The sequence below is a fragment of the Enterobacter cloacae complex sp. 2024EL-00227 genome (assembly GCF_043945315.1).
Taxonomy (GTDB): domain Bacteria; phylum Pseudomonadota; class Gammaproteobacteria; order Enterobacterales; family Enterobacteriaceae; genus Enterobacter; species Enterobacter roggenkampii.
Genome location: NZ_JBIMQP010000003.1, coordinates 1 through 57671 on the forward strand (window position 1 = coordinate 1; position 57671 = coordinate 57671).

General features: G+C 58.0%; 50 protein-coding genes (1 of these 50 running past the window's edge). 19 read left to right on the forward strand and 31 right to left on the reverse strand.

Going from position 1 to position 57671, the window contains the following annotated elements:
- Positions 1-141: 141 nt before the first annotated feature.
- The 5 genes from ACHH0Z_RS05750 to ACHH0Z_RS05770 form a co-directional block, all read right to left on the reverse strand.
- The gene (locus ACHH0Z_RS05750) at positions 142-576 is read right to left on the reverse strand and encodes a hypothetical protein (protein WP_032623151.1); all 435 of its coding nucleotides are present in this window, start codon (positions 574-576) and stop codon (positions 142-144) included.
- Entirely contained in the window at positions 554-1099 is a 546-nt protein-coding gene (locus tag ACHH0Z_RS05755) for a polymorphic toxin type 44 domain-containing protein (protein WP_239519686.1), read from the reverse strand. Before ACHH0Z_RS05755 ends, ACHH0Z_RS05750 begins: the two co-directional genes overlap by 23 nt.
- 75 nt (positions 1100-1174) lie before the next feature.
- Positions 1175-2170 carry a DUF2891 domain-containing protein gene (locus ACHH0Z_RS05760; protein WP_045410213.1) on the reverse strand — a complete coding sequence of 332 codons (996 nt, stop codon included), beginning with the start codon at positions 2168-2170 and terminating at the stop codon, positions 1175-1177.
- Between the two features lie 9 nt (positions 2171-2179).
- Positions 2180-3166 carry a DUF979 domain-containing protein gene (locus ACHH0Z_RS05765; RefSeq protein WP_021240144.1) on the reverse strand — a complete coding sequence of 329 codons (987 nt, stop codon included), beginning with the start codon at positions 3164-3166 and terminating at the stop codon, positions 2180-2182.
- Positions 3163-3885, reverse strand: a complete 723-nt coding sequence (locus tag ACHH0Z_RS05770; protein ID WP_023327494.1) for a DUF969 domain-containing protein — start codon at positions 3883-3885, stop codon at positions 3163-3165. The genes ACHH0Z_RS05765 and ACHH0Z_RS05770 overlap by 4 nt, the downstream gene beginning before the upstream one ends.
- A 200-nt stretch (positions 3886-4085) precedes the next feature.
- On the opposite strand from ACHH0Z_RS05770, the gene ACHH0Z_RS05775 reads away from it, so the two are divergent.
- The gene (locus tag ACHH0Z_RS05775; RefSeq protein ID WP_008501656.1) at positions 4086-4631 is read left to right on the forward strand and encodes a winged helix DNA-binding protein; all 546 of its coding nucleotides are present in this window, start codon (positions 4086-4088) and stop codon (positions 4629-4631) included.
- Here the strand turns inward: ACHH0Z_RS05775 and glgX are convergent, their stop codons facing one another.
- Genes glgX through treZ form a run of 3 tightly spaced genes read right to left on the reverse strand, consistent with a single transcriptional unit; the run spans position 4632 to position 10975 of the window.
- Complete coding sequence (gene glgX / locus ACHH0Z_RS05780; protein WP_395149503.1) at positions 4632-6707, reverse strand: glycogen debranching protein GlgX; 2076 nt, start codon at positions 6705-6707, stop codon at positions 4632-4634.
- Positions 6708-6722: 15 nt separating this feature from the next.
- Entirely contained in the window at positions 6723-9191 is a 2469-nt protein-coding gene (treY, locus tag ACHH0Z_RS05785; protein WP_045410218.1) for a malto-oligosyltrehalose synthase, read from the reverse strand.
- Positions 9188-10975, reverse strand: a complete 1788-nt coding sequence (gene treZ, locus ACHH0Z_RS05790) for a malto-oligosyltrehalose trehalohydrolase (protein WP_045410221.1) — start codon at positions 10973-10975, stop codon at positions 9188-9190. The genes treY and treZ overlap by 4 nt, the downstream gene beginning before the upstream one ends.
- A gap of 132 nt (positions 10976-11107) precedes the next feature.
- Between treZ and ACHH0Z_RS05795 the strand changes: the two genes are divergently transcribed.
- The 4 genes from ACHH0Z_RS05795 (at position 11108) to ACHH0Z_RS05810 (ending at position 14526) form a co-directional block, all read left to right on the forward strand.
- Positions 11108-11635, forward strand: a complete 528-nt coding sequence (locus ACHH0Z_RS05795) for a GNAT family N-acetyltransferase (RefSeq protein WP_021240150.1) — start codon at positions 11108-11110, stop codon at positions 11633-11635.
- Positions 11636-11734: 99 nt separating this feature from the next.
- Positions 11735-12484: a 5'-nucleotidase, lipoprotein e(P4) family gene (locus tag ACHH0Z_RS05800; RefSeq protein WP_198921528.1), complete on the forward strand. Its 750-nt coding sequence runs from the start codon at positions 11735-11737 to the stop codon at positions 12482-12484.
- 142 nt (positions 12485-12626) lie between these two features.
- Positions 12627-13613: an MBL fold metallo-hydrolase gene (locus ACHH0Z_RS05805; protein ID WP_045410223.1), complete on the forward strand. Its 987-nt coding sequence runs from the start codon at positions 12627-12629 to the stop codon at positions 13611-13613.
- Position 13614: 1 nt separating this feature from the next.
- Positions 13615-14526 carry a LysR family transcriptional regulator gene (locus ACHH0Z_RS05810; RefSeq protein WP_045410226.1) on the forward strand — a complete coding sequence of 304 codons (912 nt, stop codon included), beginning with the start codon at positions 13615-13617 and terminating at the stop codon, positions 14524-14526.
- Here ACHH0Z_RS05810 and ACHH0Z_RS05815 read toward each other — a convergent pair.
- Positions 14517-15401: a LysR substrate-binding domain-containing protein gene (locus ACHH0Z_RS05815; RefSeq protein WP_045410227.1), complete on the reverse strand. Its 885-nt coding sequence runs from the start codon at positions 15399-15401 to the stop codon at positions 14517-14519. The genes ACHH0Z_RS05810 and ACHH0Z_RS05815 overlap by 10 nt on opposite strands.
- Positions 15402-15514: 113 nt before the next feature.
- Between ACHH0Z_RS05815 and ACHH0Z_RS05820 the strand changes: the two genes are divergently transcribed.
- Complete coding sequence (locus ACHH0Z_RS05820; RefSeq protein WP_045410228.1) at positions 15515-17002, forward strand: UbiD family decarboxylase; 1488 nt, start codon at positions 15515-15517, stop codon at positions 17000-17002.
- Between the two features lie 24 nt (positions 17003-17026).
- Here ACHH0Z_RS05820 and ACHH0Z_RS05825 read toward each other — a convergent pair whose 3' ends face one another.
- The 5 genes from ACHH0Z_RS05825 to opgC are packed head-to-tail and all read right to left on the reverse strand — an operon-like array spanning position 17027 to position 21133.
- Complete coding sequence (locus ACHH0Z_RS05825) at positions 17027-17452, reverse strand: ATP-binding protein (protein WP_045410229.1); 426 nt, start codon at positions 17450-17452, stop codon at positions 17027-17029.
- Positions 17453-17791 carry an STAS domain-containing protein gene (locus tag ACHH0Z_RS05830; protein ID WP_023292380.1) on the reverse strand — a complete coding sequence of 113 codons (339 nt, stop codon included), beginning with the start codon at positions 17789-17791 and terminating at the stop codon, positions 17453-17455.
- Positions 17781-18995, reverse strand: coding sequence for a PP2C family protein-serine/threonine phosphatase (locus ACHH0Z_RS05835; protein WP_045410231.1), 1215 nt, complete (start codon positions 18993-18995; stop codon positions 17781-17783). The genes ACHH0Z_RS05830 and ACHH0Z_RS05835 overlap by 11 nt, the downstream gene beginning before the upstream one ends.
- Positions 18996-19004: 9 nt before the next feature.
- Entirely contained in the window at positions 19005-19904 is a 900-nt protein-coding gene (locus ACHH0Z_RS05840; protein WP_084832267.1) for a hypothetical protein, read from the reverse strand.
- Positions 19905-19915: 11 nt separating this feature from the next.
- Positions 19916-21133 carry an OpgC domain-containing protein gene (opgC, locus tag ACHH0Z_RS05845; protein ID WP_023327506.1) on the reverse strand — a complete coding sequence of 406 codons (1218 nt, stop codon included), beginning with the start codon at positions 21131-21133 and terminating at the stop codon, positions 19916-19918.
- A gap of 281 nt (positions 21134-21414) precedes the next feature.
- On the opposite strand from opgC, the gene ACHH0Z_RS05850 reads away from it, so the two are divergent.
- The 9 genes from ACHH0Z_RS05850 to ACHH0Z_RS05890 all read left to right on the forward strand — a co-directional run bounded on the left by ACHH0Z_RS05850 (position 21415) and on the right by ACHH0Z_RS05890 (position 34423).
- Complete coding sequence (locus ACHH0Z_RS05850; protein ID WP_045410235.1) at positions 21415-23232, forward strand: glycosyltransferase; 1818 nt, start codon at positions 21415-21417, stop codon at positions 23230-23232.
- Positions 23229-24548, forward strand: coding sequence for a DUF3131 domain-containing protein (locus ACHH0Z_RS05855; protein ID WP_045410236.1), 1320 nt, complete (start codon positions 23229-23231; stop codon positions 24546-24548). The genes ACHH0Z_RS05850 and ACHH0Z_RS05855 overlap by 4 nt, the downstream gene beginning before the upstream one ends.
- Entirely contained in the window at positions 24545-26092 is a 1548-nt protein-coding gene (locus ACHH0Z_RS05860) for a DUF3131 domain-containing protein (protein ID WP_008501674.1), read from the forward strand. The genes ACHH0Z_RS05855 and ACHH0Z_RS05860 overlap by 4 nt, the downstream gene beginning before the upstream one ends.
- Entirely contained in the window at positions 26077-27471 is a 1395-nt protein-coding gene (locus ACHH0Z_RS05865) for a DUF3131 domain-containing protein (protein ID WP_039025523.1), read from the forward strand. The genes ACHH0Z_RS05860 and ACHH0Z_RS05865 overlap by 16 nt, the downstream gene beginning before the upstream one ends.
- Positions 27468-27893 (forward strand): globin, encoded by a 426-nt coding sequence (locus tag ACHH0Z_RS05870; protein ID WP_008501676.1) that lies wholly within the window; start codon positions 27468-27470, stop codon positions 27891-27893. Before ACHH0Z_RS05865 ends, ACHH0Z_RS05870 begins: the two co-directional genes overlap by 4 nt.
- 10 nt (positions 27894-27903) lie before the next feature.
- Positions 27904-30570, forward strand: a complete 2667-nt coding sequence (locus ACHH0Z_RS05875; RefSeq protein WP_045410238.1) for a PAS domain-containing hybrid sensor histidine kinase/response regulator — start codon at positions 27904-27906, stop codon at positions 30568-30570.
- On the forward strand, positions 30567-32741 hold the full coding sequence (locus ACHH0Z_RS05880; protein ID WP_045410240.1) for a glycoside hydrolase family 2 TIM barrel-domain containing protein: 2175 nt from the start codon (positions 30567-30569) through the stop codon (positions 32739-32741). The genes ACHH0Z_RS05875 and ACHH0Z_RS05880 overlap by 4 nt, the downstream gene beginning before the upstream one ends.
- A 94-nt stretch (positions 32742-32835) precedes the next feature.
- A complete protein-coding gene (locus ACHH0Z_RS05885) occupies positions 32836-33123 on the forward strand; it encodes a VF530 family DNA-binding protein (protein WP_023292372.1) in 288 nt (95 codons plus the stop codon).
- A gap of 7 nt (positions 33124-33130) precedes the next feature.
- Positions 33131-34423 (forward strand): glycoside hydrolase family 10 protein, encoded by a 1293-nt coding sequence (locus tag ACHH0Z_RS05890; RefSeq protein ID WP_045410242.1) that lies wholly within the window; start codon positions 33131-33133, stop codon positions 34421-34423.
- Between the two features lie 38 nt (positions 34424-34461).
- On the opposite strand, the gene dsbG is transcribed toward ACHH0Z_RS05890, so the two are convergent.
- From dsbG to ACHH0Z_RS05975, 17 genes are all read right to left on the reverse strand, one after another.
- On the reverse strand, positions 34462-35220 hold the full coding sequence (gene dsbG, locus ACHH0Z_RS05895; protein ID WP_045410243.1) for a thiol:disulfide interchange protein DsbG: 759 nt from the start codon (positions 35218-35220) through the stop codon (positions 34462-34464).
- Positions 35221-35261: 41 nt separating this feature from the next.
- Complete coding sequence (locus tag ACHH0Z_RS05900) at positions 35262-35873, reverse strand: DsbA family protein (protein ID WP_045410245.1); 612 nt, start codon at positions 35871-35873, stop codon at positions 35262-35264.
- A 7-nt stretch (positions 35874-35880) separates the two neighbouring features.
- Entirely contained in the window at positions 35881-37905 is a 2025-nt protein-coding gene (locus tag ACHH0Z_RS05905; protein ID WP_045410248.1) for a protein-disulfide reductase DsbD, read from the reverse strand.
- A gap of 48 nt (positions 37906-37953) precedes the next feature.
- Positions 37954-38322, reverse strand: coding sequence for a hypothetical protein (locus ACHH0Z_RS05910; RefSeq protein ID WP_021240167.1), 369 nt, complete (start codon positions 38320-38322; stop codon positions 37954-37956).
- Between the two features lie 87 nt (positions 38323-38409).
- Positions 38410-38970: an RNA polymerase sigma factor gene (locus ACHH0Z_RS05915; RefSeq protein WP_045410249.1), complete on the reverse strand. Its 561-nt coding sequence runs from the start codon at positions 38968-38970 to the stop codon at positions 38410-38412.
- Between the two features lie 5 nt (positions 38971-38975).
- Positions 38976-39395 carry a hypothetical protein gene (locus tag ACHH0Z_RS05920; RefSeq protein WP_045410251.1) on the reverse strand — a complete coding sequence of 140 codons (420 nt, stop codon included), beginning with the start codon at positions 39393-39395 and terminating at the stop codon, positions 38976-38978.
- Positions 39396-39974: 579 nt separating this feature from the next.
- Positions 39975-40493 carry an AAA family ATPase gene (locus ACHH0Z_RS05925; protein WP_045410253.1) on the reverse strand — a complete coding sequence of 173 codons (519 nt, stop codon included), beginning with the start codon at positions 40491-40493 and terminating at the stop codon, positions 39975-39977.
- A 316-nt stretch (positions 40494-40809) separates the two neighbouring features.
- Positions 40810-41787: an HNH endonuclease gene (locus ACHH0Z_RS05930; protein WP_045410254.1), complete on the reverse strand. Its 978-nt coding sequence runs from the start codon at positions 41785-41787 to the stop codon at positions 40810-40812.
- Complete coding sequence (locus ACHH0Z_RS05935) at positions 41744-42874, reverse strand: DNA cytosine methyltransferase (protein ID WP_045410255.1); 1131 nt, start codon at positions 42872-42874, stop codon at positions 41744-41746. Before ACHH0Z_RS05935 ends, ACHH0Z_RS05930 begins: the two co-directional genes overlap by 44 nt.
- 367 nt (positions 42875-43241) lie before the next feature.
- Positions 43242-44792, reverse strand: a complete 1551-nt coding sequence (locus tag ACHH0Z_RS05940; protein ID WP_045410256.1) for a methyl-accepting chemotaxis protein — start codon at positions 44790-44792, stop codon at positions 43242-43244.
- Positions 44793-44890: 98 nt separating this feature from the next.
- Positions 44891-45898 carry a LacI family DNA-binding transcriptional regulator gene (locus tag ACHH0Z_RS05945; protein ID WP_045410257.1) on the reverse strand — a complete coding sequence of 336 codons (1008 nt, stop codon included), beginning with the start codon at positions 45896-45898 and terminating at the stop codon, positions 44891-44893.
- Positions 45899-45926: 28 nt separating this feature from the next.
- Positions 45927-47333, reverse strand: a complete 1407-nt coding sequence (locus ACHH0Z_RS05950; protein ID WP_045410258.1) for a sucrose-6-phosphate hydrolase — start codon at positions 47331-47333, stop codon at positions 45927-45929.
- Positions 47333-48703, reverse strand: a complete 1371-nt coding sequence (locus tag ACHH0Z_RS05955) for a sucrose-specific PTS transporter subunit IIBC (protein WP_008501693.1) — start codon at positions 48701-48703, stop codon at positions 47333-47335. Before ACHH0Z_RS05955 ends, ACHH0Z_RS05950 begins: the two co-directional genes overlap by 1 nt.
- A 66-nt stretch (positions 48704-48769) precedes the next feature.
- Complete coding sequence (locus tag ACHH0Z_RS05960) at positions 48770-50287, reverse strand: carbohydrate porin (RefSeq protein WP_021240175.1); 1518 nt, start codon at positions 50285-50287, stop codon at positions 48770-48772.
- A 172-nt stretch (positions 50288-50459) separates the two neighbouring features.
- A complete protein-coding gene (locus ACHH0Z_RS05965; protein ID WP_039266450.1) occupies positions 50460-51350 on the reverse strand; it encodes an aminoimidazole riboside kinase in 891 nt (296 codons plus the stop codon).
- Positions 51351-51438: 88 nt separating this feature from the next.
- Positions 51439-52650 carry a diguanylate phosphodiesterase gene (locus ACHH0Z_RS05970; RefSeq protein WP_045410259.1) on the reverse strand — a complete coding sequence of 404 codons (1212 nt, stop codon included), beginning with the start codon at positions 52648-52650 and terminating at the stop codon, positions 51439-51441.
- Positions 52651-52745: 95 nt separating this feature from the next.
- Entirely contained in the window at positions 52746-54227 is a 1482-nt protein-coding gene (locus ACHH0Z_RS05975) for a carboxylesterase (RefSeq protein ID WP_045410260.1), read from the reverse strand.
- 266 nt (positions 54228-54493) lie between these two features.
- On the opposite strand from ACHH0Z_RS05975, the gene ACHH0Z_RS05980 reads away from it, so the two are divergent.
- The 4 genes in view from ACHH0Z_RS05980 to ACHH0Z_RS05995 are tightly spaced (at most 22 nt apart) and all read left to right on the forward strand, a layout consistent with a single transcriptional unit that may run on beyond the window.
- On the forward strand, positions 54494-55348 hold the full coding sequence (locus tag ACHH0Z_RS05980) for a MurR/RpiR family transcriptional regulator (RefSeq protein ID WP_045410261.1): 855 nt from the start codon (positions 54494-54496) through the stop codon (positions 55346-55348).
- 12 nt (positions 55349-55360) lie between these two features.
- Positions 55361-55936: a D-alanyl-D-alanine dipeptidase gene (ddpX, locus tag ACHH0Z_RS05985; RefSeq protein WP_045410263.1), complete on the forward strand. Its 576-nt coding sequence runs from the start codon at positions 55361-55363 to the stop codon at positions 55934-55936.
- Positions 55937-55951: 15 nt separating this feature from the next.
- A complete protein-coding gene (locus ACHH0Z_RS05990; RefSeq protein ID WP_045410265.1) occupies positions 55952-57484 on the forward strand; it encodes an ABC transporter substrate-binding protein in 1533 nt (510 codons plus the stop codon).
- A 22-nt stretch (positions 57485-57506) separates the two neighbouring features.
- Positions 57507-57671 carry the 5' end (the start) of an ABC transporter permease gene (locus ACHH0Z_RS05995; protein ID WP_045410267.1) on the forward strand. The gene runs 858 nt beyond the window's last position, so only the first 165 of its 1023 coding nucleotides appear in the window; it begins with the start codon at positions 57507-57509; the stop codon falls past the right edge of the window.

Sequence of the window (57671 nt, forward strand, 5' to 3'; positions counted from 1 at the left end):
GCTTCGGCTTCGCGGAGAATACTGATGATCTGTTCGTCGGAAAAACGCTTCTTCATGGGGATGTCCTCATGTGGCTTATGAAGACATTACTAACATCGGGGTGTACTAATCAACGGGGAGCAGGTCAACTCCTTATGTTAATTAATCTCTTATTCCATTGGCTATGAGGTTAATTACAGGCATGATCGCTACACCATCTGCATAGAACAGATCAGAATTAGTGAATGAATAAACCTTGCCGGTGATTTTTACATTTACCGTGTTCCCATAAGCCGAAGCAGTAACATTGCTTGTATTGGCTTCAAGGAATGGTGATCGATCTTCAAGGGCTTTCATAATGTTCCCGCTGTTGTCTTTATCTAAATAGAAGCGGTAAACATCCGACACCGTAGCGCCTCCATCATCATACTTAGTTATGTACAGTGTGACGGAATCAGAGAGTTTCTGTTTGCTGACAAAACTATCGTGAGAAGGTGCGTTAAAAGAGTATTGATATGTCAGAAACCCACAAACAACGAGCAATAGAATCGTTGTGAGTAAGCAATGAAGCCGTTTAATAACCGTATTTCTTTGCATATTCTATACCTTGCCTTATCCAAAACTGATCGTGAGGATCATCCCCATAAGGCGGTTTTTGATACCAGTGCCCCCATTTCTTTTTGGAGGTTTTAGCTCTTTCCTGCGCCCATCCAGCACCCATCAATAGCGTTTCTGAGGGTATCCCGGCAGCATAGCCAGCCGAACCATAATTGAAGTTCCCAAAATTTGCTAACTCCGGGTGTCCTTGCTTGTAATCCCACGGCCCCTTATTTCTTACTTTTTGATAAAACCAAAGATAGGTCGTAGGGATAGCCATGTTTCTACTCATACCATGCGCTCTTGCAATCCTCATGTTTGCCAACACAAGTGCGATTCCTTCTTTAGGCAACAAAGGTATAACAGCCATATTAACCATCCATCTACTGTGGGTATGTGGCCGCGTATCGTACACTTTTGCGATGGTAAAAAAGATATCTGTTTCCAGAGAAATGACGAAAAAATATCCGACTAAGGTATTAATCGCATTAAAAATCAAAGAAATGTAGGCTGCGCCCGGCAAGGCCTCCAGGCAAGCGTTGCACAATGTAGGCCGGGTAAGCGCAGCGCCACCCGGCAAGAAAGACGGCGCGTTTGTTTACTCCAGCGCCAGCAGCGCAAAGCTCGCCAGCCAGTGTCCGCCGCTGTAGTGGCTGCCAACTACATGCCCGACGCTTGCGGCCAGATGTTTCGTCACCGCCTCGCGCAATGCCGGTTGCGCCGGGTGGCTGGCAGGAAGCGCTTTCGCTATGTGCTTCATACACCATGCGCGGCTGAGGTTTAATCCGTCCAGATGGGCAATTTTCGGGTCGGTACGATCGCTCACTTCCGCCGGGTTCATGAGTGTCGTAACGGCGCCCACCTCCGGCAGAAACGCGTCAAACCAGGCCGGGAAGCCCTCCGACACCTTGCTCATCAGCAGTGCCTCCGTCAGCGCGCCGGAAATATACTCGTCTCCGCCGGGCTCATAATGAGCCGGATAGCGCGTGTCGGCGAGATAAAACCGCTCCGCCGCTGCCACAATCGCCTGCTCAAGCGCCTTATCGCCCACTGCGCGACCATAATCCAGCGCCAGCGCGAGGGCAAACGCGGTGTTGTAGTGCGTCCCGACGCGGATCGGATAGGTGAGCTTGCCGAGGTAATCCACCAGCCGGTTGCGAATGTCCTGGGTGAGCGGCGCCAGCGTCTGGTACCAGCCTGCGGCCTGCGGCAGCGACGACTGTTTCAGCTCCTGGGCCAGCGCCAGCAGCCAGCCGTAGCCATACGGCCGCTCAAACGAGGCGCGGAACGGCGCGGTAAAATAGGCCAGCTCCTTCGCCACGTTCTCTTCGGTCAGGTGCTCGTCAAAAAGCGCGACGATCGCGTCCCGGCTCGGCAGCTCCGGATAGAGGCGCACGCAGCGCAGCAGCAGCCAGTAACCGTGCACCGCCGAGTGCCAGTCAAAACAGCCGTAGAAAATGGGATGCAGCTCGCGCGGCGGCAGCACGTCACCATCATCATTCAGCAGGTGCATGATGTGGTTCGGGTATTCCTGGCGCAAATAGGTCAAAGGCATGCGGGCAAACGCGTCGGCCTGATGTTGCGTTAATTCCATGACAGCTCCTTAGCGAAACACGAGGAAATACATTAAGAACACGTTCACCACCAGCAGGGTTAACGCGGTCGGGATCTGTATCTTGATCACCTGATATTTGTCTTTCAGCTCCAGCAGCGCGGCGGGAACGATATTGAAGTTCGCGGCCATCGGCGTCATCAGCGTACCGCAGTAGCCTGCGTACATGCCAATCGCCAGCAGCGGCGCCGGGTTGCCGTGATGCACGTTGATCAGAAACGGCAAGGCGATCCCCGCGCTCAGCACCGGGAAGGCCGCAAAGGCGTTACCCATGATCATGGTAAACAGCGCCATCCCCACGCAGTAAATCACCACCAGCATGAAGCGGTTATCCGGGTTCACAAACAGGCTCACCACCTTCTGCACCGAGTCACCCGTGTTGGCCACCACGAACACGCCGCCAAGCATGGCCAGCATCTGCGGCAGGATCACCGCCCAGCCGATGGTATCGACAAGACGGCGGGACTGACGAACGGCATGGAGCGGCGTGCCTTTGGTCAGCCACCAGCCGGTGAGGATCGCCGCGACGCAGGCCACGCACAGCGCCGCCAGGGTGAGCTGCTTCTGATCGAGCAGAAACACGCCGCCGACCGAAACGCCCTTCAGGAATAACGTGCCCAGCACCGTCACCACCGGGATCATCAGCGCCGGCAGGAACAGCCAGTTTTTAAGCCGATTTGACGACGCGACGCGCTCCTCCTCGGTGGACATTTTATAGTGCCCTTTCCCGACGAGGCCAAAACCCGCCAGCAGCGCGATAACGATAACGCCGCCGCCGATAATCCGGTAAGCCAGCGATTTCCCCAGCTCCTGGACCATCAGATCGCCAAACAGGAAGATCCCGCCAAACAAGAACCAGAACAGCGCGGTGGTAAAGCGCTTCGGATTAGCGCGATCGCGCAGGGTCATCACAACCAGTAGCATCACGACAAAGCCAATCAGGTAATACACGCGGTTAATGGTGATAAGCGTCATCATTGCGCGGCCTCCTGCGTACCCTGCTCTGCACGCCAGGCCATCACGTCGCGACGGATGCTTGCATCAAGGCGCAGCAGGCGCGTCATATGAATAACTAATGCCGCAATGGCGGTGGGAATGGCCCACAGGCCGATATGCAGCGGTTCAATGCCCTGAATACCATTCTCTTTCAGGAACGCGTCGATCAGCAACACCGCCCCGAAGGCAATAAAGATATCTTCCCCAAAGAAGACCGCGATGTTGTCGCACGCGGCGGCGTGGGCTTTAATTTTGTCGCGAATGTGCTGCGGCAGCTCGCCATATTCGTTCAGCGCCGCCCCTTCGGCCATCGGCGCCAGCAGCGGGCGCACCGTCTGGGCATGGCCGCCCAGCGACATCAGTCCCAGCGCGGCGGTGCCTTCACGAGCGACAAAGTAAAGCATCAGAATACGCGCCGAGGTGGCGCTGGCGATCTTCGCCACCCAGGCCTGAGCGCGCTCCTTAAGCCCGTAATATTCCAGCAGGCCAATCACCGGCAGGATCAGAATGAAGGTGGCCAGCGACCGGCTGTTCACGAACTTCTCGCCGAAAGTCTCCAGCAGCATGCCGAAATCCATCCCGACCAGCAGACCCGTCGCCAGCCCCGCCACCACGACCACCAGCAGCGGGTTGAAGCGCAGTGCAAAACCAATAACCACGATCGGTATCCCGATCAGCGGCAGCAGCGTAGTACCGTCCATAACGTTTACCCTATCGAAAGTGAGCGTTGCGCGCCGACGGCTATTTTTTTAATTTGCGGCGAGCGATGTTGTGTTTTGTTGGCAGGCTTCGCAAAACCTGCGCTAAAAAGCTATATCTGAACCTCAAAAACATGTAAACAAATTATCAATAAAATGTTCTTATTTTATCGATGAGTTTACATTTCTGGCTAAGGAACGTTATGACCTCAGAAAAGAGTGCTTCACCCGATCGCGACGATATCAACGAGGGCCGGATCGTCTCTTCCCGCCATCTGGTATCCGAGCGCTGCGCGGAGTTATCAGAGCTGGAATATGCGCTGATCATGACCAGCAACGCGTTTAACAAATGGATGGTGCGCTGCATGACGGCTGCCGGCGAGCCCGATATGGGCGCCTTTGACGTTTCGCTGCTGCATCACGTAAACCACCGCGACCGCAAGAAAAAGCTGGCCGATATCTGCTTCGTCCTCAACGTGGAAGACACCCACGTGGTGACCTATGCGCTGAAAAAGCTGGTCAAAGCGGGCTACGTGACGAGCGAGAAAGCGGGGAAAGAGCTCTTTTTCTCTACCACCGAGGAAGGGAAAGCGCTGTGCATGAAATACCGGGACGTGCGGGAGGCGTGTCTGATTGCGATCCACGCGGAGAGCGGCATTGCCGGGAAGTCGATTGGCGAGACCGCGCAGCTGTTACGCACGATCTCCTCCCTGTATGACACCGCCGCTCGGGCGGCGGCGTCACTGTAACTAAGGACGGCGGAACAGCGTAATGCTCCGTCCGGCCAGCGCGTACTCTACGGTTTCGGTGATCGCTGTCCCGGTGGCGGCATCATCCGCCGTAGACAGCTCCAGCACCCATCCCCCTTCGCCAAACTGCGGGATCTGGAACGGCACGGTGCCTTCAAACGGATTGAACAGCATCAGCACGTCGTGCCAGATGCCGTCCTCCTGCTGAAGATCTGGCCTGCTGATGGAGACCCCGAGCGTTGAGCCTTCATCCCACTGCTCGGCCTGCTGCGGACCGCCCCCGGCATTGAACCAGCGGATCTCCAGCCCGTCGCGCCAGCTTTCACGGCGCAGCAGCGGCTGTTGCGCGCGAAGGGCAATGAGACGACGGGTAAACTCGCGCAGCGTGGCGTCATTTTCTGACAGCCCTTTCCAGTCGATCCATGAGATTTCACTGTCCTGGCAGTAGCCGTTGTTGTTCCCCTTCTGCGTGCGGCCAAACTCGTCCCCCGCCAGCAGCATCGGCGTGCCGTGGGAGAACAGCAGCGTGGTCAGGAAATTACGTTTCTGCCGTTCGCGGGTAGCAATAATATCCGGGTTCTCGGTTGGCCCTTCCTCGCCGTAGTTGTACGAGCGGTTATCGTTATGCCCGTCGTTATTGTCCTCGCCGTTGTCGGCGTTATGCTTTTCGTTGTACGACACCAGGTCATTCAGCGTAAAGCCGTCGTGAGCGGTGATGAAGTTGACGCTGGCCCACGGGCGACGCCCACGCAGATCGTACAGATCGCCGGAGCCGAGAAGCCGCGCGGCAAAGTCCGTGGAGACGTTGTCCCCCTTCCAGTACTCGCGAACGGTGTCGCGGTATTTGTCGTTCCACTCCCCCCAGCCCGGCGGGAATCCGCCCACCTGATAGCCGCCGGGGCCAATATCCCAGGGTTCACCAATCAGCTTCAGTCGGGATAAGACCGGATCCTGGGTCATGGCGTCGAAGAAACCGCCGCGCGGATCAAACCCTTCGGGCTCGCGGCCCAGGATCGTCCCGAGGTCGAAACGAAAACCGTCTATGTGCATTGATTCCGCCCAGTAGCGCAGGGAGTCCATCACCATCTGCAGCACGCGCGGGTGCGAGGTATTGACCGTGTTTCCCGTGCCGGTGTCGTTGATGTAGTACCGGTGCTGGTCGGGCAGCGTGCGGTAATAGCTGTAGTTATCAATCCCCTTAAACGAGAGCGTGGGGCCAAGCTCGTTGCCTTCCGCCGTGTGGTTGTATACCACGTCCAGAATGACCTCGATGCCCGCGTCATGATAGGCGCGCACCATATCGCGAAAGCCCTGGATCCCCGCCGGGCCGTAGTAGCGCGACGCCGGAGCAAAAAAGCCCAGCGTGTTATAGCCCCAGAAGTTCTTCAGCCCGCGGTCGAGCAGGTGCTGGTCGTCCGGGAACCAGTGAACCGGCAGCAGCTCCACCGAGGTAATGCCCAGGCTTTTGATGTAGTCGACCGAGGCTTTGTGCCCCATCCCCTCAAACGTGCCCCGCAGCTCGGGCGGAATGGCCGGGTTCATCTGGGTAAACCCTTTCACGTGGCTCTCATAGACAACGGTATGCGGCCAGGGTACGTTCGGCCGGTTGTTGTCCTGCCAGTCAAAGGCGTTCGGGTCGATAACCCTGCATTTCGGCGTAAACGGCGCGCTGTCGCGGGTATCAAAGCTCAAATCCAGCTCGTCATGCCCCAGCTCATAGCCGAAATGGGCGTCGTTCCAGTCGATGTCACCCACCAGTTCGCGAGCGTAAGGGTCGATGAGCAGCTTATGCGGGTTAAAGCGATGACCATTTTCCGGGTCGTAGGGGCCGTAGACGCGATAGCCGTACAGCGCGCCCGGCTTCAGGTCAGGCACATAGCCGTGCCAGATCTCATGGGTATACTCCGGCAGCTCCAGCCGGGCGATTTCCGTTTTCCCGGACGGGTCAAACAGACAGAGCTCCACTCGTTCAGCGTGCGCGGAGAACAGCGCGAAGTTAACGCCCCTCCCGTCATAATTCGCCCCCAACTGCTGGCCATGACCGGCCCGAATTTCAAACGTTGTATCCTTTGCCATTTTCGTTCTCCACGATTATTCGCAGGTAAGCAGAACCAGTACACATCCCTTTTCTGACGTTAAATCCAGCGTCTTTTGCAGAATGCGGCTCTCACCGCTGAACAGATCCCGATAGCGCTTCCCGGCCAGTTCGTCGGGTATCGCCACCGTGGTATTGACCCACAGCTGATGATTATCGATGATGCCAAAAACCAGACGCGGCACGGCGACAATCAGCGCCTCCTCGTCCTTAACGCGCGCATAAACAATCAGGTTCTCTTCCCGCTCGCCGGTGACCTTAAGCGGCAGCCAGTCGCCGTAGCGGAAAAGCGCGTCGTAGTGCGGTCGAAGCCGCAGCAGCGTGGCGGTAACAAACTGTTTGACCCGTCCGTCCCGCCAGCAGGCCGGGTTGTCAAACACCCCGGCATCCGCCGCGCTGAGGCTCTGCACCAGGGCCGGAAAGTCCGGCTCGCGCCGGTTATCCGGGTCGACAAGGCTGAAGTTAAGCGCCTCGCTGCCCTGATAGATATCCGGCACGCCGGGCGCCGTCAGCTTGATCGCCGTCTGGCTGAGGCTGTTCATCAGCCCGGCGCGAATAAAGGGCTGCATCGCCTCGCTGAAATCGTGCAGGAACGGGGTGTTGTTCGGCGAAAGCAGGTGCCGCGCGTAGCTCAACACCACGCTCTCATAGCTCTCGTTGCTGTCAATCCAGTCGGTGCGCTGTTTCGCCTCGCGCAGCGCTTTTTCGAGGAAGCCGAGGAACCGCGTTTCGAGTGCTTTAAGCCCTTCAGCGTCATCCGGTGACAGCGTGGCGGGCCAGACGCCCGCCAGCGCCTGGTAGATCATCCACGTATCGGCGGCGTTCGGCGCGGTACCGTCATTGAGAAAACGCACCTGGGTCTGGTTCATCTGCCGCCAGCGGGCCAGATTTTCCCCCCAGCGTTCCGGGGCTTCCGTGAGGGTATAAAGGCGCGCCCGGGCATCTTCCCCGCGCTTGGTATCGTGCGTGGAGGTGCCCAGCAGCGCGTCGGGCTGACGGGCCAGACGAATGCGCATCTCCTGGTGGAAGCGGGATAAGGAAAACGCGCGCGGCGTCGGGTCGGCCCCCACTTCATTGAGCGCAAGCTCAAGGTTGTGGCGAAAGAACAGCGTGTCTTCAACGGACTTCGCCATCAGCGGCCCGGTGAGCTGCTGGAAGCGGGTCCTGAACAGCGCGGCACTCTCGCGGCATGCGTCCGGCAGGTCGCCGGTAAGAATGCGCACGATCAGGCTGAGCGCGGCTTCAGACGTCTCCACGCTGGCAACCACGCGGTTGAGCAGCGCCACGTCCGGCGGGGTTAACCCCTCGCGAGTGCCGTAGGTGCGGTAGACCGGAAACGCAATAAGCAGCTCGCGCAGCGCGTGGCGGATATCCTCGCGCGGCAGCGCAACCTCATTGCGGCGGGCCAGATCCTCAGCAAGGTTTAGCAGCGTGGTGAATTCACCCTCGAAATTGCGATCGGTCATCAGGCCTTTGGCATCGCGCAGCTCGGCGTGGCGATCGACCGTCACGCCGAGCGTTTCGTCGTGGATTGTCTCCAGGCGCGACAGGCTATCATCATCGACCAGCACCTCCGCCAGCGAGGCGATAAACTCGTAGCCGGTGGTGCCGGATACCGGCCAGTCAGCGGGGAGCTGTTCCCCTTTGGCGAGAATCTTTTCGACCGTGATGTAGCAGTCGGGCCCGGCGGCCTGCCGCAGGCGCTGCAGATAGCCCAGCGGATCCGCCAGGCCGTCGACATGGTCAATGCGCAGGCCGTCAACCACGCCCGCGTGGACCAGCTCAAGGATCAGCCGGTGCGTGTCGTCGAAGACCGCATCATCCTCGACCCGGACGCCGACCAGCCCGGTGATCTCAAAGAAGCGCCGCCATGAGAGCTGCTTCGGCGCCTCCCGCCAGGACATCAGCCGCCAGCTTTGCGCCTCGTGCAGCTCGGCAATGCTCTTCTCCTCGCTGTACGTGCCCGGGTTAAGCGGATACTCGGCGTCGTAGTAAACCAGCGCGGCCTTTTCCGTGACAGGGTCACGTTTTAGCGTGATGGCTCCCTTCTCCAGCTCCGCCTCAAAGGTATCGCCAAGAAACGGCAGCGTCAGCGGCCTCGACCAGTCAATGTCAAAATAGTGCGCGTAGCGGCTTTGCTGGCCAAATTCAATCACGTCCCGCCACCAGAGGTTTTCCAGCGAGGTGGACATATGGTTAGGGACGATATCCAGAATCAGCCCCATGCCGGCCTGCTTAAGCGCCGCGGCCATGCGGTCAAAGCCTTCTCGTCCGCCAATCTCGGGGTCGATTTCATTCGGGTTAGTCACGTCATAGCCGTGGGTAGACCCCGTCGTGGCAGTAAACACGGGCGACGCGTAAAGGTGGCTGATGCCGAGGTCCTTCATATACGGCACCAGCGCCACAACGCGGTCGAAGGTCATGCCGTTACGGAACTGAATACGGTACGTGGCGGAAGGGATCATAACGATGCTTCTCCATCAGCAAAGCGAACGACAATACCGTTCGGGGGTAAAACGTCGTTGAGCTCCGGCCAGGCGAAGCGCGTCTCCCCCGCGAGCGCGGGCAGGTCGACGGGCTTCGTTCCAATATTCAGCGCCAGAGAAAGCGTGCCTGACGGGAAGCGCCAGCTCACCGCCACCATGCCGGGCGCGGTCTTGAGCACATGGCCCTCAACGGCGCCGCCCGGATGCAGAAGCGGAACGATATAGCGATGGCGCAGCGTCAACAGATGGCGCGTATAGCGCAGCCACGTTTTGCCCTCGTCGGTGGCGATTTTGTTCCAGTCGAGCTTTGAGCGGATAAACGTGTTCACGTCGTTCGGGTCCGGGACGGTTTCATCGTGCCCGGCATGGCCGCTAAACTCTTTCGCGCGCCCTTCCCGCACCGCCTTTGCCAGTTCGCCGTGAAAATCGGTGAAGAACAGGAACGGATGCGTTTCACCAAACTCCTCGCCCATAAACAGCAGCGGGATATGGGGGGAAAGCAGCAGCGCGGCGAGCAGCACCCTCGTTTTATCAGCCCCCGCGAGGGAGATAAGCCGCTCGCCCTGGGCGCGATTGCCGGTCTGATCGTGGTTTTGGATGAAATCGACGAAGAACTGCGGCGGCTGCGTGCGGCACTCCACGCCGCGGGATTCGCCGGTTTGCAGCGAAATCTCGCCCTGGTAGACAAAGCCTTCCGCCAGCGCCCGGGCGAACTTTTTCTCCGGCTCAAAGGCAAAGTCCTGGTAGTAGGCGTGCGTCTCACCGGTGGCAAACACGTGGGCAGCGTTGTGAAAATCATCGTTCCATTCGCCGGTAAACAGCGGCGTGTGGCCCTGTTCATCGCGCGGATGCAGAAAAATCACGTTGCGGCTGTCTTCTGTGGTCAGGTGAACGTGCCGGTGTGGGATCGCCTCGCGAATTTTTGCGGCAATCTCCTCGAGAATGTGCGTCCCGGAGCTGTCTTTAATCTGGTCGATGGCATCAAAGCGCAGGCCGTCCAGACGGTACTCCGTCAGCCAGTAGAGCGGTGCGTCGGTGATGTACTGCCTCACCGGCTCGCGCTCGTAAGCGATGCCGTTGCCCCACGGCGTCATCCGCTGTGCATCGAAAAACGCGGGCGACAGCAGAGGGAGATAGTTCCCCTCCGGGCCGAAGTGGTTGAGCACGATATCCAGCACCACGGAAAGCCCCAGCCCGTGCGCGGCGTCGATAAACGCGTGAAAATCCTCCGGCGTGCCGTACGCAGAGTGCGGGGCATACAGCAGCACCCCGTCGTACCCCCAGCCGCGGGAACCGCCAAACTGGGAGACGGGCATGACTTCAAGCTGGGTAATCCCCAGCTCCGCCAGATACGGCAGCTTGTCGATCGCCGCCCGGAAGGTGCCCTCCGGGGTAAACGTGCCGATGTGCAGTTCGTAAATGATCGTCTCTTCCCACGGCCGCCCTGCCCAGTCGCGGTTGACCGGCTGGTAACGTCGGGGATCGATCACGACTGAGGGGCCGTTAACGTCGCCCTTTTGCGCCCGCGAGGCGGGATCGGGCACCGCCGTGCCGTCCTGAAGAACAAACTGATATTCTGCACCGTGCCTGACGCCGGGGACGTCCACCTGAAACCAGCCGTCGCCGGTTGCCGTCATCGGCACGTCGGTGGCGGCAAGACGTAGCGTAAGTTCTTTCTGTCCTTCTGCCCAGACGCGAAAACGTACAACGTCATCGGAAATAAACTCAGCACCCCACTGCTTTTGAAATGTCCTGAATTCCATTCATTGTCCTCGAATGACCCACATTTTACGCGGAACGAAGTACAAGCTTAGTTCAGGATTAAAAGTGCGTGAGCTCAGCGGATTTAACCGCTTCGTCTATTCTTTATGAAATAACTCACTAACGGGAATACTATGCAGATTCGAAAAGGACTCAATACCGACTTCGCACGCCTTGAATGCTGTGACTTTTCTTTCACCATTAGCCACATTGCCCGGGAGCCGTTTATCCACTGTGATTTGCATATTGAAGCCGTGGCAGAGCCGTGGATAAAAACCTACGAACTCGACATTCAAACGCTTGAAAATCACTGCGTTAATCCGGACGCCATATTTCTTGTCGCGGAAACGGACGACGGTGAAATAGCCGGATTTATTACCGCGTCAGTCGGCTGGAATAAATTTATTTCAGTGGATTATATTGCCGTTGAGCGCTCCAAACGCAGAACCGGCGCTGCGCATAAATTAATGGCCGCCGCGCACGTGTGGGCCCGCAGCGTAAACGCGCCGGGATTACGGCTTGAAACACAAAATGTGAACGTCTCTGCCTGCCTGTTTTACCGTCACTACGGATTTACCCTGGGCGGATACGATCGTTATCTCTACAACGCCCTACCGGAAAAAGACGAGGTCGCTCTGTTCTGGTATTACATGCTGGTCTAGCGGAAACACATTGCCACATCACGGTCATATTTCTGTCACTGAATTTCATTACGCTTTCGGGATTTTAACCACGGTGTTGAGGAAAGAAGTGTGAATTCAATGGCTAAGGCATTACTGCTGGCATTACCGGTTTTGAGTGCAGCGGCAGCGGCGACGGCCGCGGAGCACGACCTGTGTGAACCGAAAGCGTACGAAATGGCGCTGCGCTATCAGCAGAAATCGGCAGAGATTATGGCCCTTCAGCTGCAAACCTATCGGTTTGCCACCGAGCGTTTCAACGAAAAGTTAAAGGATCTGAAAACGCCCGAAAATTACGCCGTGGTAATGGACCTGGATGAAACGGTACTGGATAACACCCCTCTGCTGGTGCGCGACATGGAGCAGTGTCACGACTATACGAAATGGGACACCTGGAGCGACTGGGAGAAACAGGGAAAACCCGGCTTAATTCCGGGGGCGAAAGCGTTTCTTGACCACGTGAATCAAAGCAAGGTCCGCATCTACTATGTCTCGGATCGTATGCAGGAAAACAAAGCCGACACGCTGAAGACGTTAAACGCTCTCGGCCTGCCGCAGGTATCTGACGAAAGCGTGCTGCTGGATACGGTCAGCAAGGAAGAGCGCCGTCAGAGCATCCTCAAAAAGCAGCAGATCGTGATGCTGTTCGGCGACAGCCTGCCGGATTTCGCCGTGCAGTTTAAAAACAAAAAGCCGAGCGAGCAGCAGCGTGAACTGGTTGAGGCCAGCGCGGAACACTTCGGCAACGACTGGATTGTGCTGCCTAATGCCGCTTATGGCTCATGGTCCAAAGCCACGCCGGACAGCTGGAACGCGCCGCTGAAAAAATAATGTCTTACGGGCCGGGAAAGCTATCGCGCGCCTTCCCGGCCCTTCGGTTTCCTATCCATCCCGTTTATAGGTCCTATCATTTCTGGGCAGGTTCTTATAATTTTACGGAGCAGTAAGATGAGCACTTTCAAAGGAGACTCGTATGCTTACCGTGAAAAAACTTGCTCTTTCCACGCTGATTTCCAGCTCTCTGCTTTTCTACCCTTCGCTCCAGGCCTCTGCAGAAACGCCGCAGCACGTCGTTAAACAACCGGCGGGCGGTTACAGCGTGCAGGTCGGCGACGTGCTTGTCACCTCGTTTACCGACGGGACCGTCGCGCAGGATCTGCACAAGCTGCTGCGCCGGACAACGCCGCAAAACATTGATGCGCTGCTCGCGAAAAACTTTCAGACCAACCCGGCTGAGGTCTCCATCAACGCTTTTCTGATTGCGATACCCGGACATAAAATCCTGGTGGATACCGGCTCGGGCCAGCTCTTTGGTCCTGATACCGGCGGACGTCTGGTTGAGAGCCTCGCCACGCAGGGAATAAAACCCGAGGACATCACTGAAGTCCTGCTGACCCACGCCCACTCCGATCATGCGGGCGGCCTGGTGAAAGACGGCAAGGTAGTGTTCAGCAACGCGCGCGTTTTCGTTGGCAAACCGGACATCGACTTTTTCTTTAACGACGACAATCAGAAGAAAACCGGCTACGGCAAGAACTACTTCGACGTCGCGCAGAAGACCTTAAAACCCTATCTTGACGCGGGGAAAGTGGTGCCGTTTAGCGGCACATCGGAGATTCTTCCGGGGCTTACCGGCACGGTTCATCCCGGACACACGCCGGGTTCAGCCTTCTACACCCTGACAAGCAAAGGCGAGAAGATCACCTTTGTCGGCGACATCATTCACGCCGCGGCGGTCCAGTTCCCGCAGCCTGCGGTGACCATCACCTACGATGAAGATGAGAACAAAGCGGCAAGCGTACGCGAGCATGCGTTCGCTGACTTTGTGAAAAATAAAGACCTCATTGCCGCGCCCCATCTGCCTTTCCCGGGCATCGGCTATGTGACGAAAGGCGAGAAAGGCGGCTATGCCTGGGTCCCTGTGACCTATACCAACCGGGACGCCAGCAGCGCGAAATAAGATGACGCGGATATCTGACATGGACATAGACCTGCTCCTGACGCTGGACGCCCTGCTTCAGGACAGGAACATCACCCATGCGGCCGCGCGGCTGGGCATCAGCCAGCCCGCGCTCTCTGCACGTCTCGCGCGTCTGCGCACGCTGTTTGGCGAACCGCTGTTTATTCCCTCCCCGCATGGACGCGGGGTATTGCCCACGCCGCGCGCGGAAGCGCTCAGGCCGCAGGTGGCAGGCGTGCTGCGCGGCATCAGCGCGATGTTTGCGCCCACCGCGTTTGACGCGCAAACCAGCAACCGGACATTTGTTATTGCGCTGCATGAAAACCCGGCGCTGATGCTCGGCACCGCGCTGCTTAACCAGGTGGGTACCGATGCTCCCGGTATTCGCCTGCGCTTCGCCCTGCCCGAGATGGCCGAACTGCCGCAGCAGCTGGAGAACGGCGATGTGGATCTCTACATCGGCGTGAGCGCGGGCGCCCATGACGGGTGGGTAAGGCGCAAACTCCTCGACGACGCGTTTGCCACCGCCCAGCGAAAAGGCCATCCGCGCGGAACGGGTGCGTTAGATCTGGAGATCTACTGCGCGCTTTCCCATCTGGTGGTGTCGTCGGCGGGCGATCCGTTTACCGGATTTGTCGACCAAACCCTCGCCGGGCTGGGCTATCAGCGACACGTTGCCATGTCCACCCAGAGCTACGCTATGGCGCCTGCGCTGGTTGCCGGTACCGACCTGGTGTGCACCCTGCCGGAACGGATGCTGAAGCAGTTTGCCAGCACGCTGGATCTCTTTGCACCACCGCTGCCGCTCCAGCCCATTACCATCAACATGTACTGGCACCCGAAAAACAGCCAGGATCCGGCGAATGCCTGGCTACGCGAGCAGCTGCTGCGGGCCGCCGGACGTCAGGTGTGAGCGAGGGTAACCAGAAACTTTTTAAGCACTTCTGAGCGTATAATCCGGTGGCAAACCAGGGTGAGTTCGCTCTCCCGCAGCCGGTCGAGGATGTCCACGTAGACGACATTCTCGACGCTCACCGCCTTTGCCGACGCGGGCAGCAGCGCCAGCCCAAACCCCGCAGAAACCAGGCTGATGACCGTGGGCACGTCAGTCGCGTTTTGCACCACGTCCGGCTGAAAGCCCGCCCCGCTGCAGGCGTCATAGAAATACTGCTCCAGCCCCATTCCCTCCGGGTCGCGCAGGGAGATCCATTTTTCGTCTTTCACCGACGAAAGCGTCAGCGCGGCGGACCCGGCCAGCGGATGCTGACGATACAGCGCCAGCACCGTTTTCTCCGAGGCGAACGGGCGGCTTTGCAGATCGTCCGGCAGCGACGGCAGCGGCGCGCGGATGATGGCAACATCCAGCTGGTTACTCTGCACGGCGGCGTAGAGCGTCTGCACGTTTCCCGTCATCAGCGACATGGTAATGGCGGGCCAGCGGCTGTGCATCTGGCGCAGCGCGGCGGGCAGCCTGCCGTCAAACATCGCGCTCGACACGCACCCGAGGTTTAACACACCCTGCTCGCCCCGTGCCGTTTGTCTGGCGTCCAGCACCGCCTGTTCGGTCAGCGAGATGGCAAGCCGGGCTTTCACGAGAAATGCTTCGCCCGCGGGCGTCAGGGTCAAGCGGCGGTTCGCCCGGCTGAAAAGCGTGACGCCTAAACGTTCTTCCAGGGCCTTTATCTGCTGGCTCAGCGCCGGCTGCGCCAGATGCAGACGCTCGGCGGCCCGGTGCATATGGAGCTCTTCGGCCACGACGATGAAGTGGCGCATCTGGCGAAACTGCACGAGACGACCTCCCGAATTGATATTAATTTACTTATCAATTTAACAGTAATGATGCAATTGATGCTATTGGTCATTGCCATAAAAATGGAGGTATTCAACCGAGGGAGGAAAATATGGAAAACCAGATTAACGATCTCCGCAGCGCCATCGCCTTACTGCAGCGCCACGAAGGGCAGTACATTGAAACCGATCGTCCCGTCGACCCCAACGCGGAACTGGCGGGCGTCTACCGCCATATTGGCGCAGGCGGCACGGTCAAACGTCCGACCCGCACGGGCCCGGCGATGATGTTCAACAGCGTGAAGGGCTATCCGCACTCCCGCATCCTGGTGGGCATGCACGCCAGCCGCGAGCGCGCGGCGCTCCTTCTGGGCTGCGAGCCCTCTGAACTGGCAAAGCACGTCGGCCAGGCGGTGAAAAAGCCGGTTGCGCCGGTTGTCGTTCCGGCCTCGCAGGCCCCCTGCCAGGAGCAGGTCTTTTACGCTGACGATCCTGACTTCGACCTGCGCAAGCTGCTGCCGGCCCCAACCAACACGCCGATTGATGCGGGTCCGTTCTTCTGTCTGGGGCTGGTGCTGGCAAGCGATCCGGAAGACAGCTCGCTGACGGATGTCACCATCCACCGCCTCTGCGTTCAGGAGCGCGACGAGCTTTCCATGTTCCTTGCCGCCGGGCGCCATATCGAAGTCTTCCGCAAAAAAGCGGAGGAGGCAGGAAAACCGCTGCCGGTGACGATCAACATGGGTCTCGACCCCGCCATCTACATCGGCGCGTGCTTTGAGGCCCCTACCACGCCGTTTGGCTACAACGAGCTGGGCGTCGCCGGGGCGCTGCGCCAGCAGCCGGTTGAGCTGGTACAGGGCGTGGCGGTCAAAGAGAAAGCCATCGCGCGGGCGGAAATCATCATCGAAGGTGAACTGCTGCCGGGCGTGCGCGTGAGAGAGGATCAGCATACCAATACCGGCCACGCGATGCCGGAGTTCCCGGGCTACTGCGGCGAGGCGAATCCCTCCCTGCCGGTGATCAAAGTGAAAGCCGTGACCATGCGCAACCACGCGATCCTGCAAACGCTGGTGGGACCGGGGGAAGAACATACCACGCTGGCCGGACTGCCGACCGAGGCCAGCATCCGCAATGCCGTAGAGGAGGCTATTCCGGGCTTCCTGCAAAACGTCTATGCCCATACCGCGGGCGGCGGCAAGTTCCTCGGGATATTGCAGGTGAAAAAACGCCAGCCGTCAGACGAAGGACGTCAGGGCCAGGCGGCGCTTATCGCCTTAGCCACCTATTCGGAGCTGAAGAACATTATTCTGGTCGACGAAGACGTGGATATTTTCGACAGCGACGACATCCTGTGGGCGATGACCACCCGCATGCAGGGCGATGTCAGCGTCACCCATATTCCTGGGATCCGCGGCCACCAGCTGGATCCGTCCCAGTCGCCGGATTACAGCACCTCGATTCGCGGAAACGGCATCTCCTGCAAGACGATCTTCGACTGCACGGTGCCGTGGGCGCTGAAGGATCGCTTCGAACGGGCGCCGTTTATGGAAGTGGATCCACGTCCGTGGGCACCGGAGTTGTTTGCCGATAAGAAATAAAATCACGCGCGTATGGCCCGCGGGTCATACGCTGATTTTCTTTTCAAGCGTGGCAATATTTTCACCCGCCGCGCGCTCCACCGAGAAACGATCGACGCTCAGCAAAATGAGCATCAGCCCCCTGCCGCTCTCCAGCAGCGGCGAGATTTCACAAAAACGATTTCGCCTGGCGGCCTCAAGCCGCGCCAGCGGGAACGCGTCGCCCGCATCGGTAAAAACAATGCAGACGTCGCTGTCGCGGATGTCGAACCGTACGCTGAATGCGCGCGTGGCATCCTCATGCAGCGCGTGCCGGATGATATTCGTCGCCACCTCACAGACGGCGAGATCGAGCGCGAAACGCCACTCGTCATCTACGGGAAGCGCGCTCAGCCGCGCTTCCAGCCAGCCGGCCAGCGGCGTCAGGGAACCGAGCACCGCCGGAAATTCTGCCTGCACCGGCGTCTGCATCTACTGCCCCAGCTGCGCAAGCGCGCTGCTTTTGTCCGGATAGATGCGGAATATGCGGTCCATGCGGGTCAGGGTGAACATGTTCATGATCCCGGGGTTCAGAGAGCACAGCGCCATGTCGCCTTTCCCGTTCATCAGCTTAAACAACGACACCAGCATTCCCAGCCCGCTGCTGTCGATAAAATCCACTTTGCTGAAGTCGACAATCAAAGCCTTGCGATCGTCGCCAATTTCTTCCGTCACGGACGCTTTAAACGTCGCGGCAACGGAGGCATCCAGCCGCCGGACTGCGGGCGTGAGGATGTTGGCATGCGGTAGTCGTTCAGTGTTAATAATCATTCTGTTCTCCCTGACGCTCGATCACGAGCAGTGAAACGTCATCGGTTAAGGCGGTCGGTTCATCACGATTTGCGTTGCGCCAGCCGGTCAGGTGGTCACCGAACCGCGCCAGGAGCAGGTCAACCGGAAGTCGGGCATGGTCATGAAGCCAGCGTTCGAGACGCTGCGGGCCAAACTGCTCGCCGCTGACGTTCTCACACTCCGTAATACCGTCACTGAATAAGCATAAGCGATCCCCCGGATTGAGGGTAAACGCGACGTCCTCCCAGCTGAGGTCAGGCATCAGCCCGACCGGCGGGCCGCCGTTGCCCACGGACGTGACGGCGCTGTCTGCGTTCACAATGACGGGAGTAGGATGCCCGGCCTGACACAACACTCCTCGTCCGCTCTCGGGATCGATCACCCCGTAGATAATGGTGAAATAGCTGGTAATGTCGCTCTCTTCACTGCAAAAGCGGCTGTTCAGGATCCTGATCACCTCCGCAGGCGACTGAATGCCGCCCTGATCGGTAAACAAAAAACGGTCTACCACCCGGCCATGTAAGAACTGACGCGCCACCGCGAGGGACATCATCGCTGCCCCCACGCCGTGACCGGACACATCCACGCAATAGAACCCAATGTGAGAATCGAGTGGAAAAATATTGAACACATCGCCTGAGACCCACGCAGACGGCAAGAAAAGCCAGTCGGAAAAGTAGTTCCCAAAGCGTAAGCGGTGCGAAGGCAGCACGGAGTGCTGAACGCGCGCCGCGAGTTCAAGATCCTGTTCAATCTGATGCAACGCTTCACTCAGGCGCTTGTTGTGCGCCGCGAGGGTCGCTTCCAGCGTTAAAATACGGACCCCGGCGTGAAGACGTGCCCGCAGTTCATCCTGCTCGACCGGCTTGCTTAAAAAATCATCGGCTCCGGCATCAAAGCCCTGCGTTAAATCCCCGGCATTTTCGCGTGCCGTGAGCAGAATGACATAGACGTAGTGGCCAAACTGACGGTTGCGGATGGTCTGACAGAGCGTGAGTCCGTCCATTTCCGGCATGTCCCAGTCGCTTATCACCATGCTGATCGGCTGGCTGGACAGTATTTCCAGCGCGGCGACGCCATTTTCCGCCTCGCTCACGATATACCCCCACTGGGTGAGCATTCGGGAGAGTAACCGACGATAAATCAGCGAATCTTCAACGATTAACACGTGCAGCGCCGACATACATCCCTCCTAAAGCGGTAAGAACCAGATGAGGCTCACGGTCCCTTCCCTGAATTTTGCATTCCCGTTGCCGTGCCCCGGATAGCGCGTTCCCGCATAGTTCGCGTACTGGATGGAGAACGAACCCGGCGTATAGCCGGCATAACCGAAGCTGTAGCTGTAATCGCCGTTCCAGGGCTGCTGCTGGCTGCTGTCCGGGAACCAGAATGCCGTCGCGCGAACGAAGAAATGTTGTTTGAAGGTGTAGCCGCAGCCGCCGAGCATGACGTTTTTATTTTTGCGGATGTCATCGCTGCTGAGGTCGTAGTAGCGCGGCACCCAGCTGTACCCGACCTGGCAAATGATGGAATCCCCTTTATTAATCAGGAGCGTGTTTTCGACCGGTTTCGGTAGCGAAAACTTGTAGGCCAGCGTGAAGGCGCCCTGTTCGAAATAGGTGTGTCGTCGGTTGCCCGATGTCCAGAAATGGTTATCGCCGTAGTTGCTGTAAACCAGACTGACGGTGTTGGCGTGCCAGTCATCGTAGCCGAAGCTGTAGCGAAAATCGGCGGTGTAGCGGCTGGTGTCTCTGACCGGCAGTCGGGACGTAATGTTGGCAAACCAGAAGCTGTAGGGGGAATACTGAAGGCTGAGATTCAGCGTCTGGTTAATCTTTTTCTTTTCCGTGGCGGTGTCTGAACTGTTAGGAATGCTCATCCACTGCTCTTTCAGTCCCGAGCTAAAGCTCAGCGCACCTGAGAATTTCTTGTCGTTACCCGAGAACAGGCGCCCCCAGCGGCTGGTAAAGACGCCAGCCTGAACAGGTTCACCGTTCTTATCGCGCAGGGATTCATTTTCACTGCTTTTCGCCGCCTCTGCGGCGGGGATCGCGGCGAGCAGCACGCCCGCCAGAAGCCATTTTTCGCGCATAACCGCCATCCTTAGTTAGGTATCCAGCGTGCGCCGACGTCGTATTTTGCCATCAGCCACAAAATACCCAGTGCCGCCGCATGCACTAACGTGTTCTCTATCCAGGCATGTCGCCATAAGTCGAAGGTGATGAACTGGCTCACCAGCAGCACCACGTACACATGCAAAATAAAGGTATAAAGCGAGTGCTGGCCGAGCGGGATCAGGAACCATCCCAGCAGGCGATTGAGCGGCGTCCAGCAATACGTCAGCACCAGGTAGACGGTGACCATCAGGGCGATATCGTTTAACACCCTCACCGGGCCCAGCCCGTTCTTCGCCGCCCAGGTGTGATAAAACGAATTGAAGCTGTCAGGCGGGATGACGTGCATCAGCAGCGCGGGCGGCATAAACGGGTTGGTATGGTTCTGGGCGACAAATCCCAGCACCAGCGACACCATGACCAGCGCCACTACCACCCCTTTCCCCGGAGGCGTCCGGGCGAAAGAGAGCAGTTCGGCTTTATACCAGCCGCTGGCCATGCCCAGCACAAAGATGAACTGCCAGGCGAGCAGCGGGAAGGCAAATTCGAATTCCGACGGCGTCAGCCGAAGCGGCCAGCGCTGCCACAGGCTGTACACCAGCAGCGACAGCCCCAGCAGCCACCAGACTTTTCCTTTCTGCAGCATCCCCAAAAATAGCGGGCTGAGTAGCAGTAAAAAGATATACAGCCCCAGAATTTGCGTCTGATGAGGGCCAATCTGCAAATAGAGGATAATGTTGAACCAGGTCTCTTTTATTTGCGGCGTAACCGGATAAAGCGACCAGCTTTCACCCGAAAAACGGTCGGTAAAATGGGTGACCTCGAAAACGTTAATATGTGGAATATAGGCCAGAAGAATAAACGACACTATGATAATGATATTTACACGATATATTTTCCATGCCCTGAGATAAAGCCCCCAGGAAACCGTGAGCAAAACCACTTTTTGCAGACGCGCGCGGTTCAGCATGCCAAGCATAAACCCTGAGAGAATAACAAAACCTTCTGCACCGGTTGTTAACCCAAAACGCTCCCAGGAGAATATATTAAATACCGACATCACCTCCGTATGCGCCACGACCATCATGACGAGGGCAATGCCGCGCATAAAGTCGATTCTCAGGTCCCTGGCACCTGCAACGGCATACCGCCATGCTGTTGATTTAGCGTCATCTTCTTGCGCTACCGACGGCGCAACATGGCTCATAGGGTGTCCTTTGCCTGAAAACGAAAATTAAGGTCTAAATAAAGTAGATAGCCTAAAGGAATAGTAACCGCAATTTATCGACGGCCGATGAAACATCATTAAGCAGAATTTAAGCTGAATTAACCACCGCTAAATATTAATAAAAACGTGGCTGGACACTTTTATTCGGCGTTCTACACTTATCTTAAATCTTGTTTAATCGCTATTTTCTTTCGCTTTTGGGCAACTGTCTACGCAGCAGAATGGGTCTGCATTTTCACGGAATCAGGAACGCCGGAACTATGGATTTTTATTTTTCCCGTTTTGAACATCGTCGTCCTCCGGAACCGTTAACAACACCGCGCTGGGTAATGTTCACCTGGCAGGTGTTAGCGGTCGCGGCGCTTATTCTGGGTGCCAATTATATTTACTGGCGCTGGACCGCCTCCCTGAATACTGACGCATTATGGTATGCCATTCCGCTGGTCCTCGCCGAAACCCTGGCGTGGATTGGCACCGTGCTGTTTACCATCAATTTGTGGAAAGAACAGGATCCTCCTCAGAGTCCGCCGCCCGGCGAAATTAACGAATGCCTGTCGCCTGAGGAGGCCGTAGAGCCCCGTCCCGTCAAGGTGGATCTGTTCATTGCCACCTACTCCGAAGACACCGAGCTGGTCAGGCTGTCCATTCGCGACGCCCTGAAGATGGCGTACCCGTTCCCGATTGACTACCGCATCCACGTGCTTGATGACGGCCGACGCCCGGAGATGAAAGCCGTTTGCGAAGAAGAAGGCGTTAACTATATCACTCGCCAGACCAACATCGGCTTTAAGGCCGGCAACCTGCGCAACGGCCTTGAGCAAACCGACGGCGATTTTATTGTTATCTGCGACGCCGACACCCGGGTATTTCCCACCCTGCTCAGCCATACGCTGGGCTATTTTCGCGATCCGGACGTGGCCTGGGTACAGACGCCGCAGTGGTTCTTCGATCTTCCGGAAGGAGAAAACCTGTCGCGCTGGGGCCAGCGAAAAGCCGGAAAAGTGGGCTACGGTCTGGGCTGGCTGATTCAAAAGTGTGTTGGCCCGATCACGATTGGCCGCGACCCGTTTTTTAACGATCCGCGCATGTTCTATGACGTGATCCTGCGGCGGCGCAACTGGGCGAACGCGGCTTTCTGCTGCGGCGCAGCGTCCATTCACCGTCGCGAGGCGGTCATGCAGGCCGCGCTGAGAAGCTATGTCTGGTCCGTCGAAGAGGAGATCCATCGTCATACGCGCGACATTCGCGATGAGGAGACCCGGGACGTGCTGCAGAATGCAATGCGTCCGCACGTGGCGTTTGACACCGAGCTTACCCCCTACAAATTCCACGTCTCGGAAGATATTTACACCTCGGTGCTGCTGCACGGTGACGCCGCACGACGCTGGCGCTCGGTTATGCATCCGCGGGTTGAGTCGAAGATGCTCTCTCCGCAGGATATGCTCACCTGGATGATCCAGCGCTTTAAGTACGCCGCCGGTTCGCTGGATATTTTGTTTCATGACAACATCTTCAGCCGTCGCCGCTTCAGGCTTTCACTCCCCCAGACGCTGATGTATGCCACCACCTTCTGGTCTTACATGGCCTGCGTGTGGAACACGGTGTTTTTGATTTCGCCCATTATCTATCTGTTTACCGGCATTCCGCCGGTGTCCGCCTGGTCGACGCCGTTCTATCTCCACTTTCTCCCCTTTTTTATCTTCTCTGAACTGGCGTTTATGTTCGGCACCTGGGGGATCTCGGCCTGGGACGGCAGGGCCTCTTACCTCTCCTTCTTTTCCATGAACCTGCGCGCGCTCAATACGGTGCTGCGGGGCGAACAGATCAAATTTCACGTCACGCCAAAAGAGCGGCAGACGGGCCGTTTTCTCTACCTGGTGAAGCCGCAGATTGCCATCGTGGTGCTGACCCTCGCAGGGCTTATCTGGGGCGGTATTCAGGTGGCGCGTGGGCAGGTGGACGACCCCTCCGGCTACGTCATCAATATTTTCTGGGGAGGGGTGAACATCGCCGCCATGCTGCCGCTTATTTTCGCGGCCATGTGGACGCCCGCTGAAGAGGACGAGGTCACTCAATGAGGATACGTGATGCCCTGCTGCCCGCGCGCAGCTACCTCACCATTTTGCTCGGCTTCCTGATCGGCTTTGCCATTGTGGTCTGGGTGGAGAAACAGATGCCTACGCGCGTGGAAAGCAGCGGCGGCATCGCGCTCAGTAAAGACTTCCCGCCGCTGCCCACAACACGGGCGCTGACCTATGACGAAGCCATCTGGGCGCGGGTCGCCTGGCAATACTACGTGAATAATACCCAGCCAAACGGGCTGGCGAACGCCAGCGACGGTGAACCCTGGCTGAGCCTCTGGAGCGTGGGAAGCTACCTCTTTGCGACCGCTGCCGCAGAGCAGCTCAATATCATATCCGCCGATGAGTTTGACGAGAGGGTCAGCACCGCCGTGTTCACGCTGGGGCAACTGCCGCTCAATGACAAGGGTCTCCCCGCCGCCTATTACCATGCGGACACGCTCAAGATCCTCGGCAAACCCGACGCCTCCGCAATCGGTCTGAGCCGGCTGCTGACGGCATTACAGACCCTGCTGTGGCGCTATCCCCAGCACGCGGCGGCCATCCGCGATTTGTTGAGCGTGTGGCGCACCGCGGCGATGATTGAAAATAACACCCAAAGCCAGGCTGCGGTGCCGCTCCACCACTGGACGCTGGCCGACGATGAACAGCGGGACACTTTTGGCTACCGTCTCTATGCCAGCCATACGCTGCGCCTGATTGACAGCGCGGCAGGACTCGCGGTGACCAACCCGCCGGAAGGGCAAAAGATGATCGATCTGGATGGCGTAATGGTGCCCGATGAAGGGCTTCGCACGCCCTGGGGCAAGCAAACCTCGCTGATCAGTCTCCCCTATCTGTTAACCGGTCTTGAGCTGGGCTTTGATGCGCAGAGCGCTGAAATTGCGTGGCGGATTATGCAGATCCAGCAGCGGCGCCACGGCCTGCGCGCGCCAAAACCCCCCGTCAGCACGGATTATGCCGAACCCGCGCCGGATTACGTTAACGATCTGCCGGACAGGCAGCCGGTTCAGGCGCGTAACCTGCGCGACGAGGTGCCGGAGAAAGTGGCGATGACCTCCACCCGCACCGCGTTTGCCTGGTATGCCCTGTTCCGCAACAGCTGGAGCGAAGCGCTGCGCCAGCAGGTTCTGCCGCTTCAGGTGCCGGGTAAAGGCTGGCAGCGCGGGTTAAATCTCAACAACAGCGTCAATGCCGTCGTGGACGCCGATACCAATGCCATTGTGCTGGAAAGTCTGTCTTACATCGCGCATGGCCAGATGCTCTGTCTGGCCTGCCTCTACACATCCCCCTCAGCAGGAGCAACGCCATGAAGCCACGATCCCCGATCCTTTTCCACCTGCTCACGGGAATAACGATCTGCTGGCTGGCGCTATCGACCGTGCGTGCGGACACCGAGCTTCCTGCATCAGGTTACTCCCCGCGCAGCGGCGAGCTGACGGCCCGGGAGATGACCATCGCGAAAAACGCCTGGCAGTATTTCGTCACCAACTATCAGCCCACGACGGGCCTGGTGAATGCGGTCAACAAATATCCCTCCACCACCATGTGGGACAGCGCCTCCTATCTGGCCGCCCTGACGGCGGCGCGCGAGCTGGGGATCATTGATAAAGCGGAATTTGACCGCCGGATGCTGAAGTTTCTCGCCACGTTAAACACCCTGGTACTGTTCCGCAACGAGCTGCCCAACAAGGCCTATAACACCATCAGCGGCCAGAAGGTGGACTACACCAACAAGCCCGGCGAAATTGGCTTCTCGGCGCTGGATATCGGGCGAATGCTGGTCTGGCTGAAAATCATCAAGGAGCGTTACCCGGAATACGGCAACAGCATTGATAACGTGGTGCTCGGCTGGGATTTCAGCCACGCGATCGACCCCTGCGGCACGCTGTACGGGGCCTATCTGGAGAACGGCCAGCCGAAGTACGTTCAGGAAGGTCGACTGGGCTATGAAGAGTACGGCGCGGCCGGTTTCCAGCTGTGGGGGTTTAATACCTGCAAAGCCAGCCGTCCGCAGCCTTACGAGCTGGCCGAGATCTACTGCGTGCTGGTCCCGTACGATACGCGCGACCCGCGTAACACGTCGCAGCATAACTACGTGGTGACGGAATCCTACCTGCTCTACGGGCTGGAGTTCGGCTTTGATAAACCGACCGACCGGGATAACGCCCCGCGCGACTACTCCCTGACGTGGATGAAAAACTTTGCCGACCGCGTTTATCAGGCTCAGGAGAACCGCTATACCATTACCGGCGTCCTGACCGCGCGCTCCGAGCACCAGCTCGATAAGGCCCCTTACTTCGTCTATGACACCGTCTTCAGCGACGGGTACAACTGGAACACCATTACCGATAAAGGCCAGTTCGTCCCTAACGCTGCCGCGATTTCGCTGAAGGCGGCGCTGGGCATGTGGGTGCTGTGGAACTCCCCCTATACCGACCGCCTGCTGAACACCATTGAGAATGCCAACGAAGAGGGAAAAGGCTACTACGAAGGGCTGTATGAAAACGGCGACGGGCCGATCAAAGAGTTCACCGCGAACAATAACGGCATCATGCTGGAGGCCCTGTTGTTCAAAAAAGAGGGAAAACTGCTGGCCTTCAACACCGACAACCCGAAGAGCAAGGATTTTGCCCCGTCTCTGTGGGATCGAAAGCTGCTCGATCAGTTTGAAGAGAACAACGCGCTGCGCAGCCGCCCGTTCCTTGCCAGCACCCCGGCCGTAAAAAGCTGGTGCGACCGGACCGGCGTCACGCAGCGCACCAAACCCGCCTGCCAGGCCTGTCAGTGCGCGTCATGCAGCGTGGACGAGCCCGTTAAACTGCCTCCGGTGACTGCGCAATGCTTAAAACCATAGCCAGAGGGCTTGCGGGATTACTCCTTGCAGGCGCGATCGTCTTTGCGCTGTTTGCCCATCAGGGCGCAGGCTGGCGCTGGCTCATCAGTGGCGGCTGGCACTCCAGCGCGCGCATTGCCGCCCTGACGCCGGAAGAGCAGACGTGGGCGGCGATCGCCTGGCGCTATTTCGTCAATAATACCCAGCCGCAAACCGGGCTGGTCAACGGCAGCGACAAACAGCCCCGCGTCACGCTCTGGCAAATGGGCGATACGCTTATCGCCCTGCTGGCGGCCAAAGAGCTGGGGCTGATTGAGGAGGCCGAGTATGACGCTCGCCTGACGCGGCTGATGGGCACCCTAAACCGCCTGATGCTGACCGAGGCCCGGACGCCGGGCCGACTCTATTCCAGCCAGACGGCGACGCCGATCGACTTTAGCGGCAAGCCCGTTAAAAATGGCTGGTCCGCGCGCGATATGGCGCGTCTGATGCTCGCCCTGCGCCTCACCGCAGAGCGGGAACCGCAGTACAGCGAATACCTCGATAAAATCATCCTGCGCTGGAATTTCTGTCCGGTCATCGATCGTGAAGGCGAACTGTGGTCATCTTCCCTGCAAAACGGCCAGCCGGTGGTGCGCGAGGAGCTGCGCCTGGGCGAGAGCGAATATGCCGCAACGGCGTTTCAGCTGTGGGGGTTTTCTCCGGAGAAAGCGTTTACCCCCCCGGCGCACCATGTCATCATCGCCCAGCGGCGCCTGGCCGTCGATGCCCGGGATCCGCGCACCACGTGGCAGCCCTCCCTGATCACCACCCTTCCCTATATGCTGCCGGGCCTGGAGTTTGGCTGGGAGCCCGAAGGCGTTGCGGCCGATCGGCAAAAGCACCTGCGCAAGCAGGCCGAAAACGTCTGGCTGAGCCAGAAGAGCCGCTGGGAGACCGATAAAATCCTGACGGCCAGGGCAGATTTCTCGCTCCCGCAGGCGCCCTGGCATATCCAGGATACGGTCTGGGGAAATGGCTATGCCTGGAACTCTGTCGGTGACGATGGCCGGGACTACACCCGTTTCGCGCAGGTATCGACCAAGGCGGTTTTTGCCCTGTGGGCCCTGTGGGACACCCCGTACACCGACGTGCTGATGGCGGTGACAAAGCATCTTAACGATCCGCAAAAAGGCTGGTACGAAGGCCGCCAGGAAGCCACGGGCGATACTAACGCTGCGCTCACCCTTTCCACCAATGCCACGGTGCTGGAAGCCCTGTTCTTCAAACACAACGCGGGCCCCCTGTTTGACGCCCGCCGGGCTAAAAAAGAGAGCTACTTTACGCGCCGTGTGGCAGATGACTATACGCCCGTCGGGCACTGTCTACCGGGCGAAAACGCAGTAAGGAGGACGCCGTGAAATTTTACCGCGATCTGTTTGAATCCAGTCTGAACCGCGTCTTTCCGGATAATGATAAAACGGCGTTTTTCCAGACGTTCTATGACGCCTTCGTCCATATGTCACCCGAGACGGAGCAGCATTTTTCTCGCCTGCCGGATAGCGAGGGTCAGCAGACTCTGTTTAAGAGTTTCTTCGCCATGCTTGCGGTAGACGGCGCGTTAATCGTGCCTGATTTTCTCGAACGCCTGGCACGGGAGCAAAGTGACGACGGTCTCCACCTCCCGCCGCGTTTTTTCGCCCTGTGGCGCGAAGCGATGTTGAACACCGTGAGCCTGCGCGATCCGCAGTGTGACGATGAGATCCTGACGGCCTGGGCCATGGCGATCGCGCCCGGGCTGGAATACCTGCGCCGACAGGCAGAACTGCACTACCGCGCGTAGGAGGATCACGATGAGCGCATTCACGTACGATCTTAACGCGCTGCCGGCCGCCGTCATGATTTATGACCGCGAGGAACGCCTGCAGGCCTGGAATCACAACGTGGCCCTTTTTTATCCGGTCATCACCCCGTGGCTGAAGGTGGGCACAACGCTGGCGTCGCTGGCGGAACGCTTTATCGACGCCGTTTACAACGTCGACCCTGGCCTTCGCCAGACGCTGCGCGAGTCGATCGTGCGCAACTGTCGGCAGGATAAACACTGCGAAGTGCGGCAGGCAGGCCAGCGGCGGATCTTCGTCCAGCACCAGCGCCTTGCGGACGGCGGCATTGTCAGCCTGCACAGCGATGTCACGGAGCTGGATGAAGCGCAGCGGGCGCGTCATCAGCTGCATGACGATTTTCTGCTGACGGCAGAATCCATCCATATCGGAATCTGGGACTGGCAGGTGTCTGGCGACACGCTCCAGGTCAACGATACCCTGCTTGCCATGCTGGGCCAGTCGCGCACCCAGTGGCGATATCCGGTGCGTTTTCTGCTCAATCAGGTCCACGAGAACGATCGCGCTGCGCTGCGCAAGGCGCTGCACGCGTCGAAGCAGGATCATCGTCCGGTCTTTGAATGTGAAATTCGCGTGCATCACCCTACCGAAGGTCTGCGCTGGATGCTGCTCTCCGGCCAGGTGGTCACGCTCTCCATTGAGGGAAACGCCGAGCGCGTGATTGGCACGCTGCAGGATATTACGCGCCGCAAGGAGGCTGAAATTCAGGCGTTCGCCTCGGCCATTGAGGCACAAAAAGCCAATGAGGCAAAAAGCGCGTTCCTGGCGAATATGAGCCATGAAATTCGCACCCCCATGAACGGCATTATTGGCATGACCCAGCTGTGCCTCGATACCTCTCTCAGTGCCGATCAGCGCGATTACCTGACGCTGGTGATGAGTTCTGCCCAGTCTTTGCTGCATATCATCAACGACATTCTCGACTTTTCCCGGATTGAAGCCGGCAAAGTGGAGCTGGAGGCGGAGCCCGTCCCGGTCCGCCCCTTCATTCAGTCGCTTATTCGCCCCCACATGCCGGGGGCGAGCGAAAAAGGCATTGAGCTGCTGGTCGATATTGCGCCCGACGTTCCCGACGTGCTGCTGGTCGACGGCGCGCGGCTGCGCCAGATCCTGACCAATCTGCTGGGTAACGCGCTGAAATTTACCCACCAGGGGGAAGTTATCCTGATTGTTGAGCGCGCGGATAGCGCGGATCGATGGCGTTTCCGGGTGTGCGACAGCGGCATTGGCATACCGGCAGATAAGCAGAAAGCCATTTTTGAAGCCTTCAGCCAGGCGGATAACTCAACCACCCGACGCTATGGCGGTACGGGGCTCGGGCTAACCATCTCTGCGCGACTGGTCGCGGCGATGGGCGGCGAATTAACGGTCTCCAGCGAGCCGGGGAAAGGCAGCGAATTTTCCTTCGTGCTACCGCTTGCGGCCCAGGCGCCTGGCCCGGAGGAACGCCGGCATAGCCATCGCTTTAACGGGGAACCCGTGCTGGTGGTTGATGATAACGCGACCAACCTGCGGCTATTGGCCGCCATGCTTAGCCAGATGGGGCTGAAACCCACCTGCGTTAATAACGCCAGCGAGGCCATCAACCGGGTTAAAACCGGAACGGCATGGCCCCTGATCCTGCTGGACGCGCAGATGCCGGATATGGACGGCGTGTCGCTGGCTCTCGAACTTTCGGTGCTGCCGCAGGTTGCTGAAAGCCATATCATCATGCTGAGCTCCATGAGCCGACATTTTGATATCAATATGCTGAAGCGGATCGGTATCCAGAACTACCTGCACAAACCTATCGCCCAGAATGAATTGCATCAGGCGATTGCCGCGGCGTTTGAACGTGCACCAAAGACGGTGAGTGAAAGCGCGCCCGCGCCCACCGTCGCGCCGGACACGGCCGGGCTCAGGGTCCTGCTTGCGGAAGATAATCTGGTCAACCAGAAGGTCGCCGCGCGCCTGCTTGAGCGGCTCGGGCACACCTGTCAGATCGTCGATAATGGCGTCGCACTGCTGGAACGCTGGCGGGCGGGCGTGTGGGACGTTTTGCTGATCGATCTTCAGATGCCAGAGATGGACGGTGAAACCGCCATTCGCCTGCTGCGTGAAGAAGAACGCGCCCGGCCCGGACCGGCGCAGCCCACCGTCGCCATGACGGCACACGCCATGCAGGGGGATAAAGAGCGCTGTCTTCAGATGGGGTTCGACGGCTACATTGCCAAACCCATCAGCCAGGAGCGTCTCGCTGAGGAGATTGCTCGCGTGCTCCCGCGCCACGATGACCCTTCCGCCTTCCCGGATGAAGCACGCCTGCTGAAGCAGTGCGCTGACGACCCTGCTCTGGTCCAGGAGCTGCTGGCCCTGTTTGGCGAAGGGCTGGAGGAGGCCATGAAGGCCATCACCCTGGCTATCGACAGCGACGATCGTGAAGCGCTGCGCCGCGCCGCCCACAAGCTGCGAGGAGAAGCCGTCACGCTGGATTTCGGGCGACTCGCCCGTCAGCTGCAGGCGCTGGAGAGCGAGGTGCACACGCTGGAAGGGCAACAGCTTGCGGCGCTAAACCAGCAGCTTCAAAAGGAATCGCTGCGCCTGATAGCGTGGCTCAACGCGCGCGGGGTAAACGCATGAAGACTCGCTACTGCGCGCTGCTCGTTGCCCTGTTGACCACCCATACGGTGGCGAACGCTGCGCCGGTCAGCTGGTCTCTGGCCGGAGAATGGCAGGTTCAGGATGCCAATGACACCGCACATCCTGCCGCATCAGGCTGGCGCCCGCTTCAGGTCCCCGCCAACTGGTACAGCGCCGGGTACGATCACCAGGGCGCGCTGTGGTACAAGCACGCGTTTTCCCTGCCCGTGCAGCCGCCCGACGTAATGAGCACCCTGGTGTTTGACGGCGTCGATTACCTGGCCGAGGTCACCCTGAACGGCCAGCCGCTGGGCCAGCATGAGGGCTATTTTCAGCGCTTTTCGCTGGATGCCAGTCAAGCGTTACAACGTCACAACCAGCTCGTGGTCAGGGTGGACAGCCCTTACGAAGATCCCACTAAGGTCTGGCCGCTGCATAAAACGGTCATGAAGGGGATCCTTAACCAGCATGACACCCGTCCCGGCGGGGCCTGGTCGGCGCAAGGACAGGACGCCAACTCGGGCGGCATCTGGGCACCGGTGAGGCTGCATCTTAGCCGGGGCGCCACCCTTGATGAGACCATCCTGCGACCAGACTGGTCACAGGGTCTGATGCACCCCGCGCTGAAAGCAGATATTCGCTATCGCGCGCTCGGTCAGGGCCCGGCGACCGTGCGGCTCACCGCCACGCCCGCCAACTTCAGCGGCAGGCGCTATCAGGCTGACTTTCCGGTTACCCTCGAAAGCGGCGCCCATTCCGTGCAGGTGACGCTGCCCATGCCGAAGGCAAAACTGTGGTGGCCCGTCGGCACGGGGAAACCCCACCTGTATACCATTCGCGTGGCATTGCGGGATGAGAACGGCCTGATGGACACGGCGGTCACCCGAACAGGGCTGCGCAAGATCGTCGAACAGCCCGACAATAAGGGCTGGCTCATTAACGACAAACGCCTTTTCATTAAGGGCAGTAATTACATCGGATCCCCCTGGCTCAGCACCATGACGCGAGAAAAATACCGTCGCGATCTTCGTCTGGTGGAAGCCATGAACGCCAACGCCATACGCGTGCACGGACACGTTGCCGGACGTGCGTTGTATGACGTGGCCGATGAGATGGGCATGATGATCTGGCAGGATGTTCCGCTGCAGTGGGGCTACAACAACAGTGCGGCTTTCACGGAAAATGCGGTTCGACAGACGCGGGAGATGATCGAACAGTTTGGCAATTCCCCCGCCATCATCGTCTGGGGCGGGCATAACGAACCGCCGTGGAATTCGCCGTGGATGGAAAAACGCTTCCCGGACTGGAATAAAGATCTGAATCGCGCGCTCACGCAGCAGGTAGCGGATACGCTTGCCGAAGATACCTCGCGCATCGTGCACCGCTTTTCCGCCGTTGAGGAGCATTACTGGGCGGGCTGGTACTTTGGTACCGTACGCGACCTGCTTGCTCCGGCCAAAACGGGGATCATCACCGAGTTCGGCGCGCAGGCACTTCCCCGCTTGTCGACGCTAAAAACCATCATCCCGGCGGCGTCGCTCTGGCCCAAAACGACCGCCGCTGACGATCCCGGCTGGACCGTCTGGAAATACCATAATTTTCAGCCCTTCCAGACCTTTAAGTTTGCCGGTATTTCGCGTGGGGACAACATTCAGGCGATGATCCGCAATACTCAGGCGTACCAGTCGCAGCTGGTGGCCACGGCGGCAGAGAGCTACCGTCGACAGCGCTACCAGCCGGTGACGGCCCTGTTCCACTTCATGTTTGTAGAAACCTGGCCCTCCATCAACTGGGGCGTGGTGGACTACCTGCGTAAGCCTAAAGCCGGGTTTTACGCCTTAAAACGCGCCTACCAGCCTGTTTTGCCGTCCATTGAACCCGTCACGGCGCAGTGGCAATCCGGGGCGGCGGCGACCGTGCGTCTGTGGGCCATCAACGACACCTGGAAACCGTGCCGCGAATGCCGTCTTAGCTGGCGCATCACCCAGCGCGATAAGGTGCTGGCAAATGGCACGACGACGATGACGATCGCAGCAGACTCGGGAACGATGGTAAAAGCGGTCACGGCCACGCCCGTGGGCCAGGACGACGTGTCGATTCGGTTTACGATTGAAAACAGCGCGGGAAAAATTGTCGGCGAAAATCAGCGCACGGAGTCCGTCATAAAGTAAGCGAGGGGAAAAGGAAAATTGCCGCTTCCCCTGCTTTCTTGTACCCTTTCAGCGTTTACCCCAATCCCCTGAAAATCGAGACATCCGGACGCCTATGACTGCACATATTTCCAAAGATCCTTTGCATGGCGTAACGCTGGAGATGATGGTCAACGCCCTGGTGGCGAAATATGGCTGGAGCGAGTTGGGTGACCGCATCAAAATTAACTGTTTCAGAAAAGACCCCAGCGTTAAATCGAGCCTGAAATTTCTGCGCCGCACCCCGTGGGCGCGCGCGGAGGTTGAAGCCCTGTATCTGGACTCTCTCAGCGATGAGGGAAATACAGAGCAGGCGGCGCCCGCCTTTAATCCCTGGGCTAACAGTCGGATTATCAAGAGCTAATACGCAAATGACGCGACACGTAAAACGGATTGGTGCGCTGGCTGCCTGCGCGCTTTTACTTGTAAGCTGCTCCTCAAAACCACCCAAATCACTGGTTACCCCTCTTCCCACCGTCAGCAAACCGACGCCGCAGGCAAACGCCCCGATGCGCGGCATCTGGCTGGCGACCGTCTCGCGTCTCGACTGGCCGCCGGTGGCCTCGGTGAATGGCCGCAGCGCGGACCAGCGCATCGCGATGCAAAAGCAGGCGCTGATCGCAAAGCTCGACAACCTTAAGCAGCTCGGCATCAACACGGTATTTTTCCAGGTGAAGCCGGACAGCACGGCCCTCTGGTCATCAAAGATTCTACCGTGGTCAGATATGCTGACCGGCAACATCGGTGAGTATCCGGGGTACGATCCGCTGCAGTTTATGCTTGATGAAGCGCACAAGCGCGGCATGAAGGTCCATGCCTGGTTTAACCCCTATCGCGTATCGACCAACACCAAACCGTCCACCATCGCCGCCCTGAACCGGACGTCATACCAGACGCCGTCCAGCGTTTATGTCCAGCATCCGGAATGGGTCCGCATCTCGGGTGACCGCTTTGTGCTCGACCCGGGCATTCCGGAGGTGCGCGACTGGATAACCAAAGTGGTCACCGAAGTGGTGGCGAACTACCCGGTAGACGGCGTGCAGTTTGATGATTACTTCTATGCCGAATCGCCGGGATCCGCGCTCAATGACGCGCAGAGCTGGCGGCAGTTCGGCCAGGGGTTTGCCTCAAAAGCCGACTGGCGAAGACACAACACGCAGCAGCTGATTGTCCAGGTCTCCCGCGCGATCAAGCAGACAAAACCCAACGTGGAGTTTGGCGTCAGCCCGGCGGGCGTGTGGCGCAACCGCTCCTTTGACCCGGCAGGCTCCGACACCCGCGGCGCCGCGGCCTATGATGAATCCTACGCCGACACGCGTCAGTGGGTGCAGCAGGGCCTGCTGGACTACATCGCGCCGCAGATTTACTGGCCCTTCTCGCGGGATGCCGCGCGCTACGACGTGCTGACCAGATGGTGGGCCGACGTGGTGAAGCCGACCCACACTCGCCTGTATATCGGCATTGCGTTCTACAAGGTTGGCGAGCCGTCGAAAAAAGAGCCGGACTGGACGGTTCAGGGCGGGGTGCCGGAGCTGAAAAAGCAGCTCGATCTCAACGATTCGCTGCCCAACGTCAACGGCACCATCCTGTTCCGTGAAGATTACCTGAACCAGCCGCAGACGCAGCAGGCGGTAAACTATCTCCGTGGACGCTGGGGTAGCTAAGTCACGATCAGGCAGAAACGCCCGTTTCTGCCTGTTTTTTACGGCTTCGGCCCGAACATCGTCTCGAGCTGCTGCGCATCCGGCATCCCCACCACCTGCTGCAGCTCGTTTTCCGCATTCAGATAGTAAATGGCCGGCGTGGCGTTAGCGCCCAGGCTGTCCATCAGCGCCTGATGTTTCTGTAGGATCGCAACCGTTTCGCGGGAAGCCTCGCCTTCAGGCTTGGGCAGTTTTTTGCCGCCGGAAAGCTCGTATTCGCGCCAGGCCGAAACCGGATCTTTCGCATTCAGAATGGCGGCGGCGTTGCGTCCGCTGTTAGGGTTGAGGAACGCCACCAGCAGCGTATTGAGCTGCACCTTACCGGCCTTGACCCACGGCTGCGCCTCGGACCAGAACTGCTTGCAGTACGGACAGAACGGATCGGCAAAGACAAAGACCTTACGCGGGGCGCTATCCGCCCCTTCCTTCAGGGGATGCGCCGCGTTGAGGGTTTTCCACATCTCGCGTCCCATCGGGGCGTAGATCTCTTTCTGGAAGTAGCCTTCGCTGAGGTTTTTTCCTTTATCATCGTACAGATAGCCCGAAATGACGTGTTTGCCGTCCGGGGTTAAAAAGAGCGTCACGCCCATATCCTGATACTGCCCCAGCCAGGCTGGCGCCCCGCCGGGCGCATCCAGCTTCTTGATGATGTTGATGTTCTGCTGCTCGCTGAACTGCTTCACCACATCCGGTATGGCTTCAGCCGCCTGTACCAGCCCTGACGTCGCCAGCGCCGAAAGTAACAGTAATTTTCTCATTTCCCTCTCCGGTTTATCGGGGGCATTTGGCCCCCTTCAGATTAGCGGTTTTTCAGTGCTTCACTGACCATTTCGTCGAATTGTTCGAACGGCACCCAGCCGGGAAGCAGCCCCTCGCCGATAAGCGTGGCGGGCGTGCCCTGGATCCCCATTTTTTCCGCCACAATGAGGCTGCGCCTGATCGTCAGAAAACTCTCCTCGTCCGGCGTCGTCACGCTCACGCCCGCCCGCTTTTGCGCCTCCTGAATGCTGGTGTCATCGTGGTACCCCTTTTTCGCCATCAGGGTGTGGTTCAGCTTCATAAACTGCTCAGGATGCGCACGCCAGACGGTTAACGCGTCTCGTGCGGCGGTCAGCGAACTTTCCGAGCGGAAAGGTAAAAACTTAAAGACCACCGCCACGTCCGGGTGTTTTTCGACAATCTTCTCCAGGTACGGATCGAATTTTTTACAGTACGGGCAGTTGTAGTCGGTAAACACCACCAGGGTGAGCTTTGGGTTTTTCGCGCCGATGCGCGGGGAGTTTGGATCGTTAAACAGGAAATCAGCGATTATCTTCTGCGCGCGCTGCTCCTGGTCCGGCGTCAGCGGCTGCGCGGCAAATACCTGAAGCGGGGCCAGCAGGAGCAGAAGCGTAATAAGGAATTTTTTCATGACACAGTTAGCCTTTTGCGTTGTTCAGGGTGGTGACCAGGGTGCGCTTGTCCAGCAGCGGCGAGAGGATCTCGCCATCAGGCAGGCCGGGGCCATACACCGCGTTAAACGGAATGGCGTAGCGGTTTCGCTTCGCCAGAAAATCCGCGATAAACGCGGACGGCTGGCTCCAGTCCCCGCGCAGGGCCACCACGTCCGGCTGGCGCAGCGCGGCAATCACGTCCGGCTGACTGAGTACGCGGTGCTCGTTAACTTTGCACGTCACGCACCAGTCCGCGGAGATATCCACAAACACCCGTTTCCCCTGCGCCAGCGCGTTCTCGATAGCCTCTTCACTGAGCGGCTGCCACGGGATAGTCTGCGCAACGCTTTGTGCCGGAGCGTCAGGCGGCGCGTTAAGCAGACCGCGCACCTGATACCCGCCGAACGCCGACAGCGCGATGACCACCACCCAGAAAAGCGGCGAAGATTTTTGCCCCTTTAGCGCAAACAGCACCAGCGCGACGGCAGTCAGCCCCAGAATCACGATCTGGCTGACCGCCTCGCCCAGATGCACGCTCAACAGCGTCGCCAGCCAGAGGCTGGAGGCCAGCATCATCATGCCGAGGATGACCCTGAGCGTGTTCATCCAGCGGCCGGGTTTCGGCAGCAGCATGGCCGCTTTCGGCACCATGGCGACAAACAGCCACGGCAGGCTCATGCCCACGCCGAGCATCAGGAAGATAAGCCACAGGGCGTGCAGCGGCGCGCCAAGGGCAAAGGCGACCGCCGTACCGAGGAACGGCGCGGAGCACGGCGTTGCCAGCAGCGTGGCGAACATCCCTTCGCAGAAGCTGCCGCCAATCCCCGATCCCCCAGCCGTCGCCAGCCGTCCGGCGGCGGCAGAAGGCAGCAGCATTTCAAACGCCCCAAACAGGTTCAGCGCAAACAGGAAGGTCACGGCAACCATCAGGCCGATAAACCACGGGTTCTGGAACTGAATGCCCCACCCCAGCGACGCTCCGGCCAGCTTCAGCGCGGTGACCATCCCGGCCAGCAGCATAAAGGAGGTGAGGATCCCGGCGCTGGTGGCCAGGAAGCGCAGCCGGATGGCACGCCTGTCCGATCCCGCCTGCAGGATGCTGTTAAGCTTCATGCCCATTACCGGCAGCACGCAGGGCATCAGGTTGAGGATCAGCCCGCCTAATAGCGCAAAGAGCACCATTTTTCCCGTCCCGTCCGGTGCGGAGGTCTCTTCGGGCGTTGGCCCAACGGTCATGGTGGTTTGCTGCGCCCGATCGCCGTTGGTCAGCACAAACGACAGCCTTTTACCTGCCAGCGAGGCGGGCTTATCGCCCCATTCGTCGGTCACGGGCACCGTCACCCGAAGCGCAGTGCCGTCGTGTTTAATGACCGGCTCGCCGGGCAGAATATCGCCCTCCAGCGGGTCAAAGTAGATACCCGGATTATCCCATTTTCCGTCCGTCGTCCCCGTCACAACCAGGTTACCGTCAGAAAGCCAGGCGGAAAGATCCGACGACACACCTGATGAGTCCGGCACGGCGCGCATCGCCTGTTCGAAGGCGCTGCGGAAATCCTGATCCACCGGCTGGGTAAAATCGAGATGCAGCGGGTAGTCCGTCAGCAGACACACGTTGCTGCACGTGGAGAGCGTGAGCGTCCCGTCGAGCGTGTCGCCCTTCACCCCGTCGAGAACGATCGGGATAGTGACCTTATCGTGATAGCCCTGCGTCGTCATGCCGGAGATATCGAAACGCGACGGTACCGGCCAGGACCAGCTGTCCGTTACGCCGTCCGGCCAGCTGATTTTCGGGGCCACGCCGCCCTCGCCCGGCGATCGCCAGTAGGTTTTCCAGCCGGGCTTTAGCTCAACGGTGAGCAGGCCTTTAACGTGCGTTTGTTCCCTCTCCGCCTGAAAGCGGATGCGGGCGTGATCGTTTTGTGGGGAGACCAGCCAGCCGGTGTCCGCCGCATGGACAATGCCGATGCAGGACAGCCACAGGAAGACGAATCCCCTGAAGAGGTTAACCATGTTGTACTCCGTGAACAGTGAAAAATTATCGTGTGGTGACGATGTTTTTCATTCACGGAAAACGCAGTTTTTAAGGTGTATTCGGGGAGGTGGTGCCTGAACGGGCTGTTCCGCCGGAGCCAGTGCCCGCCCTTGCGTCAACAGCTGCAGCAGCGCGAAGAAGATAATAATGGCCGGTAACGCACCGTCGAAGAACAGCGGCTGGGCGCAGAGAAGCGAGTGAGCGCCTAGCTGACAGGGCGATGGCCCGGACTGCTCGGTGCTGGTTTGCGTTGGGGCATCAGCACTCAGAGAAATCTGCGGATCCAGTCCCTGTAAAAAATGGTTGAGCATCACCGCACGCTGCACGAGGCAAAGCGCCATCGCGAGACAGGTGATAATCAAAAGCCATTTTCCGAGGAGCTGACGGTTGCGCATAAGATTCCAGAGTGACAAGACGCCCCGATCATAAACGATAGTGATGAATCTACAAGTGCCGGAAGTGTAAGGTTTTGTCTGTCGCCGCTATTCGCCCGTCAGCGCGTCATAGACGTCCCGCAGCCGCGTGCGGAGAAACAGCACCGCCTTGTGCTTGCGGGATAACAGCGCCTGTTCGCTGGCGCCGGTCTCCTCTGCCAGCATTTTAATGCTGTAGCCGTGGAGCTCGGTCTTTTCAAACGCCTCCCGCTGCGGCGGAGGAAGTTCAGACAGCGCCTGGCCCAGCTCTTCCCACAGCAGCGTCTTGAGGTACTCCTCCTCCGGCGTGTGCGGTACGCCGAACAGGGTTTCGGCCAGCTCGTCTTCCGGATAACCGTCGTCATCTTCGCCCGTAAAATAGCCGGAGAGCGACACCTCGCGCTTTTTTCGGGCCCGGTCGGTCATTTCGTTACGCGCCGCGCGAAACAGCCAGGCGGCGACGTTTTCGACCGGCTGTTCCACTTTCATCAGCTGATACGTCACTTCCTGCAAAATGTCGTCGGCATCATCGCGCACGGACGTCCGTCCGCGAATGAAGGCTTTCAACCGGGCGCGGCAGGCATTGAGCGCCGACATCAGCATGGATCCGCCCGCCTCCCCGGCTTTCATCTCGCTCACTCCGCGTCCGGCGCTTTTGGCGTGGCTTCATCGCGCTTATCGTCACGATGGCCGTGCCAGCCGCAGTGGCCGCGACCGTGGCGACCAAACCCTTCGCGGCGCTGCTGAATAAACGCCTCACGCTGCTCGGGCGTCATGTTCATCCAGCGCTCGTGCATCCGGCGGTGCGCGCCAAACATTCCGGGGCGGAAACCTAAGCCGCCAAACAGAATGCGGCTCAGCACCAGAATGCCCAGCGCCTGCCAGAATCCGATGGCCTTCACGCCGAGGATGGCCGGGAGTAAGGCGTTCCACAGGGACATCACCAGCAGGCCGAGCACGATGAAAATCACCGCGCCGATGATTAAACCTTTGCCCATACGGTGGCGACCAAATCCGCGCCCGTGACCACTGCCGTGCAGTTCAAAATCTCTCATGGTGTTTACCTCGTTTGCAGTAACTGATTATGGCGTGTGATGAGGTAGACGGATGAGGGAGTGAAATATTGCTGGGGTGAATGAAAATTTTTGTGCTGACGGTTTTGGACTCATAGCGGTAACGGCTGGCGGGTGCTATGAGTCGCTCGAAAGCAAATCATCTCGTACGAAGAATTCGCTTAACCAATGCAATAGCAATGACGGCCAGTATGATTGACAACAGTGCCAGGAAGATGAGCAAGGATAAGAGTGGATTTAACAAGCCACCTAAACTGGTGAAGTCGCTGAGACGGCCAAGTTGCTCGGACGTGCAAACACGCAGAATGATCTCAGGGATAATAAGCAAAAATATAATTACGGGCAGGACATAAACCAGAGCACTCTTGCGCTTTCCCATTTTCGATGTTGCCCCTATGTTCATGTTGAGAATTAATTCTTCCAATGCGCGGTTTCGATTTCTGATTACGCTGCGGTTTACGTTGTCGATAAAAACGAAGCTTTTTATTTCCTGAAGCCAATTATGCTGAATTCAGGCGAATCCTCAAAGTAGCTAAGCCATTGCAGGCGCTTGTCCATCGTTTAAGATCGGTTTAGCGCAATCTTATGCCCTATTTCCAGGATTTTATCTGCACACTCTGCCGCTGATAACGCAGCGGTATCCAATATGAGATGTTCTCTCTCCCAGGGTTCATACTCACGGTTTTTTACCCTTTCCCAGTCAGGAGGCGTGAGTCCCGGGATATCAGATATTCTGTTCTCTACGCGATAACGATGTTCTTTTTCGTCTGAGCAGACAATTTCAACTTCCAGGAAAGGGACATTCAACGACAGAGCAATATTGCGGAAAGCATCTCGCACAAGGTTAATATCATTAACGGAATCGGTCACAACGGTGGAGCCCAGCTTAAGATTCTCACTTGCTAAACCATAGAGGGCAAAATAGCCCTCCGGACCCGTTTTCTGACCGGGTTCAGAAACTGAGCTAATGGCCTGCTCAACGGTATCAATCCGCAGGTAGACCGCTCCCAGCCTTTGGGAAACTATTTTTGCAACGGTGCTTTTACCGCTGCCGGTTAGCCCACTAAAAATAATTAACATAATTTTCCCTAGTGATAATTAATGATACTTTTTTGCTTCCTTTGGAAGGACATTATAAATTATACAGAAATGGCTATTTGATACACTAATAAGACATACAAGGCGCCCACAGAAAATTCAACACAATGAAATACAAGGATTTATCTCACACTACTCCACATGTTGTCCACATCTGCACACTCTAAATGCATTAGGAATGTCATTGTATTCCCGAATTCTAATTACATCAGAGGTAACGATAAGAAACAGTTACTACTGTAGCGCCTACATCTTTATTGTCGAAGGGAAAAGGCCGTGCAAACGGCCTTTTTAGAGATTATTGTAGCAACTTAACTAAGTCTTCCTTTGGAATCTTTTTCCTGTGGACTTCGTCGTGACAAACGTTACAGAGTGTTATAAGGTTAGCAAGCGTGTTTTCACCACCATGGGCATGGTGTTCTATATGATGCAACTCAAGAAATGTTCTGGGATCATTAGCCGTTTTTTTACTGTGCGACCAATGACAGTTTCTACATGAGTGGTTATCTCTCTCAAGAACACTTACACGAACGGGATCAGGAATTTTACGATCATGAACTTCCGCCTGCCGGTCCTCTTCAAGTAAATAAGCTCCTACCTCTAGCTCTGGACGACCAGAGTTTTTAGTAGCAATAGGCCATCCATCTTCTGTTCTTAATTCACGGGTTCGGCGAGCCCATTCCTTACTATCGTTTGCAAGATAACGCAGCTCTTCACCGGTAACAGGGCGGCCTACATTTTTTCGAAGATAGGAAAGGATTTTGTCTTTCGTTGAGATTTTGCTGCGGCGAAGTACATTTGCTTCATTCCAACGTAGTGCAGCCTCTCTATCCTGCCCCGTTGCTACCAAAGCATAAACGTCTGTTTTGAGGCAATTTGTAGATGTAATTTTGAGCTCTTCAAGGGTGATTTCTTGCTGTTCAATCATCTCTTTAAGTGTCGTTCCACTTAAAACTGACCAGCCGAACTGAACACGCAATTCACGGATTCTGCGAGCATATTCACTTATACCTGCGACAACCATTAACTCATCGCCGTGAATGATGGCTCGGGGGTATTTCAGTAAGTATGCTAAGATGCGATCTCGTGCTGAATTGCAATTTTCTTCATTCAACAGAGAACTGCCTAAATCGCGTAACAAATGGTTCGCGGGAACAAGGGTAAGTACCTGTTCCCTTAAAGATTCCTCTAGCAACTTATGCTCGAAATCAGTAATTAGTGCTAAGAGCTGTTTACGCAGCGTTTCCGGTTCGCTCTTCTTCGATCTTCTCGCCATCTTTAATTCTGCATTCCATTAACTTGATAACATATGAAGCGATTTTTTGGGCAAAAACAGGTGGAACAGCATTACCAATCTGACGAGCAATTTCTGTTTTCGTTCCCTTAAAAACAAAATTATCCGGAAAACTCATTAATCGCGCAGCTTCACGATGCGTGATTGGACGGTGTTCCTCTGGGTGAAGATAGCGTCCTTTCTCCGGCTTAAAAAATTCAGTTCGAATGGTTACAGATGGACGTTCCCACCACAGCCGACCAAATAGGTCTGTGCCGCCAGATGTTTTCTTTATCCAACATGCGGGGGTAATATCAGGCCTGTTTTTTTGTAAGTCAAATCTGTTACCTCCTAGCGGAACGGCACGATAGCGCTCTTGCGAAAGTGCCGTCGGATTTCTACCAAAATGAAGATCTAATGGAGGTTTAACATCTCGGATTTCTGTACCTACTGGCTTAGGGAGATCATCGATGAAATCTTTTACCGTTAACCAGGCAGGGAGTACACCCGGTTTTTCCGGATTTTGATGAGACGGTGAAGGTGGAAAACTAGGAATAAGATTGAGATTAAAACGTTGTTTCTTTATCCCAATTGCAATAGCACGCTTACGGGTCTGAGGAACGCCATAATCAGCGGTATTAAGCACGCAAGGATTCAGCAGTACAAATCCCATGCTCTCTGCTCGAGCAGAGATATCTACAAACTCATCACTCGACAGTAATCCAGGAACGTTTTCCATGACAAAAACTGAAGCTGATGATCGTTCAATGATATCCATATAAGGCTCCCAAAGTGCACGGCGATGGTCACCTTCGCGGTTTTTATTCAACAAGCTGAAACCTTGGCATGGCGGCCCACCTATGACAATGTCGGCCTTGGGTATCGGATTGTTAGCGATCCACTCGTCGATGTTCGCAACAATTCCATGATTACCAAAGTTCGCGTTATAGGTCTTTATCGCAGCTTTATCATTATCAAGTGCAAGAATGCTTTCGAAATGAGCGCCATTTGTATCTTTCATGAAGCCGCAGGACAACCCGCCAGCACCACAAAACAAATCGATGACCTTTAATTTATTGATTATACTCATTAAAATACATTCCTGATTCTGCCATAGATAACTTTCAACGAGTGTATCATAAGATATGGCTGTTTTTATGTACAGTATGCGATTATATCCTCAAATTTGCCTGACATGGCTCTAAAAGGAAACGAGACTGATAGACCAGTGACTATTGTCATTTCTCAACCTCCAGGAGAACCCATCCACGGCTGGAACATGCCACCTAATCTAGAAGAAAAAATGCCCCTCTTCTTTAGTGATAAACCTGAATTTTATCGCCACATTTCACCCTTGGTCCACGAGCCAGGCGTTTAGCTCCCATCGCTCAGTGATGATTTTCTGTTGAGCCATTACCCCAATCAAAAAAGGCTCCTTAGGAGCCTTACACCATTAATCAAGCCTGCACCGGCAACCTAAAACTCGAAATACTCCGTGAAAGCTGCTGCGCCTGCTCTTCCAGCGAGGCCGCTGCCGCGGCAGACTGCTGCACCAGCGCGGCGTTCTGCTGGGTGACGCCATCCATCTCGGTCACCGCCTGCCCGACCTGGCCGATCCCGCGGCTCTGCTCTTCGGAGGCGACGGAGATCTGCTCCATCAGCGTATTCACTTTGTTCACCGACGAAATGATCGCGTCAATCACCTCGCCCGAGCGGCTCACCAGCTCCGCACCGTTTTTCACGCTGGAGACCGACTGCGCGATCAGGCTTTCGATATCTTTCGCCGCCACCGCGCTTTTCTGCGCCAGGGTGCGTACTTCGCTGGCCACGACCGCAAAGCCGCGTCCCTGGGTACCGGCGCGCGCCGCTTCAACCGCCGCGTTCAGCGCCAGAATGTTGGTCTGGAAGGCGATGCTGTTAATCACGCTGGTGATGTCTTCGATGCGCTTCGAGTTCGCCGCGATGGTATTCATCGTGTCGATGACTTCACGGGTTACCGCTTCACCGGTGTGGGCATTTTTCACCGCGTCCTGCACCAATTTCCCGGCCTGATACACATTATCGGTATTGTTCGCCACCGTCGCGCTCAGCTCTTCCATGCTGGCCGCCGTCTGGGTTAACGCCGAAGCCTGCTGCTCGGTGCGTGACGCCAGGTCGATATTCCCGGAGGCAATCTCCTGGGCGGCGTGCGTCACGGTATGACTCGCATCGCGCACCTGGGCGATGGTCGCCAGCAGCGCCTGACGCATCTGCTCCATCGAGCCCATCAGATGGTCGATTTCGTTGCCTGTACTCCCCTTCACCGGCACCGGAATGTCCAGCTTGCCTGCCGCAATCTGGCTGCAGTGCTCGCGCGCCAGGTTGATCGGCGCAAAGACAAAGCGCTTCATCAGCAGGCTAACGGCGATAATCACCACCACAAACAGGCTGGCGATAGCAGCAACGATCGCCAGGCCAGAGACGAAGCTACTGCTCGCATCTTCGTTCAGGCTTTTGGCGTATTTCTGGTGGACGGAAAGGACCTGGTCGAGAACGATCTCGTACTGGCGGTCGAGGCGGGAGACTTCCGGGATGAGCGCGTTAAATTTGGCGACATCGTGCGCCTCGGCGGCATCGATCAGCGGCGCCAGCCCCTGGTTGCGGTAGTTCTGCCAGGCGTCCTGATAGGCAGTCACCAGCGACGCTTCATCGCTCAGGCGCGGCGACGCCATAAAGGCCGCAAAGGCATGGTCCGCTTTGGTCAGCGCCTCTTTCACGGCGGTAAGCTTTGCAGCGCCGTCCGCCGCGTTGCCCGCTTCCACCATCTTCACATACTCCATCACCCGCACGCGCAGCGTACGGCTGTGGTTGATGGGGTCAATAATGGACAGCACAACCTGGATCTCTTTGTTGACGTTATCCAGGGAATCATTACTTTTAATGATGATGCCAACGCTGGTGACGGTGCTGACAACAAAGAAGAAAAGCAGCGAGAACAGGACTATCAGGGACGACTTTTTCAACGACATACACCAATACCTCAAGGAGAATTATTCCTTATGGTTATCGGCCATTCCAAAACTTAAATTAATTAAAGTTATTGATGTATCGGTCCGGGCTATATTGCTCACTTATAGCGCCGCTGCAGGGTGGCCGCCAGCTTGCGTTGCAACAGTTCCGGGGTCTCGCCCTCGATCAGTTTGCTAATCAAATCAAAGCAGTGCCATGCCAGCTGGCGGTTATCCTGGCGGATGGTATCCACCGGGATCGTCAGCGAATCGTAGAGATAGTGATCGTCAAAACTGGCTAACCTGATATCGCTTTGCAGCAGGTTATGCTGGCCCATATAGCGCAGCACCCCTTCCAGCAGCCCGCAGGCGGCGGCGAAGAGCGCTTTCGGCGGACGCCCCAGGCGGGCGCAGAGTTCAGCAAACATCTCGTATCCGGAGCTCGGGTGATAGTTGCCGTGAATGATCCACTCGGGGCGCAGCGCCACACCGGCCTCACGCAGCCCTTGCTTAAAGCCTTCAAGACGATCGCGCGTCGGGGATAAACGGGGCTGGCCGCCGAGAAAGTAGAACTCATCAGGATGCTGGCGCGCAATGTCCGCCACCAGTTCGGTCGTCGGGGTGATGGAATCGGTGATCACCAGCGGCAGCGCGCTGTCGTTGATGTGGCGGTCAAACAGGACCACCGGCAGCTGCTCGCTCAGCTTATGGTAGTCCGCGTCGTTGAGCATGCTGGAGGCCACAATCAGCCCGTCCACCTGACGCGCTACCATGTTGTTCACCACCACCGTCTCCTGCCCCGGGTTTTCATCGCTGCAGGAGATCAGCAGCTGCACGCCCGCCTCGCGGCACAGCGTTTCCAGCTCGTGCGAAAAGACGGCAAAACCGTAGTTGGTGATCTCCGGGACCACCAGACCAATGGTGTGGCTGCGGTTATCGCGCAGCGACCGGGCGTGAATGCTGGGCTGATAGTGGTGCTCTTTTGCAATTGCCAGCACGCGCTCGCGCGTCTCTTCCGCCACGCGAAGCTCTTTGCTGCGACCGTTCAGAACCAGGCTGGCGGTGGCTTTTGACACCCCCGCCAGCTCCGCGATGTCTTTAATGGTGACGCGTTTTGTTTTTCTCACAACGACTTAGATCCGGCTGCCAAAACCCTCATTCTATCATGCAGGCGCGCAGCGACCAGTAGCGTAATGTGATATCGGACGCACCTTCGAATCGCACCCGGGCCGGATGGTCAGGAAAATAGCGGCTGCTCATTACCCCTTCGCCATGGTTAATGAAGATTTCGACGCTGGAGCGGTCGCACAGGACGCGCAAATGACGGACGTCGCCCTGCCAGTAGCGGGCCAATGTTTCACCGGTTTTCAGGCTCGCGCGCTCCAGGCGCACGCCCTGCTCATCGAGCGTAAGGCGCAGCGCGCCGCCAAAATCGACATTCACCTGCGATGCGCTCAGCTCAAACTCCAGGCGCGTCGCGTCCAGTTCGGGCGCGTCGCTGGCGCGCCCCTGCCAGTGCTGCTCATCTTCACGCAGCGCCGCCAGCTCGCGCGCCGGGGTTTGCCAGAGCCTGCCGTCGCGGAAGCGCAATTCTCGCGGGCAGGTCATCTGGTGCATCCAGCCGTGCGCCCGCGTGGGCTGAAGCATCTCTTCCCCGTCCGGTACGCCCATCCAGCCAATCAGGATGCGGCGTCCATCTTCCGCCAGCGTGGTTTGCGGGGCGTAGAATTCAAACCCCGCGTCCAGCTCGTGCAGCTCGCCGTGATCGAACGTCGCGCGGGCATAGTCAAACGCCCCGCTCATCCAGGTGGCCGGATAGGTATTGAGGTAGCGATGCGGCTCGCGCGCCAGCCCCTGCGGGCAGCAGATCAGGACGTGCGTCCCGTCGAGGGCAAACAGGTCCGGACACTCCCACATATAGCCCGCGTCCGACAGGCCGTTAACCCCGTGACCGGCGATCTCCCCGCAGGATGTCCAGGCGTGCAAATCGACTGATTTAAAGAGCAGCACCTTGCCGCGCTTCTGCACATCCTGCGCGCCGAGCACCATGTACCAGTCCCCGTCGTGCCGCCACACCTTCGGGTCGCGCACGTGGCCGGTGTAGCCTTCCGGCAGCGCCAGCACCGGCCCCAGCTTCGTAAAGGTCCCGTCCGGCTGCTCCACGGCCAGGCACTGCCAGGCGGTGCGGCTACCGTCATCGAACTTGACGTTACCGGTGTAGCACAGGGTCAGTACGCCCTCGTTATTCACGGCGCTACCGGAGTAGCAGCCGTTGCGGTCATACGCCTCGTCGGGCATCAGCGCCAGCGGCTCATGCTGCCAGTGCACCAGGTCCGCAGAACTCCAGTGCCCCCAGCACTTAAAACGATGCTCGCAGTCCAGCGGGTTCCACTGATAGAACAGGTGATAGCGGCCAGCAAACCAGATAAACCCGTTCGGGTCGTTCATCAGCCCCGTCACCGGCGCGGCGTGCCATTGCGGATAGTGGCTGTCCGCCAGCGCCCGCGGCTGACCTGTCATAACGGCCTGCAGGATCGCAGGCCAGCGGGAAGGTAACGTCATTATTCAGAGTCCGTTTTATATTTCAGCAGCAGTGAGACGGTAAACGCCACGCCGAAGGCAATCACCATGCCGATAATATAGTTCAGCAGCGAGCTGGCCTGCACGATGGCCATGCCCGGAATGGCGGTCAGCCCGACGGCGGTCATGTACACGTGCACGGAGACCACCCAAGCCCCGCCCACCGCACCGCCGATTAGCGCGGCGATAAACGGCTTAACGAAGCGCAGGTTGATACCAAAAATGGCCGCTTCGGTGATGCCCAGCATTGCAGAGAACGCCGACGGCAGGGTAATGGCTTTGATTTTGGCATCTTTGGTTTTGAACCACACCGCCAGACAGGCGCCACCCTGCGCCACGTTCGCCATGGCCCAGATCGGCAGCAGGAAGTTAACGCCAATCGACGGGTTGCCCAGCAGCCCGGCTTCAATCGCGTGGAAGCTGTGGTGAATACCGGTGATCACAATCACCGAATAAAGTCCCCCGAACAGCAGCCCGGCGAGCCAGCCCGCGTGGGCGATCAGCGTGCTCAGAATAAAGGAGATACCGTCCCCCAGAGCGCGCCCCGCCGGGCCGATAATCAGCAAGGCGATAAAGCCGGAGATAACCACGGTGAGGAACGGCGTCAGGATCAGGTCTAACGCATCCGGGATCGCGCGGCGCAGGTTTTTTTCCACGATGCTCATGAACCAGACGGCCAGCAATACCGGGAATACCGTGCCCTGATAGCCAATCATCGCGATCTCAAGGCCGAAGAAGTTCATGGTGTGGAAGCCCGACGCCACGCCCCAGGCGTTGGTCAGCGCCGGGTGGGTCAGAATGCCGCCCAGCGTCGCGCCGAGGTACGGGTTACCGCCAAATTCGCGCGCGGCGGTAAAGCCAATCAGAATAGGCAGAATGATAAACGCCGCCGAGCTGCACATGTCCAGCATGATGTAGAGGGCGTTATCCGCATTGACCCAGCCGTAGGTTTTCACCATGCCGAGCAGACCCATCAGCAGACCGGACGCCACAATCGCGGGAATGATCGGCACAAAGATGTTGGAGAGTAAGCGGGCAATGCGCTGGAACGGGTTCAGCTTGCGCGCCGCCAGATCCGCGGCTTCCGATTTGCTGGATTCGCTAATTCCCGCCGCCTGAATAAATGCGGCGTACACCTTGTTGACCACGCCCGTGCCAAAAATCACCTGCATCTGCCCGGCGTTACGGAAGCAACCTTTTACGCCGTCGACCTTGCCGATGGCCTGCTGATCCGCCAGCGCGTCATCAACCAGCACCAGACGAAGACGCGTTGCGCAGTGCGCCGCGCTGGCGATGTTTTCCTTGCCGCCGAGCAGCGGAATTAGCTCGCGGGCGATTTGATTAAAATCCATAGATACCTCTGCCTGACTTCTTTTTATGATGTGCGAAACGCTCCCGCCAGGCGGGAGCGTGATGGGTTAAAACCAGGTTTCCATCTGGACCCCAAAGTTCCATTCCCCGCCGGCGTTGAAGCCGCTGCTGCCAAAGGCATCATCGCTGGCGTAATTATCCAGTTTGCTGCTCCAGTCCATCCAGGTGGCAAACAGGCGCAGTTCCGGACGGCTGAAGAAATCGCCGATTTTGCTCGCTTTTAACGTCGGCGCAAAGGTCAGCTTGTAGAAACTGCCGTTCACGGCGTTGCGGTCCTTATAGCCCTCCGGGTTTAAATCCATGTACTGGTAGCTTCCCTCAAACGCCAGCGCGAAATTCTGGGTGACCTCTTTGATCAGGCGGGTATTGAGCGTTACCCACTCATAGCTATCGCCCTTGACGTAGCGATCTTTACTGCTCTGTGCCAGAACGGCGGGCGCAACGCTCCAGCCACCGCCGATTGGCGTGACACCGTAACTTGCGAAGCGCCAGGTATCCGCCTCAGACAGCAGCGCGCCGTCGGAGCCGATGCTTTTCACCTCTGCCCCCAGCCCGTGACCATACAGCAGCGCCGTTTTGGCGGTCCCTTCACGCAGGCCGTAGAAGCTCTCATTATGCAAGCCTACCAGGGCATGAACGCCGTGATTGGCGGCATCCGTTTTAATCAGATCGCCGTTAGTGTCTTTACGGTCGTCGTTATCTTTCGCCCGCAGGCCGCTCACCATCAGCTGGAACGGGCCGGCGAAGTGGTTCATGCTGAGGATATAGTTCTGAACGTTGTTGTCGGTCTGCTCCACGCTGCCGAAGTTGCGGCCGTAAATGGAGAAGTTGCTGCGCAGCGAATCGTTCCACTTCACGTCGTAAACGCCGCCGCCGGTACCGGCCAGGAACACCACGTCGGAATCCAGCCAGTGGATGTCAAAGTTGTCGCGGTCGAAGCGTTTACCCGCCCAGAAGGTGCTGCCCTTCAGCGCGCCGGTAAAATCAGGCAGGTTGCCCAGCTCCGCGAAGGCCTGGCGAATATTGAGATCGCTGGTATCGGCTGACCAGTCGTTATAGGTTCTCTGACCGTCGGCCAGCATCGCCTTGAAGCGCGTGGTCGCCCCGTTATCCAGGGTTTGCTTGTGCTCCAGGTTCAGCTCGACGTAGGTGTCGGCTTCGTTACCCAGACGCCCCACCGCACCGCCGGTTTCACCGGCTGGGGTCAGGTAAGGGCCGCTTTTGCTGCTGGAGGCGGCATCGTTCATCAGCAGGCCAGAGCGGGCATAGCCGTGGAACTCAAACCCGCCGGTCTGATCCGCCTTCTTCTCCAGCGCGGTGGTGCGCTGCGCCACCTCCTGGGTTGTCGTTTGCGCCTGCTGCTGAGCGGCAACCAGCTGCTGCGTTTTTTGCTCTGCTGCCGCGGCGCGCTTCTCAGCCACCTGCGCGCGCGTTTCCGCGTCCTGAAGGCGCTGCTCCATCGCGGCAAGACGCGCTTCAATACTGGACATATCCGTCTGGGCAAAAACAGAGGTACTTCCGGCCAGCATGCCTATCATCACGGCAAGTCTGCGTTTTTTATACATTTTGTCGCATCCCTAAAAGAAGTCATTAAACGTGCTAAATTGCTAAACCGGTTTAGGTTGCTGATACTAAACCTGTGAATTTTGGATCGGCAATCTTTTTTGCTAAACCGATTTAGTAAGTGTGATCGAGGCGACAATTCAGGCCGCCGGATGGCGGCCAGGAGAGGAGAAATTACAGGTCGTGCTGCCAGGGCAACGCGGTCATCGCCCCTTTGGCGGTGGTGGCCAGCGCGCCGCAGCGCTGGGCGAGCGCAATAACCGGCGTCAGGTCCTGTCCGGCGGCTAGCCCGTAGAGCAGCCCCGCCACAAAGGCATCGCCCGCACCGGTCGTATCGACGCACTGCACAGGCGTTGCCGGGTAGTGTTTTACGCTACCTTCATGCCACGCGGTTACGCCCGCTTTTCCCTGGGTAACCAGCACCAGACGCGCCGGGCAGCGCTGCATCAGCACCTCCAGACCAACGTTGACCTCCGCGCTGCCGGTGAAAAAGGCCAGCTCTTCTACCGAAAGTTTCACCACGTCGGCGCTTTGCAGGGCCTGCTCCAGGCAGCCATGCAGTGCGTTCTCATCCGGCCAGAGGTCCGGGCGAATATTGGGGTCGAAGCTGACGTAACCGTCCGCCTCACGAATGGCGGCCATCGCCTGAAACGTCGCAGTCCGGCTCGGCTCGGCGCTTAAGGCGATGGAGCAGACGTGCAGCCACTCCCCGGCGCTGAACGTCGGCAGGTCGTCGGGTTCGAGAAACAGATCGGCGCTCGGGCGCACCATGAAGGTAAACGAGCGCTCGCCGTGGTCGTCGAGATCGACCACCACCGTTGAGGTGCGGTGCGCCGGGTCAAGACGCATCCACTTTACGTCGACCCGCTCGTCAGCGAGCGTTTTCGCCATAAAGCGCCCGAAAGGATCGTCGCCAACCCTGCCGATAAAGGCACTCTGGCCGCCCAGCCGGGCAATACCGACCGCGACGTTCGCCGGCGCGCCGCCGGGACACTGCAATAATCGACCTTCTCCATCGGGCAGCAAATCCACTACCGCATCGCCAAGTACCCAGATTTTCTTCATGTGATCCTCGTAGCTAAACCATGTTAAACCGTTTTAGCTATTTAAGCACAGGCCGGGCAAAGGGGAAATAACGGGAGGGAAAATTGGCTTACCGCACCAGATGCGGCCAGTGGATATCGCCGACGCCATTAAGCTGCGGCCGGGCAAAGAGGAATCCCTGAAAGCGGCGGATTCCGGCCGATTCGAGCCAGCACCACTCCTCAATTTTCTCGATGCCTTCGGCCACCAGGGTGATTTCAAGATCGGAGCAGCAGCTGATGATGGAGCGCACAATCGCCTGTTTTGGGCCGCTCAGGTGGATGTTGCTGACAATCTCACGGTCGATTTTAATTTTGTCCGGCTGGAAGCGGGTCAGCAGCGAAAGCCCGGCATAGCCCGAGCCAAAATCATCGATCGCCAGGCCAATCCCCTCGCCGCGAAGCTGCTTGATGGCGCTGTTAAACTGGTTGAGCCCGGAGATCATCTCGTTTTCAGTGACTTCAATGACCACCTGCTCCGGCTGAAGGCCATGTTTTTTAATCTGATCGACCAGAAATTCCACCGCGCCTGGGACATTTACCAGCGACATGGGCAGCAGGTTGACCGCGATTTTATGGCTACCAATGCCCAGCTTTTCCGCCAGCGCAAAGGCATAGGCTTTTGTCTGGAGATCGACTTCGTAGACGTTGTCCGGGTCGACGGTGCTGAAGAAATACTCCGGGCTGCCGCCGTCGTTGCCGCGGATAAGCGCCTCAAGGGAGCTGATCTTCCCTTCCGAGGGCTCGACAATAGGCTGCAGCGCGAACTGGCAGGTTTGCCCGGCAATCAGGCCCAGGTGTTCGCCAAAGGGTAGCGTTTCGGTCGAGAGCGTCCATTTGTCCGCGGTGTAGCGTGCCCCCGACGGGACCGGACGTTTACCGGTTATGAAGGTCTGAATAAATTTGAACACCCGATCGTCGGAGGTCAGATAGCTGTCCAGCTTGCTGTAGCGCAGCACCGACTGCAGCACCTCTTTCGGCGACTGCGTTTGCAGATCAAACAGCAGCATACCGACGTTTTCGAAGCGTCTGCGCGGACCATAGTCCCGCAGCAGTTCTACTACCCCGCTGTGCCGCTTGTCCTCGCGGATTTTATGGAACAGTTTGACCACACTCTCTTCCGACCCTTCGAGGATCTGCAGAACGTCATTCCCTTTTGCCAGGAGGACGCCGGTAATGTTCAGTTTTACGTTGCGGCCCCTGGCGCGCTCCACCAGCTCCCGCAGTTCGGTGGACGGGCGGGATAAATTCAAGTGGCTTCGGTAGATCAGCGTCGTCAGCACAAAAAGGGGTTCCAGTGATAAAGAGAGGTGCCTTGAAGCTACTATGTAACATACTTAATCAATGCGACCTAACATATTCACGCCACAAGGGAACATTACTTTTTCTGGTCCCCGATCCGGCTGTTAATCCTCTCCTGCATATAGTCGTAGAACGGGTTCGAGGTGACCCGCATAAGCGCCTCTTTACCAACGCTCAGTACGGACGTTTCTCCCCACAGCGCAATCGTCCCCAGGCTGATGCCATATCGGTTTTTCACGCGTGGTTCACGACCATAGAGATCGTCATCCGGCGGGAACGGCACCGCAACGTGCGACAGGGAATAAACATCCTGCGGCCAGGACTGGGCAAGCGGCACGACCGTCTCCTGCGTGCTGCCTGCCGGCGTGATTTTCGCCACCGTCGAGAAACTGTGCTCGCCGGCATTGGTGATAATCGTGACACTGTAACGCCTCTGCGCGACCGGCAGCAGCGCCGTGGTGGCCGTCCAGGACGACGGTTTAAAGAGCGGACGGAAGCTCGCCGCCTGGTTGATATCAAACACTACCAGCTCGCTGCCGTTTGCCGGAAGCTGGTCAAACAGGCCGCTGACCACCGCGCGGGTGCTAACCGTGGAGTCCATCACCGACTGGAACGCCAGCACCGGCGGCAAATTCGCCAGCCTGTTTTCCCGCGCCTCACGGCCAATCTGCTCCTGCAGGGCCTTCGTCAGCAGCCACGACTGGCGGGCGGCGTTCACCGGGAACGAGTTGTATTTATACGGATTATATTCCGGGGAGATATTCAGCCAGGCCGCTTTGGCAAACGGCGGCAACAGCGCCGGTAGCCCGGCGAATCCGGCGAACCGCGCAAAGGACGTCACGCCGATCATCGGTGAGAGCAGGATCATCTGCTGAGGCTTACGCAGCGCAGGGTCTTCCAGCGCATCGAGGGCATACTTCATCGCCAGCGCCCCGCCGTTGGAGTAGCCCACCAGATGCAGCGGCACGTTATTCCCCGTCAGGCGCGTGGCTTCCCGCACGGCAAGCCGCGTCGCTGCCAGCCACATTTCCCAGTCCACGTCCGTCAGCGCGCCGGGCGCGGTGCCGTGTCCGGGAAGACGCGGGACCACGGCCACAAAGCCGCGCTGCTGATAGTTCACGGCAAGGTGCCTGACGCTGTAAGGCGAATCGGTCAGGCCGTGCAGCAGCACCACCGCGCCGCGGGGCTTCCCGGCTGGCATCAGCACAAAGGAGCGGTTGGCATCGGGGGCAAACTGGCCGGGCCACACCAGGCTCTGGCGGTAGTAGCGGTTTAACGGAGTTTGATCCTCGCCGGCTGTTTTCGCCGTCACCGCGTTATCCAGATCGGTGAAAATCGCCTTTTCACGGGCGAGGTACCCGGCGAAATCGGCGTTATCCAGCTCGCGCACGGACATCTCATCTGCCCGCCAGGTGTGCCACGGGTGCAGTTCCGGCCCCTGCTGCGAAAGATAGACCCGCACCGCCAGCAGGACGACCAGGACGATCCCCACGACCATCCCTGTTTTCTTTGCAAGCGCCACCAGGCGCACGCTGACTCGCCAGGGCCAATTCGCCATGCCGGGATCCCTTTTATGTTCACTGTCTTTCTATCTTATCAAAAATGTGAACGGGCAGACGTATTCACCAAATTCATCCCTGCCAGGTCAGCCAGTGCACCAAAAGTGAACTACGCTGCACAAATGTTGATCATTGGTTAACGAAATATTGCATGAAGTTTACTGCGCAGCGGGTTTTCGCCCTTCTGTGAACATGGCACGCGTCATGCATTGTTAACCCGGTAACACATATTCAGCTTTTGACAGCCTGTTAACAGCGAGGCGGTATGACGACGAAACCCGAGATGTTGAGCCGTATCGAGGCGACCTTCAGCCAGCTCACGCCCAGCGAAAAGCGGGTCGGAAGCTGGCTGCTGGCGCACGCCGCGCAAATCCCGTTTGAAACGGCGGAGAGCGTCGGGCTGGCGAGCGGGACCAGCGGGATCACCGTCGGACGCTTCCTGCGCAAGCTGGGATATCGCAACCTGGAAGATGCCAAAAAGAGCCTGCGCGATCCGTATCAGCCCTGGGGCATGAACGAGCGCCTCGACTCCTGGCAGCAGCAGCGCCCCCTGCCCAACCGCCTTCAGCACGCCCTGTCGCTGGAAGTGGACGCCATCACGCAGGTGTATCAGCTGGCGCAAACGGACGCCTTCCGCCAGGTAGTGCACCATCTGGCCCACGCGGACGCGGTCTTTGTGCTGGGGATCCAGTCCACGCGCGGGATCGCCAACGCCTTCTTCAGCCACCTTGAATACCTCCGGCCGCGGGTGAGCTACTCCGAAGGGGCATCCGGCAGCTGGGTGGAATCCCTGAACTCCGGGTTTGCGCACCCTTATGTCGTGCTGACCGATACGCGTACCTACTCCACGATGGCCCGACAGTACTGCCGCGTCGCGAGCGAGAAAGGCATTCCGCTGGCCTTAATCACCGACATCTGGTGCCCGTGGGCGCGGGATTATCCGATTGATTTACTGCAGGTGAAAACCGATACCGGTCATTTCTGGGATTCACTTGCCCCTGTGAGCTGTTTGTTCAACCTGCTGCTGTCGGGCGTGGTGGAAGCGCTGGGTGATGCGCTCCCGGCGCGCCTGGCAGTAAACCGACAATTACAACAAGAGTTTGGTCAATTCGAACGCTAAAGGAGCGGAGCTATGCCCGTAGAGAGTGAACTGATTGATGTGGCGAAGACGTTCCCCACGCTGCATATCGATCTGAAGTACGCCACCGCCGACAATATTACCGGCCGCCCAATTTACCAGGAGGCGCTGTGCCTGCTGCATACCGACGCGGCCACCGCGCTGGCAAAAGCCATCAGCATTGCCACGCTGGCCGGACTGAAGCTGGTGGTTTACGACGCCTATCGGCCGCAGCAGGCGCAGGCCCAGCTGTGGGAGGCCTGCCCGAACCCGGAATATGTTGTCGACGTGGCGATTGGCTCCAACCACAGTCGCGGCACGGCCATCGACGTGACCCTGATGGACGAGCATAACGCCGTGCTGGATATGGGCGCCGGTTTTGACGAAATGCATGACCGCTCGCATCCGTATCACCCTTCCGTGCCGCCCCACGCCCAGCGCAACCGTCTGCTGTTGAACGCCATCATGTTCGGCGGCGGTTTTGTCGGGATCGGCAGCGAATGGTGGCACTTCGAACTGCCGAACGCCGCCAGCTACCCGCTGCTTGATGACCGTTTTGCCTGTTTTCCCCTGACGCACACCTCTTTTTGAACCTGGAGCACTGCCATGAAAACATCGCTTCTCTCGACCGTCATTGCCGCCACGCTGGCCCTGAGTGCACCGCTGGCGCTGGCTGCCGTCCCGAAAGACATGCTGGTCATCGGTAAAGCCGCCGACCCGCAAACGCTCGATCCGGCCATCACTATTGATAACAACGACTGGACCGTCACCTATCCATCCTACCAGCGTCTGGTCAAGTACAAGCCAGGCTCTACCGAGGTGGAAGGCGATCTGTCGACGGGCTGGAAAGCCTCCGACGACCAGAAAGAGTGGACCTTCACCCTGGCGGATAACGCCAAATTCTCCGACGGCACGCCGGTCACCGCCGAGGCGGTCAAACTCTCCTTTGAACGCCTGCTGAAGCTCGGCCAGGGGCCGTCTGAAGCCTTTCCAAAAGATCTGAAAATTGATGCCGTTGATGACCATACGGTGAAATTCACCCTCAGCCAGCCGTTCGCGCCTTTCCTCTACACCCTGGCGAACGACGGCGCCTCCATCATTAACCCGACGGTGCTGAAGGCCAATGCTGCGGACGACGCGCGCGGGTATCTGGCGCAAAACACCGCCGGGTCCGGGCCGTTTATGCTGAAGAGCTGGCAGAAAGGCCAGCAGCTGGTGCTGGTGCCAAACCCGCACTGGTCGGGCGACAAGCCGCACTTCAAGCGCGTCTCGGTGAAAATTATCGGTGAGAGCGCGTCGCGCCGTCTGCAGCTTTCCCGCGGCGATCTGGACATTGCCGACTCCCTGCCGGTCGATCAGCTGGCGGCCCTGAAGCAGGAAGGCAAAGTCGCCGTCGCCGAATACCCGTCTCTGCGCGTCACCTACCTCTACCTCAACAACAGCAAAGCGCCGCTCAATCAGGTGGATTTACGCCGCGCGGTCTCCTGGGCGACGGACTATGAGGGGATGGTGAAAGGCATTCTGAGCGGCAACGGCAAGCAGATGCGCGGCCCGATCCCGGAAGGCATGTGGGGCTTTGACGCCACGGCCATGCAGTACAGCCTCGACGAGGCCAAAGCTAAAGCAGCCCTGGAGAAGGTCAAAGACAAGCCCGCCAGCCTGACCTTCCTCTACTCGGACAACGATCCAAACTGGGAGCCTATCGCCCTTTCGACTCAGGCCAGCCTCGGCAAGATCGGCATTAACGTCAAGCTGGAGAAACTGGCCAACGCCACCATGCGCGACCGCGTCGGCAAAGGCGATTACGACATTGCCATCGGCAACTGGAGCCCGGATTTTGCCGACCCGTACATGTTTATGAACTACTGGTTCGAATCGGACAAGAAAGGTCTGCCGGGCAACCGCTCGTTCTATGAGAACAAAGAGGTCGATTCCCTGCTGCAGGCCGCGCTGAAAACCACCGACCAGGCGGAACGCACCAAAGATTACCAGCAGGCGCAAAAGGTGGTCATCGACGAGGCGGCCTACGTTTATCTGTTCCAGAAGAACTACCAGCTGGCGATGAACAAAGAGGTCAAAGGCTTCACCTTTAATCCGATGCTCGAGCAGGTGTTTAACATCGCCACCATGAGCAAGTAACCGTTTCGCCGGGGGAAAGTGTATGACGTTCTGGAGCATCGTGCGCCAGCGCTGCTGGGGGTTACTCCTGGTGGTGGCCGGTGTCTGTATTATCACTTTTATTATTTCACATCTGATCCCCGGCGATCCGGCCCGTCTGCTGGCCGGCGACCGCGCCAGCGACGACATCGTGCAGAACATTCGCCAG

Coding starts and splice junctions, on each gene's coding strand:
- ACHH0Z_RS05750 (WP_032623151.1), bottom strand. CDS start 576: ATGCAAAGAAATACGGTTATTAAACGGCTTCATTGCTTACTCACAACG.
- ACHH0Z_RS05760 (WP_045410213.1), bottom strand. CDS start 2,170: ATGGAATTAACGCAACATCAGGCCGACGCGTTTGCCCGCATGCCTTTG.
- ACHH0Z_RS05765 (WP_021240144.1), bottom strand. CDS start 3,166: ATGATGACGCTTATCACCATTAACCGCGTGTATTACCTGATTGGCTTT.
- ACHH0Z_RS05770 (WP_023327494.1), bottom strand. CDS start 3,885: ATGGACGGTACTACGCTGCTGCCGCTGATCGGGATACCGATCGTGGTT.
- ACHH0Z_RS05775 (WP_008501656.1), top strand. CDS start 4,086: ATGACCTCAGAAAAGAGTGCTTCACCCGATCGCGACGATATCAACGAG.
- glgX (WP_395149503.1), bottom strand. CDS start 6,707: ATGGCAAAGGATACAACGTTTGAAATTCGGGCCGGTCATGGCCAGCAG.
- treY (WP_045410218.1), bottom strand. CDS start 9,191: ATGATCCCTTCCGCCACGTACCGTATTCAGTTCCGTAACGGCATGACC.
- treZ (WP_045410221.1), bottom strand. CDS start 10,975: ATGGAATTCAGGACATTTCAAAAGCAGTGGGGTGCTGAGTTTATTTCC.
- ACHH0Z_RS05795 (WP_021240150.1), top strand. CDS start 11,108: ATGCAGATTCGAAAAGGACTCAATACCGACTTCGCACGCCTTGAATGC.
- ACHH0Z_RS05800 (WP_198921528.1), top strand. CDS start 11,735: ATGGCTAAGGCATTACTGCTGGCATTACCGGTTTTGAGTGCAGCGGCA.
- ACHH0Z_RS05805 (WP_045410223.1), top strand. CDS start 12,627: ATGCTTACCGTGAAAAAACTTGCTCTTTCCACGCTGATTTCCAGCTCT.
- ACHH0Z_RS05810 (WP_045410226.1), top strand. CDS start 13,615: ATGACGCGGATATCTGACATGGACATAGACCTGCTCCTGACGCTGGAC.
- ACHH0Z_RS05820 (WP_045410228.1), top strand. CDS start 15,515: ATGGAAAACCAGATTAACGATCTCCGCAGCGCCATCGCCTTACTGCAG.
- ACHH0Z_RS05825 (WP_045410229.1), bottom strand. CDS start 17,452: ATGCAGACGCCGGTGCAGGCAGAATTTCCGGCGGTGCTCGGTTCCCTG.
- ACHH0Z_RS05830 (WP_023292380.1), bottom strand. CDS start 17,791: ATGATTATTAACACTGAACGACTACCGCATGCCAACATCCTCACGCCC.
- ACHH0Z_RS05835 (WP_045410231.1), bottom strand. CDS start 18,995: ATGTCGGCGCTGCACGTGTTAATCGTTGAAGATTCGCTGATTTATCGT.
- ACHH0Z_RS05840 (WP_084832267.1), bottom strand. CDS start 19,904: ATGCGCGAAAAATGGCTTCTGGCGGGCGTGCTGCTCGCCGCGATCCCC.
- opgC (WP_023327506.1), bottom strand. CDS start 21,133: ATGAGCCATGTTGCGCCGTCGGTAGCGCAAGAAGATGACGCTAAATCA.
- ACHH0Z_RS05850 (WP_045410235.1), top strand. CDS start 21,415: ATGGATTTTTATTTTTCCCGTTTTGAACATCGTCGTCCTCCGGAACCG.
- ACHH0Z_RS05855 (WP_045410236.1), top strand. CDS start 23,229: ATGAGGATACGTGATGCCCTGCTGCCCGCGCGCAGCTACCTCACCATT.
- ACHH0Z_RS05860 (WP_008501674.1), top strand. CDS start 24,545: ATGAAGCCACGATCCCCGATCCTTTTCCACCTGCTCACGGGAATAACG.
- ACHH0Z_RS05865 (WP_039025523.1), top strand. CDS start 26,077: ATGCTTAAAACCATAGCCAGAGGGCTTGCGGGATTACTCCTTGCAGGC.
- ACHH0Z_RS05875 (WP_045410238.1), top strand. CDS start 27,904: ATGAGCGCATTCACGTACGATCTTAACGCGCTGCCGGCCGCCGTCATG.
- ACHH0Z_RS05880 (WP_045410240.1), top strand. CDS start 30,567: ATGAAGACTCGCTACTGCGCGCTGCTCGTTGCCCTGTTGACCACCCAT.
- ACHH0Z_RS05885 (WP_023292372.1), top strand. CDS start 32,836: ATGACTGCACATATTTCCAAAGATCCTTTGCATGGCGTAACGCTGGAG.
- ACHH0Z_RS05890 (WP_045410242.1), top strand. CDS start 33,131: ATGACGCGACACGTAAAACGGATTGGTGCGCTGGCTGCCTGCGCGCTT.
- dsbG (WP_045410243.1), bottom strand. CDS start 35,220: ATGAGAAAATTACTGTTACTTTCGGCGCTGGCGACGTCAGGGCTGGTA.
- ACHH0Z_RS05900 (WP_045410245.1), bottom strand. CDS start 35,873: ATGAAAAAATTCCTTATTACGCTTCTGCTCCTGCTGGCCCCGCTTCAG.
- ACHH0Z_RS05905 (WP_045410248.1), bottom strand. CDS start 37,905: ATGGTTAACCTCTTCAGGGGATTCGTCTTCCTGTGGCTGTCCTGCATC.
- ACHH0Z_RS05910 (WP_021240167.1), bottom strand. CDS start 38,322: ATGCGCAACCGTCAGCTCCTCGGAAAATGGCTTTTGATTATCACCTGT.
- ACHH0Z_RS05915 (WP_045410249.1), bottom strand. CDS start 38,970: ATGAAAGCCGGGGAGGCGGGCGGATCCATGCTGATGTCGGCGCTCAAT.
- ACHH0Z_RS05920 (WP_045410251.1), bottom strand. CDS start 39,395: ATGAGAGATTTTGAACTGCACGGCAGTGGTCACGGGCGCGGATTTGGT.
- ACHH0Z_RS05925 (WP_045410253.1), bottom strand. CDS start 40,493: ATGTTAATTATTTTTAGTGGGCTAACCGGCAGCGGTAAAAGCACCGTT.
- ACHH0Z_RS05930 (WP_045410254.1), bottom strand. CDS start 41,787: ATGGCGAGAAGATCGAAGAAGAGCGAACCGGAAACGCTGCGTAAACAG.
- ACHH0Z_RS05935 (WP_045410255.1), bottom strand. CDS start 42,874: ATGAGTATAATCAATAAATTAAAGGTCATCGATTTGTTTTGTGGTGCT.
- ACHH0Z_RS05940 (WP_045410256.1), bottom strand. CDS start 44,792: ATGTCGTTGAAAAAGTCGTCCCTGATAGTCCTGTTCTCGCTGCTTTTC.
- ACHH0Z_RS05950 (WP_045410258.1), bottom strand. CDS start 47,333: ATGACGTTACCTTCCCGCTGGCCTGCGATCCTGCAGGCCGTTATGACA.
- ACHH0Z_RS05955 (WP_008501693.1), bottom strand. CDS start 48,703: ATGGATTTTAATCAAATCGCCCGCGAGCTAATTCCGCTGCTCGGCGGC.
- ACHH0Z_RS05960 (WP_021240175.1), bottom strand. CDS start 50,287: ATGTATAAAAAACGCAGACTTGCCGTGATGATAGGCATGCTGGCCGGA.
- ACHH0Z_RS05965 (WP_039266450.1), bottom strand. CDS start 51,350: ATGAAGAAAATCTGGGTACTTGGCGATGCGGTAGTGGATTTGCTGCCC.
- ACHH0Z_RS05975 (WP_045410260.1), bottom strand. CDS start 54,227: ATGGCGAATTGGCCCTGGCGAGTCAGCGTGCGCCTGGTGGCGCTTGCA.
- ACHH0Z_RS05980 (WP_045410261.1), top strand. CDS start 54,494: ATGACGACGAAACCCGAGATGTTGAGCCGTATCGAGGCGACCTTCAGC.
- ddpX (WP_045410263.1), top strand. CDS start 55,361: ATGCCCGTAGAGAGTGAACTGATTGATGTGGCGAAGACGTTCCCCACG.
- ACHH0Z_RS05990 (WP_045410265.1), top strand. CDS start 55,952: ATGAAAACATCGCTTCTCTCGACCGTCATTGCCGCCACGCTGGCCCTG.